At 45.6% G+C, this 41732-nt stretch carries 39 protein-coding genes, 1 pseudogene and 1 riboswitch; of the genes and pseudogenes, 18 read left to right on the forward strand and 22 right to left on the reverse strand.

From position 1 onward, the window contains the following. A pseudogene (locus Nant_RS07335) lies at positions 1–280 on the reverse strand (phenylacetic acid degradation protein PaaN); the annotation flags it as partial. Between the two features lie 230 nt (positions 281–510). On the opposite strand from Nant_RS07335, the gene paaF reads away from it, so the two are divergent. The 7 genes from paaF (at position 511) to Nant_RS07370 (ending at position 7394) form a co-directional block, all read left to right on the forward strand. Next, complete coding sequence (gene paaF / locus Nant_RS07340; protein WP_054340999.1) at positions 511–1290, forward strand: 2,3-dehydroadipyl-CoA hydratase PaaF; 780 nt, start codon at positions 511–513, stop codon at positions 1288–1290. A 4-nt stretch (positions 1291–1294) separates the two neighbouring features. Further along, on the forward strand, positions 1295–2086 hold the full coding sequence (paaG, locus tag Nant_RS07345; RefSeq protein WP_054341000.1) for a 2-(1,2-epoxy-1,2-dihydrophenyl)acetyl-CoA isomerase PaaG: 792 nt from the start codon (positions 1295–1297) through the stop codon (positions 2084–2086). A gap of 2 nt (positions 2087–2088) precedes the next feature. Beyond that, complete coding sequence (paaH, locus tag Nant_RS07350) at positions 2089–3600, forward strand: 3-hydroxyacyl-CoA dehydrogenase PaaH (protein WP_054341001.1); 1512 nt, start codon at positions 2089–2091, stop codon at positions 3598–3600. Continuing rightward, positions 3597–4064, forward strand: coding sequence for a hydroxyphenylacetyl-CoA thioesterase PaaI (gene paaI, locus Nant_RS07355; RefSeq protein WP_054341002.1), 468 nt, complete (start codon positions 3597–3599; stop codon positions 4062–4064). The genes paaH and paaI overlap by 4 nt, the downstream gene beginning before the upstream one ends. A gap of 3 nt (positions 4065–4067) precedes the next feature. Next, positions 4068–5276, forward strand: a complete 1209-nt coding sequence (gene pcaF, locus Nant_RS07360; protein WP_054341003.1) for a 3-oxoadipyl-CoA thiolase — start codon at positions 4068–4070, stop codon at positions 5274–5276. A gap of 129 nt (positions 5277–5405) precedes the next feature. Next, positions 5406–6713 carry a phenylacetate--CoA ligase PaaK gene (gene paaK, locus Nant_RS07365; RefSeq protein WP_054341004.1) on the forward strand — a complete coding sequence of 436 codons (1308 nt, stop codon included), beginning with the start codon at positions 5406–5408 and terminating at the stop codon, positions 6711–6713. A 213-nt stretch (positions 6714–6926) separates the two neighbouring features. Further along, positions 6927–7394 (forward strand): RrF2 family transcriptional regulator, encoded by a 468-nt coding sequence (locus Nant_RS07370; protein WP_054341005.1) that lies wholly within the window; start codon positions 6927–6929, stop codon positions 7392–7394. On the opposite strand, the gene Nant_RS07375 is transcribed toward Nant_RS07370, so the two are convergent. Next, positions 7378–7584 carry a hypothetical protein gene (locus Nant_RS07375; protein ID WP_054341006.1) on the reverse strand — a complete coding sequence of 69 codons (207 nt, stop codon included), beginning with the start codon at positions 7582–7584 and terminating at the stop codon, positions 7378–7380. The two genes, Nant_RS07370 and Nant_RS07375, sit on opposite strands and share 17 nt — an antisense overlap. A 177-nt stretch (positions 7585–7761) precedes the next feature. Between Nant_RS07375 and Nant_RS07380 the strand changes: the two genes are divergently transcribed. Further along, positions 7762–7962 carry a hypothetical protein gene (locus tag Nant_RS07380; RefSeq protein WP_054341007.1) on the forward strand — a complete coding sequence of 67 codons (201 nt, stop codon included), beginning with the start codon at positions 7762–7764 and terminating at the stop codon, positions 7960–7962. Between the two features lie 7 nt (positions 7963–7969). Here the strand turns inward: Nant_RS07380 and rraA are convergent, their stop codons facing one another. Continuing rightward, positions 7970–8458, reverse strand: coding sequence for a ribonuclease E activity regulator RraA (gene rraA / locus Nant_RS07385; protein WP_054341008.1), 489 nt, complete (start codon positions 8456–8458; stop codon positions 7970–7972). Between the two features lie 258 nt (positions 8459–8716). On the opposite strand from rraA, the gene Nant_RS07390 reads away from it, so the two are divergent. Next, positions 8717–9865 carry a DUF5610 domain-containing protein gene (locus tag Nant_RS07390; RefSeq protein ID WP_054341009.1) on the forward strand — a complete coding sequence of 383 codons (1149 nt, stop codon included), beginning with the start codon at positions 8717–8719 and terminating at the stop codon, positions 9863–9865. Between the two features lie 83 nt (positions 9866–9948). Here Nant_RS07390 and ydiJ read toward each other — a convergent pair whose 3' ends face one another. Continuing rightward, positions 9949–13014 carry a D-2-hydroxyglutarate dehydrogenase YdiJ gene (gene ydiJ / locus Nant_RS07395; protein ID WP_054341010.1) on the reverse strand — a complete coding sequence of 1022 codons (3066 nt, stop codon included), beginning with the start codon at positions 13012–13014 and terminating at the stop codon, positions 9949–9951. Between the two features lie 94 nt (positions 13015–13108). Between ydiJ and Nant_RS07400 the strand changes: the two genes are divergently transcribed. Further along, positions 13109–14071 carry a LysR family transcriptional regulator gene (locus Nant_RS07400; protein ID WP_054341011.1) on the forward strand — a complete coding sequence of 321 codons (963 nt, stop codon included), beginning with the start codon at positions 13109–13111 and terminating at the stop codon, positions 14069–14071. A 50-nt stretch (positions 14072–14121) separates the two neighbouring features. On the opposite strand, the gene Nant_RS07405 is transcribed toward Nant_RS07400, so the two are convergent. From Nant_RS07405 to Nant_RS07415, 3 genes are all read right to left on the reverse strand, one after another. Beyond that, positions 14122–14931, reverse strand: a complete 810-nt coding sequence (locus tag Nant_RS07405; RefSeq protein WP_238377091.1) for a CvfB family protein — start codon at positions 14929–14931, stop codon at positions 14122–14124. 140 nt (positions 14932–15071) lie between these two features. Beyond that, positions 15072–15797, reverse strand: a complete 726-nt coding sequence (locus Nant_RS07410; protein WP_054341013.1) for a response regulator transcription factor — start codon at positions 15795–15797, stop codon at positions 15072–15074. 17 nt (positions 15798–15814) lie between these two features. Continuing rightward, on the reverse strand, positions 15815–18703 hold the full coding sequence (locus Nant_RS07415) for a cache domain-containing protein (protein ID WP_054341014.1): 2889 nt from the start codon (positions 18701–18703) through the stop codon (positions 15815–15817). Positions 18704–18876: 173 nt separating this feature from the next. Between Nant_RS07415 and Nant_RS07420 the strand changes: the two genes are divergently transcribed. Continuing rightward, positions 18877–19416 (forward strand): adenine nucleotide alpha hydrolase family protein, encoded by a 540-nt coding sequence (locus Nant_RS07420; RefSeq protein ID WP_054341015.1) that lies wholly within the window; start codon positions 18877–18879, stop codon positions 19414–19416. Positions 19417–19515: 99 nt separating this feature from the next. On the opposite strand, the gene Nant_RS07425 is transcribed toward Nant_RS07420, so the two are convergent. The 3 genes from Nant_RS07425 to Nant_RS07435 all read right to left on the reverse strand — a co-directional run bounded on the left by Nant_RS07425 (position 19516) and on the right by Nant_RS07435 (position 20901). Then, entirely contained in the window at positions 19516–19701 is a 186-nt protein-coding gene (locus Nant_RS07425; RefSeq protein ID WP_054341016.1) for a hypothetical protein, read from the reverse strand. 148 nt (positions 19702–19849) lie between these two features. Continuing rightward, positions 19850–20356 carry a DUF4124 domain-containing protein gene (locus Nant_RS07430; RefSeq protein ID WP_054341017.1) on the reverse strand — a complete coding sequence of 169 codons (507 nt, stop codon included), beginning with the start codon at positions 20354–20356 and terminating at the stop codon, positions 19850–19852. Between the two features lie 149 nt (positions 20357–20505). Beyond that, positions 20506–20901, reverse strand: a complete 396-nt coding sequence (locus Nant_RS07435; RefSeq protein ID WP_054341018.1) for an MmcQ/YjbR family DNA-binding protein — start codon at positions 20899–20901, stop codon at positions 20506–20508. A 128-nt stretch (positions 20902–21029) separates the two neighbouring features. Here Nant_RS07435 and Nant_RS07440 point away from each other — a divergent pair, with 128 nt between their 5' ends. Continuing rightward, complete coding sequence (locus Nant_RS07440; RefSeq protein ID WP_054341019.1) at positions 21030–21605, forward strand: PhnA domain-containing protein; 576 nt, start codon at positions 21030–21032, stop codon at positions 21603–21605. Here the strand turns inward: Nant_RS07440 and Nant_RS07445 are convergent. After that, positions 21602–21790, reverse strand: a complete 189-nt coding sequence (locus tag Nant_RS07445; protein ID WP_054341020.1) for a hypothetical protein — start codon at positions 21788–21790, stop codon at positions 21602–21604. The two genes, Nant_RS07440 and Nant_RS07445, sit on opposite strands and share 4 nt — an antisense overlap. A 229-nt stretch (positions 21791–22019) precedes the next feature. On the opposite strand from Nant_RS07445, the gene Nant_RS07450 reads away from it, so the two are divergent. Further along, entirely contained in the window at positions 22020–23654 is a 1635-nt protein-coding gene (locus Nant_RS07450) for a methyl-accepting chemotaxis protein (RefSeq protein WP_054341021.1), read from the forward strand. Positions 23655–23834: 180 nt separating this feature from the next. Here Nant_RS07450 and Nant_RS07455 read toward each other — a convergent pair whose 3' ends face one another. The 6 genes from Nant_RS07455 to Nant_RS07480 all read right to left on the reverse strand — a co-directional run bounded on the left by Nant_RS07455 (position 23835) and on the right by Nant_RS07480 (position 31563). Continuing rightward, complete coding sequence (locus tag Nant_RS07455; RefSeq protein ID WP_054341022.1) at positions 23835–25724, reverse strand: AMP-binding protein; 1890 nt, start codon at positions 25722–25724, stop codon at positions 23835–23837. Between the two features lie 159 nt (positions 25725–25883). Then, the gene (gene mmsB / locus Nant_RS07460; RefSeq protein WP_054341023.1) at positions 25884–26774 is read right to left on the reverse strand and encodes a 3-hydroxyisobutyrate dehydrogenase; all 891 of its coding nucleotides are present in this window, start codon (positions 26772–26774) and stop codon (positions 25884–25886) included. A gap of 120 nt (positions 26775–26894) precedes the next feature. Then, positions 26895–27995, reverse strand: coding sequence for an enoyl-CoA hydratase/isomerase family protein (locus Nant_RS07465; protein ID WP_054341024.1), 1101 nt, complete (start codon positions 27993–27995; stop codon positions 26895–26897). A 29-nt stretch (positions 27996–28024) separates the two neighbouring features. Next, positions 28025–28801: an enoyl-CoA hydratase gene (locus tag Nant_RS07470; RefSeq protein WP_054341025.1), complete on the reverse strand. Its 777-nt coding sequence runs from the start codon at positions 28799–28801 to the stop codon at positions 28025–28027. A gap of 24 nt (positions 28802–28825) precedes the next feature. Beyond that, positions 28826–29983 carry an acyl-CoA dehydrogenase family protein gene (locus Nant_RS07475; RefSeq protein ID WP_054341026.1) on the reverse strand — a complete coding sequence of 386 codons (1158 nt, stop codon included), beginning with the start codon at positions 29981–29983 and terminating at the stop codon, positions 28826–28828. Between the two features lie 86 nt (positions 29984–30069). After that, the gene (locus Nant_RS07480) at positions 30070–31563 is read right to left on the reverse strand and encodes a CoA-acylating methylmalonate-semialdehyde dehydrogenase (protein ID WP_054341027.1); all 1494 of its coding nucleotides are present in this window, start codon (positions 31561–31563) and stop codon (positions 30070–30072) included. Between the two features lie 182 nt (positions 31564–31745). On the opposite strand from Nant_RS07480, the gene Nant_RS07485 reads away from it, so the two are divergent. Next, positions 31746–32648 carry an AraC family transcriptional regulator gene (locus tag Nant_RS07485; protein WP_054341028.1) on the forward strand — a complete coding sequence of 301 codons (903 nt, stop codon included), beginning with the start codon at positions 31746–31748 and terminating at the stop codon, positions 32646–32648. Positions 32649–32650: 2 nt separating this feature from the next. On the opposite strand, the gene Nant_RS07490 is transcribed toward Nant_RS07485, so the two are convergent. The 4 genes from Nant_RS07490 to Nant_RS07505 all read right to left on the reverse strand — a co-directional run bounded on the left by Nant_RS07490 (position 32651) and on the right by Nant_RS07505 (position 35667). Continuing rightward, the gene (locus Nant_RS07490; RefSeq protein ID WP_054341029.1) at positions 32651–33556 is read right to left on the reverse strand and encodes an alpha/beta hydrolase; all 906 of its coding nucleotides are present in this window, start codon (positions 33554–33556) and stop codon (positions 32651–32653) included. Further along, positions 33556–34041, reverse strand: a complete 486-nt coding sequence (locus Nant_RS07495) for an FKBP-type peptidyl-prolyl cis-trans isomerase (RefSeq protein ID WP_054341030.1) — start codon at positions 34039–34041, stop codon at positions 33556–33558. The genes Nant_RS07490 and Nant_RS07495 overlap by 1 nt, the downstream gene beginning before the upstream one ends. Before the next feature lie 128 nt (positions 34042–34169). Beyond that, entirely contained in the window at positions 34170–35102 is a 933-nt protein-coding gene (locus tag Nant_RS07500; RefSeq protein WP_202904966.1) for an AEC family transporter, read from the reverse strand. A 4-nt stretch (positions 35103–35106) separates the two neighbouring features. Then, the gene (locus Nant_RS07505; RefSeq protein ID WP_054341032.1) at positions 35107–35667 is read right to left on the reverse strand and encodes an LOG family protein; all 561 of its coding nucleotides are present in this window, start codon (positions 35665–35667) and stop codon (positions 35107–35109) included. A gap of 96 nt (positions 35668–35763) precedes the next feature. On the opposite strand from Nant_RS07505, the gene Nant_RS07510 reads away from it, so the two are divergent. Further along, on the forward strand, positions 35764–36240 hold the full coding sequence (locus Nant_RS07510; RefSeq protein WP_054341033.1) for a CreA family protein: 477 nt from the start codon (positions 35764–35766) through the stop codon (positions 36238–36240). A 46-nt stretch (positions 36241–36286) separates the two neighbouring features. Here Nant_RS07510 and Nant_RS07515 read toward each other — a convergent pair whose 3' ends face one another. Beyond that, positions 36287–37165 carry a LysR family transcriptional regulator gene (locus tag Nant_RS07515; RefSeq protein ID WP_202904967.1) on the reverse strand — a complete coding sequence of 293 codons (879 nt, stop codon included), beginning with the start codon at positions 37163–37165 and terminating at the stop codon, positions 36287–36289. Between the two features lie 151 nt (positions 37166–37316). Between Nant_RS07515 and Nant_RS07520 the strand changes: the two genes are divergently transcribed. The 3 genes from Nant_RS07520 (at position 37317) to Nant_RS07530 (ending at position 41156) form a co-directional block, all read left to right on the forward strand. Beyond that, a complete protein-coding gene (locus Nant_RS07520) occupies positions 37317–38015 on the forward strand; it encodes a CoA transferase subunit A (protein WP_054341035.1) in 699 nt (232 codons plus the stop codon). A gap of 12 nt (positions 38016–38027) precedes the next feature. Then, entirely contained in the window at positions 38028–38684 is a 657-nt protein-coding gene (locus Nant_RS07525) for a 3-oxoacid CoA-transferase subunit B (RefSeq protein ID WP_054341036.1), read from the forward strand. A 215-nt stretch (positions 38685–38899) separates the two neighbouring features. After that, positions 38900–39032: riboswitch (TPP riboswitch) on the forward strand. 54 nt (positions 39033–39086) lie between these two features. After that, a complete protein-coding gene (locus Nant_RS07530; RefSeq protein WP_054341037.1) occupies positions 39087–41156 on the forward strand; it encodes a TonB-dependent receptor in 2070 nt (689 codons plus the stop codon). Positions 41157–41732: the final 576 nt, after the last annotated feature.

Genomic DNA, 41732 nt, shown 5'->3' on the forward strand with positions numbered 1-41732 from the left:
ACTGATCCAGATCCACCAGCGGGTATTTGACATTCATATCGATACCGTACGGTGACACTTCGGACCCTGCTTCACCGATGATGCCTGGCATCTGCAGGGCAAAACTCTGATTCAGGTAGCTTTTGAACGCCGCTTCACCGTCAGCATTGGCGGTTTCGCCATAGACACGCGGGCTAGGATTTTCCGGATAAGGGGTCCAGTAGTCACGGGGTTTAATCGCAGCCAGGGCCGCGTCCGGGGTGTGATGTTTTTCAAGCAAGGCTTCAAGCTGGGGTGTCATCGCATGGCTCATGAGAGTTCTCTGTCCTTGTTATATATAAGCGGTTCGGTATAGAGCCTCTTTTATAGGGCTCTGTATACGGACTGTTGTTTATTAAGTTAGAGAAACCATACACCAAAGTTTATGATACATAAAGAACGTCTTTAGTTATAAATATTGTATCCCTTTGTAGTTTTAGTTAATCTTAGGCAATAACAATACGAGAGCTAACGATAAAAGGGCGCGATTGAATGCACAATTATCAAGATATACTTGTCGACGAGGTCCAGTCTGGTGTGCTCACCATCCGCCTGAATAGGCCGGAAGCACATAACGCTCTGCGTACCCAATTGCTTAAAGAACTCGCCGATGTACTCGATAAAGCGACAAATGATAACGGTATAAAAACAGTTGTCATCACCGGAAGCGATACGGTCTTTGCGGCGGGTGCAGATATAAAAGAGATGGCCTCACTGGATGCGGTGGGTGTAATGAATGATCCACGCCCTACCTACTGGCGGCGTATCGCCCTCTTTCCTAAGCCTATTATTGCAGCGGTTAACGGTTTTGCATTGGGCGGCGGCTGTGAGCTTGTGATGCATTGCGACATCGTGATTGCCGGCGATAATGCATTATTCGGTCAGCCAGAAATAAATCTTGGCATCATCCCGGGCGCAGGCGGCACGCAACGCTTAATCCGCACCATCGGCAAATCCATGGCGATGCAATTAGTCTTATCCGGTGAATTCATCTCTGCCAGTCAGGCGCAGTCTTTAGGCCTGATCAGTGAAGTAACCATCCCTGAACGCTCACTAGAGCGTGCTACTGAACTGGCACGCAAGATAGCCACTAAACCTCCGATAGCAGTCAGACTGGCCAAAGAGTCTCTTCTTAAAGCGTATGAAACAACCCTCGAAAGCGGCCTGAATCTGGAACGTAAATCGTTTACTTTGTTAGCGGCTACACAAGACCGTAACGAAGGGATCGCTGCCTTTATGGAAAAACGTAAACCGAACTTCACAGGAAAATAACATCATGTCTTACGAAACCATTGAGTTTTCTATTTCAGAAGGCGTTGCCGTACTCACACTTAACCGCCCTGAAAGCCTGAACAGTTTCAATGCGCAGATGCACACTGAAGTTCGGAGCGCATTAAAAGAAGTTAAAAAAGATAGCTCGGTTCGCTGCTTGCTGTTGACGGGGAATGGCCGTGGATTTTGTGCGGGACAGGATTTAGGTGACAGAAACGTTGCCCCTGGCACCGCTGCACCTAATCTGGGTGAATCTATCGAGAAAAACTATAGCCCCATGTTGCGCACCATTCGTAGCTTAGAGATGCCGGTTATCTGTGCAGTGAACGGCGTCGCTGCCGGAGCGGGTGCCAACATCGCATTTGCATGTGACATCGTACTTGCCGCTAAGTCTGCATCCTTCATTCAGGCATTCTGCAAAATCGGACTGATCCCTGACTGCGGCGGTACCTGGACGCTGCCGCGTTTAGTCGGTCCTGCCCGTGCAATGGCATTGTCATTGCTGGGTGACAAAATTTCTGCAGAGCAGGCCGAACAATGGGGCATGATCTGGAAATCGATTGAGAACGAATCACTAAAAACAGAAGCCATGGCGATGGCTCAGCATTTTGCCAGCCAGCCAACCAAAGGACTGGCCCTGATCAAACGTGCTATTCAAGCCTCGGCTAACAATACATTTGATGAACAGCTGGACCTTGAGCGGGACCTTCAAACACTGGCAGGCCGCACAGATGATTATCGTGAAGGCGTGGCCGCTTTTATTGGCAAACGCAAACCGGCTTTTAAAGGACAATAAGCATGAGTTTAATTAATTCTGATGCGGTGATCGGTGTTATTGGGGCAGGCACGATGGGTGCAGGCATTGCACAGGTTGCCGCTAAAGCAGGCCATACGGTTCTGCTTTATGATGCATTCAAAGGGGCTGCTCAGCGTGGTTTAGAGGGCGTAGAAAAAGGACTGCTGAAACTAGTTCAACGTGGAAAAATGCAACAGGATGACGTCGATACCTTGTTGTCGCGTATCACGCTGACCGATTCACTAGAGGGATTTGCACCGGCACGCGTCGTTATCGAGGTGATTGTCGAACGTCTGGATATTAAGCAATCAGTATTTTCTCAATTGGAAGAGATCTGCGCAGACGATACGATTCTGGCGACCAATACCTCTTCTATTTCTGTAACGGCGATTGGTAGCAAACTAAAGCGCCCCCAGAATTTAGTCGGCATGCATTTTTTCAATCCCGCACCCATTATGAAATTGGTTGAAGTGATTCGTGGACTGGATACCGATCCTGCCGTTGCTGAGGCTATTTACGATCTTTCCTCTCGTTGGGGAAAAAGCCCGGTGCGCGCTAAATCAACGCCCGGTTTTATCGTCAACCGTGTCGCGCGTCCTTTTTATGCCGAAGGATTACGTGTGCTACAGGAAGGCGGTGCTGATGCTGCCAGCATTGATGGAATTATACGTGAAGCCGGCGGTTTTCGTATGGGGCCGTTTGAGTTGATGGATCTGATCGGACACGATGTTAATTTTGCGGTGACGTCTTCCGTGTTTGCAGCTTTCTTTAACGATCAACGTTTTTTGCCCTCTCTGATCCAACAAGAATTGGTGAGTGCGGGCCATCTGGGACGTAAATCAGGCAAAGGGTTTTATGACTACAGCGAGCATGCGGAAAAACCGGCAGTTTCAACCGCCGCTCCAGCGCCGGCACCTCATCATGTGGCGATTGAGGGTCATCTGGGTGTCGCTGAATCGCTGGTTCCGCTTATTGAAGCGGCGGGTATTAAAGTCAGTCGCGTACAAGAAGGCCATGGTTCTATCCTGATTGGTAACACCACACTGCAACTCACCAACGGTTTGATGACAACTGAACGCGCCAGCCAAGCGAATAACAGCAATCTGATTCAATTTGATCTGGCGCTGGATTACACCAAAGCCACCCGTATTGCACTGGCGCCTGCTGATCAAACCGATCCTGCATCACTCTTACAGGCGATTGGTTTGTTTCAGGCGGTGGGTAAAAACGTTACGGTGATTGATGATGTGGCCGGTATGGTTGTTATGCGTACTGTGGCTATGCTGGCCAATGAAAGTTTTGATGCAGTTAATCAACAGGTGTGCTCAGCAAGTGATGTTGATGTTGCCATGAAAGGCGGCCTGAACTATCCCTTTGGCCCGATTGAGTGGGCAAAAAGCGTTGGCCTCAGCAGCATTCTGAATGTGCTCGACAATCTATCTGCCAGCTATGGAGAAGATCGTTACCGCACTTCTCCCCTGCTCCGTCGTAACGTAGCAGGAGGTAATCTATGAGCATGACTCCCGACCAAATGGCCCACGCCTGCAGTATCGCTATGCATGCCAACGACCAGGCGGCTAAAGCACTCGGTATGGAAATTATTGAAACCCGTTCCGGCTATGCGCATCTTGAGATGCTGGTACGTAAAGATATGCTCAATGGGCATGCCATTTGTCATGGCGGCATGATTTTCACACTGGCAGACACTGCCTTTGCACATGCCTGTAACAGCTATAACAAGGTGACAGTTGCCAGCGGCTGCACGATTGATTTTGCAGCACCCGGTTTTGAAGGAGATCGTCTCAAAGCGATTGCACAGGAGCGGCACCGAAAAGGTCGGACTGGCGTTTACGACATCACTGTTTACAACCAGAAGGATGAGGCGCTTGCCTTCTTTCGTGGTAAGTCGCACCAAATTAATGGCGTCCTCATCGACGTACCAGAAGAATCCGCACACTATGGCACAACAGGAGAATAACTCATGAAAGATGCATTTATATGCGATGCAGTCCGCACCCCTTTCGGTCGCTACGGTGGCGGTCTGTCTTCTGTGCGTCCAGATGATCTGGGTGCCATTCCACTCAAGGCTCTGATGGAACGTAACCCGGATGTGAATTGGGCCTCGGTAGAAGATGTGATTTATGGTAACGCCAATCAGGCGGGTGAAGATAACCGCAACGTAGCGCGGATGTCTGCTTTACTGGCAGGTTTCCCTGTGTCTGTGCCGGGCACCACAGTAAACCGCTTGTGCGGATCAGGCATGGATGCGATTGGCATGGCAGCGCGGGCTATTAAGTCTGGCGAAACCGAACTGATGATTGCCGGCGGTTGTGAGTCTATGTCACGTGCGCCGTTTGTGATGGGTAAAGCCGAATCTGCTTTCAGCCGTACGCCGAACGGACTTTACGATACGACGATTGGCTGGCGCTTCATTAATAAAAAAATGAAAGAACAGTATGGCGTGGATTCCATGCCTGAAACCGCTGAGAACGTCGCCGAAGAATTTAATATATCACGGGCAGATCAAGATCTTTTCGCATTCCGCAGCCAACAAAAAACGGCTATCGCTATGCAAAAAGGTCTCTTTAATGAAGAGATCGTACCGGTGGTTATTCCACAACGAAAAGGTGATCCCATCGTTGTCGATACCGATGAACATCCACGTGCCTCAACGACATTAGAAGATTTAGCAAAACTAAAAGCGCCTTTCCGGGCAGGTGGCTCAGTTACAGCAGGGAATGCATCGGGCGTTAATGACGGTGCCTGCGCACTGTTAATTGCCTCGGCAGAGGCTGCTAAAGCCAATGGACTGGTACCGAAAGCGCGTATTGTAGCGATGGCTGCCGCCGGCCTTGAACCCCGCATTATGGGTTTTGGTCCGGCACCTGCCACTCGTAACGTTCTGAAAAAAGCAGGACTAACGCTGGATCAGATGGACGTGATAGAACTTAACGAAGCGTTTGCGTCACAAGGTTTAGCGGTGCTACGCGACTTAGGCCTGCCTGATGATGCCGCTCACGTAAACCCTAATGGCGGTGCTATTTCGTTAGGCCATCCATTAGGTGCCAGTGGTGCTCGTCTGGTCATGACAGCGATGTACCAGCTTCACCGGACAGGTGGCCGCTATGCACTTTGTACAATGTGCATTGGTGTTGGCCAGGGTATTGCGATGATTATTGAACGCGTCTGATTATCCAACCTACACAAACAAGAAAAAAATAAAAACAACACAGCGCTAACGCTCAGATTTATTACAGATACAGATTAATATCGCGTGTTAGCGTTGAAGAGTGTTGACGAACAACAGGATTATAAAAATATGTCTATTATAAAAACCCGTAGTGGCGAACTCGACGAAATTGAAACGGCCAGTGTTGACGAACTGCGCGCACTCCAGCTTAAGCGGATGCGTTGGAGTATTGCGCATTGTTACAACAATGTTCCTGCTTATCGCCAAATGTGTAAAGACAAAGGGGTGCACCCTTTTGATCTGAAAACACTCGAAGACCTTAAGCTCTTCCCGTTCACAAAAAAAGATTACCTGCGCGATAACTACCCGTTTGGTACGTTTGCTGTACCTAACCGTGATGTTGTGCGTATCCACGCGTCCAGCGGCACAACCGGTAAGCCAACCGTTGTTGGATACACCCAGAACGATATTGATATTTGGGCAAATGTAGTCGCCCGCTCTATCCGTGCTGCCGGTGGCCATAAAGGCGACAAAGTACATATCTCTTATGGTTACGGTTTGTTTACCGGCGGTATGGGTGCCCATTATGGTGCTGAACGCTTAGGCTGTACGGTTATTCCCATGTCGGGTGGACAGACAGAGAAGCAAGTTCAGCTGATACAGGATTTCGATCCGGATATCATCATGGTAACGCCGTCTTATATGCTCAATCTGATTGATGAAATGGATCGTCAGGGTGTTGATCCGCATAAGCTTGCATTACGCTTGGGTATCTTCGGCGCAGAGCCATGGACTAAAGAGATGCGAAAAAATATTGAAGCCAGACTCGGCATCGATGCATTGGATATTTACGGTCTTTCAGAAGTCATGGGCCCAGGTGTCGCACAGGAGTGCCTGGAAAGTAAAGATGGACCAACGGTTTGGGAAGATCATTTTTATCCTGAAATCATCGACCCGATCACCTGCGAAGTACTACCGGATGGCGAATACGGTGAACTGGTCTTTACTTCACTGACCAAAGAAGCACTGCCGATTATTCGTTACCGTACGCGTGATTTGACACGCTTGCTACCCGGCACTGCACGCCCTATGCGTCGTATCGACAAGATCACTGGTCGCTCTGACGACATGATGATTATCCGTGGTGTGAATGTGTTCCCAACGCAAATTGAAGAACAGATTCTTAAAGTAGCGATTTTGGCACCTCATTACGAAATCATTGTTACCAAAGATGGCAACCTTGATAAAGTTGAGGTGAAAGTCGAAATGGTTCCTGGCGCGCAGGATGCCGATCCTACAGAAGCCATGAAAGAGCTACAGCATCACATTAAATCAGTGGTCGGGATCAATACCCGCATCAACGTTGTTGAAGGTGGCTCTATCCCCCGCTCGGAAGGCAAAGCCCAACGCGTTTTTGACAAACGTAAACAAGGGTAATTTAACCTACCCCCAAAAAGGCTGCTCACTAAGCAGCCTTTTTTATATAGCTTATTCTGTAACCTCATGCTTTTAACGGCGTGATTCTTGTAACCACTTAGCTTTTGTAACCGTTCGACTTTTATAATAACTCGACTTTAAACACTCCGATATCTTGTTTATGGGCTGTGTTATAACGTATATTAGATAAACATCTTTTAAAGAATTGATATCATGCAACTCAGCCGATTTACCGATTACACATTACGGGTTCTTTTTTTTGTTGCCATTAATAATGATCGCCTGACGACACTGGCAGAAATCGCAAAATTTTATAACATCTCGATCGAACATCTGCGTAAAGTTGTTCACGCCCTGTCTAAGTCGGGGTATCTCAAAACCTTTCGTGGCAAAAACGGAGGCATCCAGCTGGGTAAAGACCCCGCCGATATCAATATCGGGCTTATCGTTGCTCAAACCGAGGGAGTCAGGCCCATCATTGATTGCGAACATCATGCCTGTCGCCTGACAAACTTTTGTACATTACAACCTATTCTCAATAAAGCAAAAAATGCTTTTATGAGTGTACTTAAAGAATATACGCTTGCGGACCTCATCGCTGATAAACCTATGCGACAAGGCCTTATTGGTTCCGATGTAACAAAGCCTGATCGGGTAACCGAGCTTACCCCTGATCATTAGCCTTTTTAGGTAAATCAGGATCCTGTAAATCCTCATCATGTAAATAGCTAGGCCTGAGCAGCTCATAACCCTGCCCTGTAATAAAGTCCCCTTTATAACCATCTGCACGATTAATTGCTGTGACAGCTGTACCTGTTACCGCTAACCAGACACGATGTAACTCTTCTCGTCTTGTTTTACTCATCTTCATATAAGTACTCCTGATATTACTTTTAATACTATCACTGGAACCTGCATTGAAAAGTGCATCAAACATTAAAATGTATTTACAAAACATTTTATATCAGGATAATAAGTATATATAAAATACATTTTAATGTATTCAATCTGTTGATAGATGAATGCTAATTACGATAGGGGTCACACCATGAGCATATTCGATTCTGAAATATTTGTATTAGCCTGCGTGGCCGCAATGATCTTGTTTAAATTCTGGTCAGTCTGGACTGTAGCCAAACAATCAAAGGCATCCCGCGAAGGAAAATTGATTTTTATCGGTTTAATCAGTGGTGCAACTGTTTTTGGGGTCATGGCCAAACTTTATATAAGCATGGCCATGGGCTCTTAAGAAACGCTTATTCAGTAAGTTCCAGCTTTACCGGAGAAATCAGCACACCATTATTGTCTGCATAGACATACTGACCCGGCTTGAAGGTAACGCCTCCGAAAGTCACCTCAACATTGAGATCACCCAAGCCGCGTTTATCGGTTTTCATTGGATGTGAACCTAACGCCTGCACACCCAGATCTAATCCGCTAATGGCATTTACATCACGGATACAGCCGTAAATTATAATGCCTTCCCAGCCGTTTTTTTCAGCTTTTTCGGCAAGCATATCACCCAGCATCGCACGGCGAAGAGAACCACCGCCATCGACCACAAGTACTTTCCCTTCGCCTGGCAGCGCTACTTGTTCACGTACTAATGAATTATCTTCGAAAGCTTTAATAGTGACGATCTCACCTCCGAAGGTTTCACGTCCACCAAAGTTACCAAACATAGGTTCAACTACCTGAACCAATTCCGGAAACTGATCACACAACTCTGGTAATAAATCTTCCACGTCTATCTCCTTTATAGTTTTTCATAACCCAGCAACACTTGACCCATTTTATGATGATTAGCCCTATTTACATACTCTCTATTGCACTACTTTCTGTGATAAACAGATATTTACACGCTAATTCACATGCTGGAACGTGAAACTTATTCAGCTCAGTCATTATTCCCTCAAGTTGAACTAAACTGAGTCGATATACTAAGCAGATACGATAAGCCTATGATAAATAGGTATCACTGACTAACCAACCGGGGGCCCAACATGATTGGCACTCTGTATTCCCAGACATCGCACACACAACAAAGCTCGCATACCAGCTTTCAGAGTGCTGCGTCTACTAATAGCAAAAGCCCCGAAGCTGCCAGTCAGGATACGGTATTAAATCGTCTCGCTAGCAATATTCCCGGGATGAATAGCGGTGACCTTAAATCACTGAGTGCAGATGATTTTTCCCCTGAAAAAATCGCCGACAAGATTGGTGGTTTTGTCGCTCAAGGACTGGAAGCTGCTCGCCGCAGTGGTCGCTCCGAAGAAGATGTTCAGAAAATGTATAACGCTGCTGTCGATGGCGTTAAAAAAGGCTTTGCAGAAGCGCGTGAGATTCTTGATGGTTTAGGCGCATTGTCCGATAGCGTCGCATCAAATATAGATGCGACTGAAGAGAAAACAATGGATGCTCTGGCAGCTATAGAGCCCGGTCAGCAGACGCCTAAAGATGCGCAAATCTCCAGGCTAATCGCCGCTGAACGCTATCAGGAAGCGGAAACACTGTCACTAACAGTCAAAACACAAGATGGCGACGAAGTAACGATTAACTTCTCAAAAAGCAGCCAATACGAAGGTTCTTTTGGCATTGAAGAAGATCAGGACGGGAATACACAATCGCTCTTCAATATCAGCCGTAATGAAAGCAGTGATTATAAATTCTCAGTTGAGGGCGATCTCGATACTGATGAAATTGATGCCCTGCAAAATCTGATTAAAGATGTTGGCGAGATATCAAACGAGTTTTTCGATGGCGATGTCCAGAAAGCATTTGATATGGCCAGCGAGTTTCGTATGGATAAAACAGAGCTCTCATCCATGAACCTGCGTTTGACACAATCTGAACAGCACAGCGCTATTGCTAAATACACTGATGTTGAGAATATTGACAACCCGAGCACGATGCCGGACAAACGTTTGGGGCATATGATGCAGAACATGCAGGGTGCCACCGAAAATCCGGCGCTGGGATTTATCGAAGATGCATCTAGCTTCAGCAGAGAAATGTTGTCAACACTAGTGACGCAGGACATTCGCTACCGTGATTCAGATAAACCTGAAAAGGAACGCTATGATGCAAATATGGACAGTATTAACAATTTACTAGCGAGCCAGCAAGCAGCCTCAGTACAAGACGAGGGATAATTCGTTAAGCTTGTTTTAATACAATAAAACGCTATAAAAAAGGCCCTTTCGGGCCTTTTTAGTCTCTAATTCTAGCGCTGATTTTATGCCCGACGGTTCGCACGTATGATATCCAGCAAAGCCTGAGCAGGATGCGGAATCTGCTTAGCATCTAAACGCTTCACCTGACTACGGCACGAGTAACCTGTTGCTACCAGTTTTCCCTGATTATCATCTGCGTTAACCACATTACGCCAGCTCAAATCATAAATCTTTTTAGACGTTTCCATATTCTCAGCTTCATGACCATAGGTGCCCGACATCCCACAACAGCCTACCGCTTGAATGTTGAGTGATTGACCTAGCGCGGCAAAGATCTGTTGCCATTGTTTGAGCGAAGGCGCTGCCGATGTTTTTTCAGTGCAATGCGCCATTAACGTAAAGCTATACGCCGGTAATTCTGAGGCTTTAACGGCTATCACCGCTTGTTGAGTCGCCAGCCATTCCTGTATCAGATGAACCGTAGGTACACTATCTAAAACAGTCGAATATTCCTGTCGATAGGTCAGCGTCATAGACGGATCGACACCGATTAATGGCACACCGGTTTGATCCAACGCATTTAACATGGATGCATTTTTGATCGCCGCTTTATCAAAAGCATTCATAAAGCCATGTACATGCAAAGGCTTACCATTAGGCATAAACGGTGCAACCATCACATAAAAACCAAGTTCGCCCAGCAAGTCGATGATATCCAGTACTAGCTGGGTTTCAAAAAAGCTGGTGAAGGCATCCTGAACGATAATCACGGCTTTGGCCCGCTGCGCCTCATTCAGACTATTAATCTGTTCGACCGACGCAAACGCTATGCCTTTTTCCTTAAGGCCCTTAACCAGTGTGTGCTTACAAATAACCGGACTATCGACCATGCCCGCATATTGTTTAAACACACGTTTCATCACTTTGTTTTGCATCATCCAGTTATAGGGTGCTGGATATTTAGCCAGTACAGGCACCATAAACTCAAGACTACCAACCATATAGTCCTTCGCAGGTCGAAGATAACGACTGTAATAAACTTCCAGAAAACGCGATCTGAAATCAGGTACATTGACCTTAATAGGACACTGTCCAACACACGACTTACAGGCAAGGCAGCCCATCATTGCTTCGTGGACTTCGTGTGAATAGTCGTATTCGCCGCGTTGTTTTTTAACCGTATTTTTAATGCGGCCAGGTAATGTTTTAAGAAAAGAACTAGCCTTAACTTTACGGCTTATCTCCGTTACATCGACGCCCTGATTAGACATCAGGCGCAACCATTCACGGATCAGCGAGGCACGCCCTTTAGGCGAGTGAATTCGCTCTCGTGTGCCTTTCCATGAAGGACACATGGCATCGTTTGGATCGTAGTTATAACAAGCGCCATTACCATTACAAAACATCGCAGAACTGTAGGCATCACGGGTATTAACCGGAATTTGGCGGTCCAATTGACCACGGGTTTGCACCGCATCAATTTTAAGTAATTCAGCACCACCAATAAGAGGGGTGGCTATTTTGCCAGGGTTGAGCTGATTATGCGGATCAAACACCCCCTTTATACGCTGTAATTCGGTATAAAGTTCACCAAAAAAAGCGGGGGAATATTCAGAACGAACGCCCTTACCATGCTCGCCCCAAAGCAAACCATTGTATTTTTGTGTGAGTGCAACCACCTGGTCTGTAATCTGACGCACCATCGATTCCTGCACTTCATCTTTCATATCAATCGCCGGGCGTACATGTAACACACCGGCATCCACATGACCGAACATTCCATAGGCTAAACCGTGGCTATCCAGAACCGCACGAAACTCCATAATAAAGTCAGCCAGGTTTTCGGGCGGTACGGCGGTATCTTCAACGAAAGGAATCGGACGCTCTTGCCCTTTGGCATTACCGAGTAAGCCAACCGCTTTTTTACGCATTCCCCAGACTTTATTAATCTCAGTTGCGCCATAGACTACGGTAAAGCCAAAGCTCTTACCCGCTTGTCCCGCGACCGCTTCCAAGTGCTGCGTGAGTTTGTTAACACTGGCTTTTAATGCATCTTCATTATCAGACGTGTATTCAACCAGATTAATTCCCTGAGTGTCCGGATCACCTGCTTTCTCAGGAAAGTAATCTTTTACCGTATCCCATACGATATCTCCCATCGCCAGATTCAACACTTTGGAATCAATCGTTTCGATAGAAGTGGGGCCCCAATCCATCAGTGCTTTGGCGTCTCTCAGCGAGCTTTCAAAGCTGTCGTATTTAACATTAACCAAGGCCGCGAATTTAGGAATAGGCAAAACATTAAGCTTAGCTTCCGCAATAAACGCAAGCGAACCCTCTCCGCCACACAACACTGAATTTAAGTTAAATCGTCCGGACTCGTCACGAATATGGGCCAGATCATAGCCGGTCAAACAACGATTGAGCTTCGGAAATTTAGCCTCAATCAACTCTTTTTTCTCGGTATAAATACCATCCACCAGACGATGAATCTCTCCTACCCTATCCTCCCGTAACTTCACGCTAGCCAGCGCATCATCTTCAAGCGGTGCTGAATCCCAGACAGTGCCGTCTAAAAAGACACTTTTCAACTCCAGCACATGATCACGGGTCTTACCATATAAACAGCTACCCTGCCCGCTCGCATCGGTATTGATCATACCGCCTACGGTGGCCCGATTACTGGTCGACAACTCTGGCGCAAAGAATAATCCATAAGGCTTTAGCGCCGCATTGAGCTGATCTTTTACTACGCCGCCCTGAACCCGCACCCAACGCTCTTGCGCATTAATCTCCAGGATACGATTCATGTGTCTGGATACATCAACGATTAAACCGTCCGTTAATGACTGCCCATTGGTGCCGGTTCCTCCCCCACGCGGGGTTAGTACCACACTGGCAAACGCTGCTTGCGAAGATAATTCAGCAATCAGCACCAGATCTTCTAAGGTTTTCGGATAAACAACACCTTGCGGCAATATCTGATAGATACTGTTATCTGTCGATAAGGTAATTCGGCTGGCGTAATCCTGATTCAATTCACCCGCAAAGCCTTTGTCCTGCAAGGCAGCAATAAACGAAAGGTAGTGGGCTTGTGTTGTTTCAACCGTAGAAATGCGTGGGATCATGTGCCTAATCATCTGATTTGTTATTAAGGACACTATGATGCAGAATCATGATTAATCATTCAAACGATAAAATTTAATCGATTAATCGAATTATATGAATAATCTTTCTTACCGACATCTCAGCGCTTTTTTAGAAGTCGCACGCCACGGCAGCTTTACACAGGCCGCGGAGCACTTACATGTGACCCAGTCGACGCTAACGGCAACCATCAAGCAGCTTGAGGCTAAGGTGCAACTGAGGCTGTTTGACCGTACGACCCGACGCGTTAATCTTACGCGTGAAGGTGAGCGATTTTATCCGGTGGCTGAGCGCCTTATTTCGGACTTTGATACTGCGATTAATGATTTAAGAGCAAGCGCCCAACAGCAACGCGGCCAAATCGGTATCGCCGCCTCTCCTTCTGTGCTTCATAGTTTACTGCCACCCGTGATTAAAGCCTATTGCACGGCATTCCCCACTATTGCCATCTCACTAAAAGAGGAAGGTGCCAGCGGCATTGAAGACAGTGTCATCAATAATGTGGTCGATTTTGGTATTGGAGGCAACCGCTCGGCGCATCCGGAGCTGTTATATCAACCCATATTATCGGATCGCTACGGTGTGGTAATGAATGCAGATGACCCACTGGCCACTCGCCTGGCTGAGGAATTAAGTTGGCAGGATATTAAAGCCAGATCATTAACCATGCTGTCTGCTGAAAATGGGATTCGAATTCAAATAGAACAACTGATTAACAGTCAGCAGATACCCTTGTCGCTCAGTGGCTCGCTGATTGAGGCATCCACGCCAGCCACGCTCGCCTCATTAGTCAAAAACGGGATTGGTATCAGCATACTGCCGGCGTTAGCGGCATCCACACCGGCTTTTGATTCACTGTTATTCAAGCCATTAAGCGAACCGCTGATATGCAGAGAGTTGTGTTTGATTACGCGTAAAGGGCGTTCGATCGGGCCGGCAGGACAAGAATTATTAAAGCGGGCCATCCGGTACTTCAGAGAAACACCGTTACCCGCTTATGTCGAGATGACTCAGAACACGTTTAATCAAAGCGACTAATAGGCCGAGTACTTCAGGGAAACACCGTTACCCGCTTATGTCGAGATGACTCAGACTTTTCTGATACCATCAGCGCTAATAGAGATCAGGCCTTGCTTCATCAAGGTTCCAATAGCCATTTTGTAGGATCTTTTACTGATACCAAATTCCTGATAGATATCTTCCGGGCGGCTCTTGTCGCCCAGCGGGCTAAAGCCATCATGAGTATCAAGATTTTCCAGAATCCGCTGCGAAAGTTCATCTACTTTTGCGTAACCTGGCTTATCCAGCATCACATCGACCTTGCCTTCAGCCAGCACACGCTTGATATAGCCAGTCAGCGTTTGACCCAACCTGACGGTACGGAACAGATCCTGTGTATGTAAAACAGCGCCATAACTATTATCAACCACCACACTAAAACCTAATTCATTGTGACGATACGCAAACAAACTAACTTGATCGCCCACGGTAAGCCCCTGGGGTTCTTTATCCAGAAACTTCTCTAACTTAGCAGAGGCCGCCAGACGATCACTATTATCCAGATACACCCGTACCATGACGCGCTGATCTACCTCAAGCGCGCGTTGTTGTTCGCCATAAGGGAGCAATAGATCTTTTGGCATGCCCCAGTCAAGAAACGCACCCACTTTATTTACTTCAACCACTTTCAGCGATGCAAACTCACCGACTTGTACGAGTGGTTTATTAATACTGGCGACCACAAAATCATCGGTATCCAGGTAGATAAATACCTCCAGTTGATCGCCTATCTGGCAACCTACCGGCACTTCTTTTTTCGGCAGTAAAATACCACCAAACTCGCCACCTTCAAGATAAACACCGAAATCTGCCTGGCGCATAACAGTGAGTGTATTCATTCGGCCTACTTCAACCACGGTGTATATCCTGTTTTATTCATTTAGGGAAATTAAAGAAAAGATACTACCAGAAACTGCCACAATCACCCAATCGGTTTAAAGTGTTGAGACACTTTCCATGTAAGATTCTCCAGTGAACATCATATCCATACAACATCGGCCGTCAGAATATAGCCGACCCCATAAACCGTTTTAATCAGCGTTGGCTGCTTAGGGCTATTCTCAAGTTTCTTACGTACACGTGACATCCGCACATCAATACTTCGGTCAAAAGGAGAAACCCGTTCGCCGAGCAATTGATCACGCGACAGTATTTTTTTGGGAGAATGCAGTAAGAGCATCAATAATTCATGTTCGGCAGAGCTAAGCTCGTTAGTCTCGGCCGCGTCCGCCGGTGTTTCACCCAAGGGTGATAGCGTCAAGGTTGAAGGATCGTAGCGCCAGCCGGCAAACTGGGCAACCGCAGAGGCAGCGACTTCAATATCGTGGTTATTTTTTCTCAAGCGTCGAAATAAACTATTCACGCGCGCAATAAGCTCTCTGGGAATAAAAGGCTTAACGATATAATCATCTGCCCCCAACTCTAAACCCAAAATCCGGTCGGTGACACTATCACGGCCCGAAAGAATCATAACCCCCATAGCAGTCTGATCACAGAGCGATTTAACTAACTCGATGCCATCCATATCCGGCAAGCCTAAATCAACAATGCAAAGATCCGGTGATTGCTCGCGTAATGCTTCTTTCAGTTGCGCACCGGTGAGAAATGTTTTCACTTCAAAACCGTATGCACCCAACTCTCGACTAAGGATGTCGCAAATATCACGTTCATCATCAATAATGTAAATCAGTTTACGATGAGTCATCAATACTAAACCCTAACTTACGCCTCATATACTATCTGAAAGGCATCGATTAACTTTTTGATATCAAATGGTTTTTGAATAATAGCATAATGATTTTTACCTTCTCTTCCACTATTTTCATCGAAGGCATAACCGGTCATTAGCAACACTCGGTTCTGCGGGTGTGCCAGCTTAAAATTATCCGCCAAATCAAAACCATTAGCTGCACCATTAAGCCTGATATCAGACACCAGCGCATAGATATTATCTAAAACGTTGATCAACTCACGCGCTTCCTCTGCTGTTGATGACTCAATTACACTAAAGCCCATTTTTATCAGCAATTCACGTACCACCTGGCGCACATCATCATCATCTTCCACCAGTAAAATTAATTTACCTTTCCATTCAGGGCTTTCATACGCCCTGATCTCTGTTGTTTCAGATAAAGTTTCAGCCAATACCGAAGGCAGCAATAAGGTTATTTCTGCACCCCTGACAGGCTCATTGCTGATTTTGATATAGCCATTGGACTGCTTCACAAATCCATATACCATACTCAAACCCAGCCCTGTTCCGACACCCCCTGTACTTGTCGTGAAAAACGGTTCAAATGCCATGAGCATCGCTTCGTCGGTAAAACCTTGTCCACTATCAGATACCGTGATTTGGATATAGTCTCCGGCCTTTACAGGCTCGTCCAATATCATGCTTTCTTTTCCTGCAGACTCTTTTCCTATCCGCCCTTCTTCAATACTCAGCTCGGTAACAGTAAACTCAATTAAACCACCCCGCGGCATCGCTTCTTTGGCGTTGAGCACTAAGTTAACCAAGGCATCTTCAAGACGCCCGGGGTCAACAAAAGGCAAGCCTTTAGTGGCTGCCGAATCAAACACCAGCTCAATGTTGCTGGGTAAAGAGCCGCGCAATAATTCGATGGTTTCCTCTAGCAGCAAATGGATATCGCACGGCAAAGGTGCCAATGGCTGACGCCGTGAGAAAGCCAATAGTCGACTAGTGATATTAGCCCCTCTTTTTGCCGCACGTATTGAGGGTTTGATATATCGTTGGAGCTCAGTATCATGCTGATAATGCTCAGAAGCAGAGACTAAATTTCCTAAAATGATAGACAGCAGGTTGTTAAAGTCATGCGCTAATCCGCCTGCCAAATGCCCGACGGCACTCATTCTTTGTGCTTCTAATAACTTTTTCTCGACCTCTTTTTCAGAGGTAATATCCAGCGCTACCAACAATACGCCCACGACCTGCCCTGCTTCGTTACGACAAGGCGTTAAAAATCGTTTGGTTATACTTTCACGCCCCTCAGACCAGTAACTGTATTCCCGATTAGACTCTATGCCTGCAAGTGCCGGCATCAACTGATCAAGCAGCGCCTGATAGTGCTTTTGACTAAGTACTTCTAAGGCTTTGCCGGTAATCTCGCTTTTGCTTTTATTAAGCAAATCAGCATAGCGCTGATTGACAAACTGAAAGGTTAACTCGCTATCAAAATAGGCCACCTGAGCGGGTAGCAAATCGAGAATAATACGCTGCCGTTCTTCTATCTGGGTTAATGCTTGCTGGGCATCTTCACGTGAACGTACCGTTTCCATCAATTGCTGGTTACTTTTTTCCAGCGCAACGGTACGGTTTTTTACTTTCAAATCGAGATTCTGAATATTATCACGTACCCGCTCAACCATCTCATCGAAGGTTTTGGCAAGAATACCTAATTCATCATCACGTCTGAATCCAACCGTGGCTGTGAGTTCTCCTTTTGAAACACGCAACGCAGCATCGGCTAATTGCTTAATCGGATTAGTCACCCAATAGATAAAAACAAACGCCATGGCAACGGCCACCAGCAATGACAACAACGCAATAGTAAGAATACGATCACTCAGCTGCTCTGAACTGCTTTTAAGCTCATCAACATACACGGATGAACAGATATACCAGTCAAAACCTTTCACATGGCGCACCAATGAGAGCTTTTCGTAGATATAATTACCCGGATCCTCTGGCTTATCCCACTTGTAAAAAAGCTCTTTACCTGTGTCTGCTACGTTAATCAAATCGTCAGCGATCGATTTATGCGTGACAGGATTTAACAAATTCTGAATATTAGTACCATCAATATTTGGGTTAGGATGGATCAACATGTTAGTGGTTGCATCAAAAATAAACAGATAGCCCGTCTTAGCAACACGCAGCTGCTTAAAGCTATCTCTTAGTTCTTCTAAAGCTTTATTACGTTTGATTTCCAACTCTGCCGCAACATCCTCAAGGTACACGCCAGACCCCATAACAAAGCCCCATTGTGGGTAATTTTTCACGTAGGATAATTTATCAAGCTGTGTATTCTCAGATAAGCGATTCCACTTGTACTGATAGAAACCCTCACCCTGGTGCGTTGCGACTTTAATTATTTCAGGCAAGACCACCACGCCATCACTATTTTTTAGCGTCGATACATCTTTGCCGTGAAAACGGTCGTCGGGATGTGATAAAAAACGATCATCATAACTAGCCACCCAGATATAATCACCCGCTCGGCTTTTAAAATGCCGCAGCATGTCAAACACACTAGCACGCGCCTCCTCGCGACTCATTCGACCCTCAACAGGCCCCTCATCGATCTGCTGAAAAACCTGTGCAATATAAGACTCCGCCATCGACACGACGATTTTCAAACGCTCTTTATTCGCGTCAAGTGTCTGAGATTGGTAATTCTCTGTATCGGCATACATACGATCCGCTATGGTAAATACATTATCCAACGCGATGCGACTGGAGTTACGCTCAATCTCATATACTTTCTCTTTGATGAAAGGCACCGAATAAACATACACAGCACCAAATATCACCACCATGAATATAACTACGATAGGAAAAAAGCGCTGAACTAAACGGGAAGGAAACAACATAATGCCATCATCATAAAAAAAACATATATGGATTCTAGCGTAAAAAAGCGGCCATCTGCTCATCTGTTACAATTCGTATGATTTCAGACAAACTCTAGACACTCTTTTTCGCTTTACTGTGGGCAGGTAATTTTTGATCGTCAATAAGATCAAATATCACGAGAGAGCTCCTCATGAAAATTGTTATCGCGGTAAAGCGTTCCGAATCAACTCATAGTGATGATGTACCGCTGTTAGCGGCATTAGCGGAAGCCTTCGGTGCAAAAACCGATGTGACTAACACGATTGTCGTTGTCTCTATTGGCTCATCGACACACACAAGCCAGCTGGCATTCGCCGTTCAACATGGCGCAAACAAAGGAATCCAGGTGGTTACTCAAGATAGTTTGAGTGCTTACACTGTGGCCGAATACCTTACTGATATCGTACGTAATGAGAAACCTGAACTGGTTATAATCAGTAATAATCTAACCAGTGAGCAATGCCAAACCGGTAAGATTCTGTCATCGATGTTAAATGAATCTTTTCCCATTAAAAATTGCAGAGTGGATAGAAATCAATATCGCTTACTTGTCATTCGCGAGATGTTAAGCGGGGCTCATACCGTCCTACTTCCTATTACACCAGAAGCCAGCATCGAAAAAAGACCCTGGTATGCATTAGGCCATTATCAAGAAATCACTCCTTTGCGCACTGCCAGCTACCCCGTTTAAGTCAATTTTCAAGCATAAAAAATCCCTCTGAAAGAGGGATTTTTATTCTACACATTTAAACGAATTGTTTAAGTAGACTGTTTTATTAACCTATTGATCCTAATGAAGATCCTGGTATTTTTTCTTTATCTCGATAAGCTGAGGCTGAATTTCTAACGGAGCATAATTCATAGCCTGCTCGAACAGATCTTTATTGTATTCAGATAAGCGATCTTCTTCAGACATCGCTTTTAACTTTCGCATGGCATCCACAAATTTCGGATGTAATTCATCATTATCGAACATAGCACGCCCCTCCTGTCCTACGTTAAAAAACCGCAAATATTGCCATAAAGACTACGGTTTGCCTAAGAAAAATAATATAAACCCTAATAATTACTTATGAGTTACAGGTTATTAGTCGTTAATTACACTGCGTTTGCCGGATTAGACATTAATCAGAGGTGCGATAATCTTTTTTGGCTTGCGCATTGCGTTCTTTAATATCGATTATACGTTCTGCTGGGGTAGATGATGATTTATCCTTCTGATCAAGTTTTACAAGACCCGAGGAGGAGTTTTCTGCATCCTCTTTTACTTTTAAGCGCTTAGTTTTCTTGTTACTCTTTTTGTCTTTTTTATCTGTCGAAAGTTCCCCTTGACTGCCTGTCTCAGCTTCCACAGACCCGGAACTATTGGAGTTAGCCCCATCAACAGACAAACCGTCTTTCAGTGTTTCATCAACCCTGAGCCCTTCCTGCGGACGTGTAGGTTTGGGTAACTTACGCCAGGGAGTCGCAACATTTACATACTCTTTTTTTTCGGCTTTTACACCTGGAGGAGCCTTATCACTATAATGTTTTTTTCCCGTCTCATCTGTCCAGCGATAGATCTCTGCATTGGCTATAACAGGGAACATACATAGTATAAGCACAATTATTTTTAACTGAATATCCGACACTGCCTTCTCCATAAATACATCTGGTATCCGTCAGATGCGTCAGTTAGCCATAACTTAGATTTAAGCATAATTTTTAAATTATGCTAATAATTCTCTCTTAATCTGGCTATACCTCCATTCACTTTAAAAAAGCACGCTGACAACGCCTCCTAGCGATATCGTAATCCTTTATAAATAACAGATTTACCATAACTTAATTCAAGTGCCATTTTTTCTAGTTTAGTCAGACCTTTTACGACCAACGCATAAGAGTAATCAATCTGTCGCATAATTTCACCTTCAGGAATGGATCCATCCATAAACAGTGTATTCCAGTGACGCTTATTCATATGATAGCCAGGAATCACTGATTCAAAAATATCCCGAAGTTCAATGGCATCTTGAGGATCAGATTTAAGATTAATGATCAGTTGATTCTTATACTCAGAGACCAGCGCAAACATTTTTCGTTTTACTTTAAAAACGACCACATCAGGACCAAAGGGATAATCCTCCTGAGATTCAGGTTTATTATGCAGATATTGCAGTAACAATTGTTTGTTCATTCGATATCCCTTCTCCTGCTTTAACAGCAACGTTATACATTATTATTCAATGCCAAAACACTAACCCATCTGTGTTTTAATAGGCTATTAAGGCATAATACCCGCACGTAATTAAGGCTTAATTGAATATGACTATTGAAAAAACACTGATGCAACGCGCTAACTCAACATGCGAATTATGCTCCGCTACCGAAAACCTGTCTGTTTTTGAAGTAGCTCCTTCAGATAGCTCAGCCGAGCAATCTATACTGATCTGCGATACATGTAATAGCCAGATTACTCAACCAGATACGATTGATGTTAACCACTGGCGTTGTCTGAATGACAGCATGTGGAGTCAAACACCTGCTGTACAGGTGATGGCATGGCGTCAACTCACGCAGCTCTCATCGATGGGTGAAATCTGGGCGCAGGATCTATTAGACATGCTGTACCTCGATGAAGAAACTCAAGCGTGGGCACAGGCGGAGACCGGATCTGATGATGACTACCCACCTGCCAAGGACAGTAACGGCACCGTACTTAATGCAGGCGATAACGTTACGCTGATCAAAGATCTGGACGTTAAAGGTGCAGGCTTTACCGCTAAACGCGGCACTGCCGTACGTGGTATTTCGCTGACATCAAACCCAGAACAAATCGAAGGCCGTGTTAACGGCACTCGTATTGTTTTACTGACCAAGTTCCTGAAAAAGCAGGGTTAATGTGTAAATACACACGCTGACATACATGATTCAGCGCCTAATCCCATCGATAGGCGCTGCTTAGCAATCTGTTTATCTAAAACTTTATGCGCAAGCACCCGCTTTTTTTCAAGGTAGTGATTAAGCTGTCCATACCTTTGGCTAACCTCTTTCTTCGATTCCTGCTTACGGCTAACTCCATCCATTGGCATTCATTCATAAAATCATTCTGTCATTGCTCATTTTTTTTAAAATATTCATTGTTAATAAAAATATTGTCCTATAATCAATTTGTCGATAGGAATAAGTTCTATCAGCTATTAACCATATAAAAAACAAGTATATAGAGATGCCTCAGATAACACCTCATTCCCAAGAGAACCAACAAAACAAGGCCATAGCCTATGTATGTCATAACAATAGCGGAGCGGTACCATGCTTTTAAATAATTTCAGTATTCGTAATAAATTATTAATGTCGGCTGCTGTACCAATGCTCAGCATTATTCTGATCATTCTAGTCTCTTTATCTGCATTGAAAGAAGCAGACTTAGGTGTTGGCCGAATCTACGATGACCGTTTAGTTCCTCTCGAAGACCTCAAAACGATTGCTGATAACTACGCTGTATATGTTATCGATGCAGTTAACAAAGCCAATGCAGGAGTCATGACAGCCCCGGATGCTTTAAGAGGAATACAGAGCGCTCGCGCTGAGATCAGAAGCAAGTGGAAAAAATACCTGTCAACCACCCTTACGGTAGACGAAACACGCTTAGCGGAAGAGGCATCCCGCCTATTTTTTGACGCAAATAGCACTCTGGATAACCTGGAAAAGACACTTAGTAGCGCTGGCAGCGGCAGCATTAGCGGGCAATTCAACGATTATGATGGCCCTCTTTACCAGATTATTGACCCGATCAGCGAAAAAATCACCGAATTGGTTTCTCTTCAACTAACGGTTGCCGGGTTGGAACGTAAGAATATTGATGACGCCTACTACAACCAGATTTTCATTATGCTCACTATGGGCGGTTCTGTTCTGGCAACTCTAATCACTATAAGTTATTTAGTTTACCAATCTATTACCAAACCGCTGAATTCACTCAACCAAGCGATGGATATGGTAGCGACTCATTCAGACTTAACGATTTCTGTACCAAGCATCGGCAAGGACGAATTGGCTAACATGGCGAATAGCTTCAATACAATGCTACACCACCAACGCACACTGATCGGCGATATCAGCAATGCCATTTACCAGTTAGCTTCTGCTGCTGATGAAATGACATCGGTCAGCACGCTTGCCAATCAAAATATCGATCGCCAGCGTTTAGAAATTGAGCAAGTAGCTAGCGCTATGAACGAGATGGTTTCAACCTCTCAGGATGTTGCCAGTAACGCAGAGCAGGCGGACCAGAGTGCTCAGACTATGCGTGAACAAGCAGAAGCAGGCAGCAATATTGTCGGGATAGCGGTCTCCGCTACTAATTCATTAGTAGGTAACGTTGCCGATATTTCAGAGCGTATCAGGCTACTTGGGGCAGACAGTGACAGTATCGGATCCATTGTCGATGTCATTAATGATATAGCCGATCAAACGAATCTGCTGGCCCTTAATGCTGCTATTGAAGCGGCTCGTGCAGGTGATCAGGGCCGCGGCTTTGCCGTCGTCGCAGATGAAGTACGAACACTGGCGCAGCGCACGCAAACATCGACGACCGAAATCAGGGAAACCATCGAACGATTACAAAACGGTACACGGTCAGCAGTAACCGCAATGAAAAAAAGCCAAACTGAAGCAGAACAAGCAGGCAGCAAATCCTCCGAAGTCAGCAATGCATTTCAGAATATCGCTAATTCTGTAGCTTCAATTACTGAAATGAACACCCATATTGCCTCAGCCAGTGAAGAACAAAGCTGTGTATGTGAGGAGATAAATCGCTCACTGGTTTCTATTAATGATTCCGCCCAAGAATCATCACAAGGCGCTTTACAAATATCCACGGCCAGCGAGGAACTAGCCTCATTGGCGGCGAAACTAAGCATACAAGTGGGAAAATTCAAAACCTGAGTTTGCTGATAGCATGGTCTGGCTAATATCGCCGGCTGGTGTTGTAATCAGCCCGTCCAAAAAAGCTTAATAAAAAGCGCCACAAGAACGCTGTATGAAATCAGCTTCCTTGTGGCGCTTTGTTATTTAAACCTGCTCAGCCTCCTACTTTTTAGAATGTACCTTCTTAAATTATACTTTTTAAACAAGGCCTCTGAGTTTCAGAACCGCTTCTATCTCCGGCAAAATGGTCTCATCATCAATGGTGGATGGCATTTTGTAAGTTTCCTTCGCGGCTATTTTACGCAAAATAGCACGCAGAATTTTACCTGACCGGGTTTTTGGCAAACGCTCTACAATAACAGCTCGACGGAAGCAGGCCAACGCACCTACTTGATCACGCACACGTTCTACCAGTTCTTTTTCCAATTGCGCTTCGTCAATTTCTTCCCCTGCCTTCAGCACGATAAGCCCGACAGGCACCTGACCTTTGAGCGCATCATGCGCACCAATAACAGCACACTCGGCAACGGCTGGATGCGCAGAAACAACCTCTTCCATTTCACCTGTCGATAATCGATGCCCGGAGACGTTGATAACATCATCGGTGCGCCCGGTAATGTAGATATAACCATCACCATCTTTAAAGCCACCATCACCTGTATGGTAATAACCCGGGAATGCTTCAAGATAAGAATCGATATAACGTTGCGGCTGATTCCAGATACTCCAGGCTACGCCGGGAGGCATGGGTAACTTCACGCAGATATTACCGGTTTCATTGGCGTCCATCTCTACGCCATCGCCATCCAGCACCCGAATATCATAGCCGGGGATCGGCTTGTTTGTGGAACCTAACCTAGCTGGCGAAGGGTTATCCCAGCCCATCATAGGCGAGGTCATTGGCCAACCCGTTTCTGTTTGCCACCAGTGGTCTAATACCGGCACGCTGAGCAGTTCGCTGAGCCATTCATAGGTCGATGAATCCAGTTTCTCACCTGCCACAAAGACCCATCTAAGGCTGCTAAGATCATATTTCTTTGACAGTTCTCCTGTTGGGTCTTCTTTACGAACCGCACGGTAGGCTGTTGGTGCGCAGAACATTGAGTTAACTTTGTATTCCTCAATGATTCGCCAGAAAGCACCGGCATCCGGTGTGCGAATAGGCTTTCCTTCGTAAAAGATAACCGAACCGCCGCCCATCAAGGGACCGTACACAATAAAGGAGTGACCGACTACCCAGCCAATATCAGAGGCGCCCCACCAAACATCACCGGCTTTCATACCATAGACATTATTAAACGCATATTTCAATGCAACCGCATGTCCGCCATTATCGCGAACAATACCTTTAGGCTGACCGGTCGTTCCCGAGGTATACAACACATACAGAGGGTCGGAACCTTTCACCGGCGTGCATTCGGCCGCAACGGCGCCTTGCTGAAACTCATACCAGTCAAGATCACGCACCGGATCCATTTCGGCAGTTAATATAGATCGCTGGCATACAATCGTATGTGACGGCTTATGCGCTGCCAGACTGACTGCTTTATCAACTAAGGGTTTGTACGCTATTTTTTTATCGAATTCGATACCGCAGGAAGCGGTAAGAATCAGCTTAGGCGTAGCATCATCAATCCGTATTGCTAATTCATTCGCGGCAAAGCCACCAAATACGACAGAATGCACGGCGCCTAAACGCGCGCAGGCCAACATCGCTATCGCCGCTTCCGGGATCATCGGCATATAAATAACGACACGATCACCTTTTTCAACACCCAGATTTTTCATCGCACCGGCAAATAGACTTACCCGCTGTAGTAAGTCGTTATAGGTGATGGCTTCTTTTGTCTGCGTTGAGGGTGAATCATAATACAGAGCAACCTGATCTCCCCTGCCTTCTTCGATTTGCTTATCGACAGCCAGATAACAGCTGTTTAGTTCACCATCCGGATACCAGCAATAGGTACCGTGTTGTGTTTTTTCTAGGATAGTTTGCGGCGCTTTAAACCAGCTAATCGCTTTTGCCTGCTCTGCCCAGTATGACTCAGGATTTTCAAGCGCGTGACGATATTCTTCTGTGTAACCCATAGGGGGACCTCAAGCTTTTTGTTTTTATTAAAGGCTATGAAGTAGGTGCCCTGTTTATAAACGGGAATTTATAAACGGGAGCTTATAAACGGGCACCCTTATTCGGCATTAATTTTTCGTATCAGCTTTTTAGCATCAATTTTTTAGGACAAAGAAGCCCTACTGATCTTGATAAAGCTTAATCACGCTGGAGAAATCCAGGCCGCCGTTACCATTAACCTTATGTAGATTAAATAACGCCCGAGCCTGAGATCCCATTGGTGTAGGAGAGGCACTTAATTGACTCATTTCCATCGCCAGTCCCAGATCTTTAAACATCAGATCAACCTGAAAACCACCTTGATAATCATTAGAAGAAGGTACGCCTTCCATCACACCCGGGAACGGGTTATACACCTGTAACGCCCAATTGCTACCTGAACTCTGTTTCATGATTTCTGACAGAACAGCAGGGTCCAGACCATTTTTAACGCCCATATTCAGAGCTTCGCTGGTACCTGTCATCAGAATTGCCAACAGCATGTTATTACAAGCTTTAGCGACCTGGCCGGCACCGTGTGATCCGGCATGGAAAATATTCTTGCCCATGCAATCCAGAATCGGTTTAGCTTTTGCAAATTGCTCTGCTGAACCACCGGCCATGAAAGCCAGCGTGCCTGCTTTAGCGCCGCCCACACCACCTGACACAGGTGCATCGATAAAGCTGATACCACGTGCTTCAGCAGCCATCGCTACGCTTTGCGCAGTAGCCGCATCAATCGTGGAGGAATCGATAATCAAGACATCTTTTCGCACATGATCTAATAACGGGTCATCACCACTAACAAACAAGCTTTGTACATGCTTACCTGCTGGCAGCATTGATACAACAAAATCTGCATCCGTAACGGCATCTTTAGCTGAGTGCGCAGAAATACCACCTTCGGAAACCACGTTTGCAACGGCCGCGGCCGACAAATCAAATGCTTTGACTGAATGGCCTGCCTTAACCAGGTTAATCGCCATTGGACCGCCCATATTTCCTAAACCGATAAAGCCTATAGTCGCCATGTTAGAATCCTTATTTTTATCGTTATTCTTAATCGTAAACAGCTGCTTATTACAGAGCTGCCTGCTAGAAAATTGTTTGTTAAAAAGCGACTTATTAAAAAGCCGTTTGTTAAAAATCCGTTACATTGAAGCCAATGGATTAATGGCCCATGGAGAAACAAAAAGCTCATCAAGGAAAGCCGGATCGACATCGTTGACGGATGCAAACGTCCAGTTTGGCTTGCCATCTTTATCAACGAGCAAAGCACGCACACCTTCTGGAAATTCCCGATGGCGACAACATTGCACAGACAGCACCAGCTCTGACTCAAACACCTCTTTCAACGACATGTGCACTGTGTTTTTAAGCTGCTTGTAGATCATATGTACGGCTAACGGGCTACCATGACTGATCGCCTTTTGCGCACGCTCTACCCATTTATCATCCGTTTCTACCGCGAGTAATGTCTCAATAATCTCTTCAACTGTGTCCTGATCAGTAATATCCTGAATCAGGTCAAAGTGTGTTCTGACCGGCGATTGAATACTCTGACGGGTATCCCATGCATCATCTTCAAGATCACGCAGGACACGATTAACCACCGCATTTAAATCGCCGGCCCACTCTTCTTGTGATAGACGATCTAATACATCACAGCGTTGAGATGTTTGAAGAAAGCGGTCTCCCAGATTGAGAAACAGCGCATCAGACGCATTCATGCGACTACCGGTCAATCCGAGAAATAAACCGGTGCGGCCTGGCGTACGGTGTAAAAACCAGGTACCACCCACATCAGGATACAAACCGATGGTGACTTCAGGCATCGCCATATGTGTTGTTTCAGTCACAATGCGATGGCTACAACCACTCATCAACCCCATTCCACCGCCCATAACAATACCGCTACCCCAGCAGATAATTGGCTTAGGGTAGGTATGGATAGTGTAATCCAACAGATACTCACGCGTAAAAAACTGTTCAGGAAAATCAGGGTTATCGCCACCCGTCATCGATTGATACAGGCTAACGACATCCCCTCCCGCACAGAATGCTTTTTCGCCTGCGCCATCCAGAAAAATGGCCACGACAGAATCATCAGCCTTACACTCATCCAATTTTGGCTGGATCAGATCGATCATATCCAGTGTTAAAGCATTCAGAGATTTCTCTGCATTAAGGCAGATTTCAACAATCTTTTTACCGTCCTTTGTCAGGTGTTCAGTAAAGAGTACACAGCTCATCCGTTTTTCTCCTTTTGGGACACGTTAACTTAACGGTTTTTCCATTCAGCCTGGCGTTTGCCCAAAAAGGCATTCACACCTTCTTTCTGATCTTCAGAATGGAACAGGTCAACAAACAGCTCGCGCTCCAGGATATAACCCTGATCCCAGTGGTGCGTCCGGTTAGACTGAATCAGCTTCTTACATGCGGCAACCGCCATCGGGCTCTGCTCTGCTACCTGTTCTGCTAACGCCATCGCACGCTGAGTGGATTCACCCGTTGCCACCATCTCTTCTATCAGACCGATCTCCAATGCTTTAGCGGCGTTAACGCGCTCGCCACAGAGGATCATCTTCTTCGTCCAGCCTTCGCCAACCAGCATGGTCAGATTCTGCGTACCACCCGCACAAGGTAACAAACCTACTTTGGCTTCTGGCAAGGCCATTTTCACCTGTTCTTCCGCGATACGGATATCACATGCTAACGCTACTTCTAAACCACCGCCCATTGCCCAGCCATTCATTGCCGCAATAGAGACGCCACGAAATTGAGACAAGGTTTCAAAAGCTTCACCAAAATAGCGAGCCATATCTCTGGCAACTGAACGGTCACCTTCAGCAAACAGATTTAAGTCAGCACCCGCAGAGAAAAATTTCTCGCTACTGCTTCTCAGCACTAAGCTGTAAATTTGCATATCGGCATTTAAATCTTTGACTATGCACGCCAGTTCTTTAAGCGTCGCCTCTGTCCAGGTATTCGCTGGCGGATTATTCATGGTGATAACCGCTACATGGCCTTTCTTTTCAAGAATCAGTTTATCGCTCATTATTCTCTGTGCTCCCTTCGCAGATTACAGGATGTCTGCCGCGTCTTTTAATAACAGTCGACGGGCAATAATTACATTCATGATTTCATTGGTGCCTTCAAGAATACGATGCACCCGGCTATCCCTGACATAACGTTCCAGCGGATATTCTTTGATATAACCATAACCACCAAAAATCTGTAGCGCTTCATCACACACATTAAAACCGACATCGGTGGCAAATCGCTTCGCCATAGCGCAGTAGGTTGAACGGTCCGCATGTTTATGATCAAGCTTACTCGCCGCCAACCGTACCATCTGACGAGCAGCCACCAGCTCAGTATTCATCGTAGCAATTTTGAACTGCAAGGCCTGGAAGTTCTCTAGCGTACGGCCAAACTGTTTACGTTCGCCCATATACTGAATAGCGTGATTGAGTGCGGCCTGAGCCGTACCGATTGAGCAGGTAGCAATATTGATGCGCCCGCCATCTAATCCCATCATCGCAATTTTAAAGCCATCGCCTTCATTCCCCATCAGGCAAGACGCAGGAATTTTGGCATCTTCAAACGTAATGAGTCGTGTCGGCTGGCTATTCCAACCCATTTTTTCTTCTTTACGGCCATAGCTAATACCGGCGGCTTTGGCATCAATAGCAAATGCCGAAATACCTTTAGGGCCATCTTCACCGGTACGCGCCATCACCACTAATACATCAGTTGCGCCCGCGCCCGAGATAAATATTTTGCTGCCGTTAAGCACATAACTATCACCCTCTTTACGGGCGGTAGTTTTTAAGGAAGCGGCATCAGAACCGGCATTAGGTTCGGTTAAGCAATAAGACGCCAGTTTCTGGCCCGCAGTCAAATCCGGGCACCAGTGCTGACGTGTTTCTTCATTACTAAAGTCAGCAATCATCCACGTGGCCATATTGTGAATAGTGATGAAGGCCGTGGTGGAAGTACAACCCATGGCGAGTTGTTCAAAAATAATACTGGAATCCAGGCGCCCCAGCCCCAAACCACCGACATCTTCTGGCGAGTACAAGCCACAAAAACCTAACTCACCCGCTTTTTGCAACACATCAACCGGAAAAATTTGCTCCTGATCCCATTTGGCAGCGTGAGGCTCCATCTCTTTTTGAGCAAACGCCCGTGCCATATCGGAAAATGCAATTTGATCTTCATTCAGTTCAAAATCCATTGGCTTCTCTCTTTTTTATACGAAATAAGGCCTTGAGGGAAGAATATAACCAATCCCTTCAAGACCTTAGTGTCATTCAGCTCACATTATTTGAGATTAATACTGGTATTTACACCAGTGTCGATATCATCTTCAAACCAACGTGCTGTTACTGTTTTAGTTTCTGTATAGAAACGCACCGCTTGTTTACCGTAGGCGTGCTGATCACCATAGAACGACTTTCTCCAACCGGTGAAAGAGAACATAGGTAGTGGCACAGGTACAGGCACGTTAATACCGACCTGACCTACTTTAATTTCATGCTGATACTTACGGGCAACTGCACCCGAAGAGGTGAACAATGACGTACCGTTACCGTACGGATTGTTATTAATCAATTCGATAGCTTCATCCAGAGTATCAACTTCCAGTGCAATCAGAACAGGTCCGAAGATCTCTTCCTGATAGATAGACATATCCGTGGTTACATTGCGGAACATGGTAGGACCAACCCAGTTACCATCGGGATAACCTTCTACTACACATCCGGAACCATCCAGAATACAGTCTGCGCCGGCATCTTTACCTTCCTGAATAAAGCGTAATACACGTTCTTTTGACTGCGGATTAATTAACGGGCCATAACCAGCGCCTTCATCATCCCACACACCCGGGCGTACTTTTGCCAGAGCATCGCGCACTTCAGGAATCCACTCACGGGATTTGCCCACAAAAACGGCCACTGAAATAGCCATACAACGCTGGCCACCGGCGCCGACTGAAGCCCCTGCAATGCTGTTAACCACCTGATTTTTAGCCGCATCCGGCATAATAACCATATGATTTTTCGCGCCGGCAAATGCCTGTACACGTTTCATTTTATCAGTACCGGTACGGTAGATGTGCTCACCTACTGCAACCGAACCAACAAACGAGATAGCCGGTGTATCTTTATGTGTCAACAACTGGTCAACAACATCTTTGGTACCGTGAACAACCTGCAGTAGTCCTGGTGCCGCACCGGCTTCCTGAAACAGCTTAGCGAGGAACATAGGTGTTAGCGGATCTTGTTCAGAAGGCTTCAATACAAACGTGTTACCGCATGCTATGGCCATTGGAAACATCCACAGTGGGATCATCGCAGGGAAGTTAAAAGGCGTAATACCAACGCACACACCCAGAGGCTGGGTAATGCTGTAGCAATCAATTTTACGCGCTACGTTTTCAAGCGTTTCACCCATGCTTAATGAGCCGATGTTACAAGCATGTTCAACTACTTCGATGCCGCGCCATACGTCGCCTTTTGCATCTTCAAAGGTTTTGCCGGTCTCAACCGCCAGCACTTTAGCAATCTCATCGTGGTTCTCTTTCAGCAGTGCCTGATAACGCAGCATTAAACGCGCACGTTCACTGACAGGTGTTTCTTTCCAAATTTCAAAGGCGGCTTTAGCCGCTTCCACTGCCTGCTCAACTTCTTCCGTTGTCGCGCAAGGTACTTGTGCAATAATTTCCTGTGTTGCCGGGTTGGTGACAGGAATCCAGTTTTCAGATTTACTACTAACCAGTTCGCCGTTAATCAGGAGCTGTACTTGTTGAGTCATTATTAATACCTGTCTCTTATTATATAGGTAGTGTTATTGGCAGTGAGCGGTTGCCTGCCAAGCCTTTACGTTGGTGATAATTTAAGCACACCTTATAAACATCATGGCTTGATAATCTTGTGAGATTAATGGACTATATTGCGAATTAATAGTGGTTTTCCCTAGTCTAAAGGTCTAACGATATGAGCCAACCCTCCGAGTGGCCACTGCCACCTGAAAGCTCGCGGTTCGTTGTGCCCCGCAAAATAGTGGCCAAACTAAGTCATCATCATTTATCCAAAGGCCTATACCCCATCGGGCTTGGCTACTACAAACAAGCCGCTAACCATACTATGTTGCGGCGCACACATGATGATTATCTGATGATCTATTGTCTCGATGGACAGGGCGAATTGACACTGGATCATGAATCTTATGAGGTCAAAGCGGGCGACATGATTTTGCTACCCCGCGGCATCCCTCATGCTTATAAAGCATCAGAGAAAACACCCTGGACTATCTATTGGATACACTTTTCAGGCGACCAAAGTGAGGAATTTATTGACTATCTTGCTGTTCGGGATAATAAATTTATTTTTCCGCTGGGCATTCATTCGCGACTGACCAGTGATTTTGAATCGTTACTGGAGTGCCGCCAATCCAGTTATAATATAAGTGCTTTCATCCATGCAGCTAATCTGTTGCGCCAGATATTAACGCATATTGCACAGTTACAGCCGCTTGCTAAACAGCAGCAAGTGGCGCATAACTTTAACCTGGAATTAATCCATAGCCTGATGCAGGCACGTACGCATGAACAACTCGATCTGAACACCCTCGCAGAAGCAGCCAACCTCTCCAAATTTCACTTTATTAAAAAATATAAAGAGTTGACCGGCACTACGCCGATTAATCATTTCATTCATTTAAAAATTGAACGAGCCTGTCATCTACTGGATATTACGACTAAGTCGATTAATGAAATCAGCTTTGCAGTGGGTTATGAGGATGCCTACTATTTTTCCCGTATTTTTAAGAAGATTATGGGAATTTCGCCCAGCCAATACCGACGCATGCGTATGGGGACTTTTCCTTATCAGGCGTGATATTAAAAACGCAGCAAACGCTTAATCTGTTGATAGCTTTCTTGCGGCGCTTCCTGCATGAAACAATGCCCACCTTCGACTTCTGTCAGCGTAATATGTGGATTGGCTTTTTCCGCTTTTTTCACACCGGGCGGTATAAACGGGTAGGTTTTCGTACTGTGTAAAATGTGCGTATATTCAGGCAACTGTGCAAGCGCAGACCAAAGTTTTTTTGGATAGCCTGAGAAAATACGCGCTTCCAGCCACGGCGGGCAGCGTAATTGCCACTCACCTTGTGCGTTGGGCTGAATAGCGTGGTCGATATAGCTATCTAGCGATTCATCTGTCCAGCGTTTAAAGACGCCGCGCCCATTCAAATTCTTATGAGCGTCTTCTCTGCTTGACCATACTTGGCGACGATTTTTTGCTTGCTTCACATGCGGCAAACGTCTGGCCACACCGATTAAATGCAAGAAGCGCATCAATGCGATCATTGACTTAGGATAGATGACGGGATCTAACAGAATATATTGATCAAACAAGCGGCGCTGCTTGTGCAACATCAGCGTTGTCGCAATCGCGCCAAAGCTATGCGCCAACGCAATAACAGGCTGTTTCGGATCCCAGTCACTGCTCAGATCCTCATAGCAAATTAACGCACGAGCCGTTAGCGCCGCCCAATCAGAGTAACGCTCCCGTGGAGCGACATCACTGCCACCGTGCCCTTCAAAAGAGCCCAGAAACAGATCATATTCGCCATGAAAACTTGCCAAAAAAGGCCAATAGGTCAAGCTGGACAATCCAGTTCCGTGAAGGAAGTGGATGACCGGACGGCCATTTTTTCCGCAATCAGGTGTCATCCAACCGCGCAGTATTACTGTGCCGTCATCGTGCTCCCATCGCGTTAACGATGCTTGTGCGTTATTCATCAACCGTGATGATGCCCACCAGCTCCATGAGCGTGGCCATGCTGAATTTCTTCAGCGGTTGCTTCACGAATATCTTTTATTTCAATGTTAAATGTTACAACTTTGCCAGCCAGTGGATGATTAGTATCTACCGTTGCCATAAATTTACCCATTTTAACGATAGTCACCTGGCGGTTGGCCTGCTCTGTCTGCACAGTAGCAGTCATCCCAGGCTTCCATTTTTTAGCGCCTTGCAAATGCTTAACCGGTACACGCTGAATCGAGTCTTCAGCACGTTCACCGTAAGCATCCGCCGGTTCCAATGTCCGGGACAAGGTATCACCGATACTTTTTCCTTCCATAGCGGTTTCAAGCCCGGCCATCATATTATCGTGGCCGTGTAAATAAGCGGCAGGTGAGCCTTCTTCTGTTGCTTCAACAACATCACCACTTTCATCTTTCAGCGTGTAGGAGAATTGCACTACCGAATTTTTACCAATTTGCATTGAAAGTCCTTAAATCTATAAAAAAGAGTGATATTAGCAGCAAACCCCAGGCGACTCACAGCATAAAATCGATAACAGAAGCCGTGAACGAATACCTCAGCCCACTTTTAAACGACCTGATTTTCGAATCACTGCAGCCAGCTCATCCATAATGTCACGCTGAGCAATGAAACAACGGTGGTTATCACAACTATCTGCGACGTCTCTTTTTCAAAAACATCATATTTCAAGGCGACAACATGGGCTAATGCGCCAGTGGGTAATGCGGTTAATAATACCGTCGTCGCCATCCATATAGGGTCGTTTACATTCAACAGCCAAAAAGTGACTAAGGTCAGCGCAGGATGGATAGCCAGCTTCACGACGATCATCCAACCCAGTTCACTAAAGGGGATAGATGTTTTTGCAAACTTTAAGCTCGCCCCTAAACAAAACAAAGCAACCGGTACCGCCGCGGGAGCCAGCATATCCAACAGTGTTTGAACGCTGCCGGGCATTATTAAGGAATGGTAGGAACAGAAAAGCCCCAGCAGAGTCGAGATGAATATCGGGTTACGCAGTAAAGAGCGATCTAAAATAGACAGCATGGGTTTAAACCCGACTTCTTTCTGGCGTATCGATTCGATCAGCAATTGTGCGCCGCCTATCAGAAAAATATTGCCTGCCAGAATAATGCTGACGGTAGCGGCGTAAGCTTTATCTCCGAATATCGCAAAGGTTAGCGGAATCCCCATATAGGCATAGTTTGCAAAAGTACCATTTAACGCCCGTAAGACTAATTGCTCTGCATTATTGGCTTTAAATAACACTCTGCTAGCCAGCACAACTACCATCCCGGTCAGCGCCACGCCCACAAAGAACGCCGCTAATGCCGGCCCATTAATCAGATTATCAATGCTGGCTTTGCTGGCCGCATTAAACAACAAGGCAGGCACGGCCAGGAAATAGACGAACTGATTCAAACCCGGCAGCATATTGATATCGAAGACCGTACGCTTAGCCACATAGCCCAGAGCAATCATCAGAAACAGCGGTAGAATCGCCTGGAAACTTATTAGCACGATGTCAACTCCACTTTGCTTTTGGGGCTTCATAATGCTGCAACATATTCAGCAATTCGGAAGGGTCCGCACTGACTTGCATCATCCGGGCATATTCTGGTTTCATAAATTGCTGATCAACCACAGTGCCTATAAATCCCAGTAGCTGATCGTAGTAACCTTCGACATTTAAAAACCCGCAGGCTTTATGATGATAACCCAGCTGCCCCCATGTCCAGATTTCAAATATCTCTTCTAATGTGCCAATCCCGCCGGGCATAGCGATAAATGCATCGGCTAACTCTGCCATTTTTGCTTTGCGTTCATGCATATCGGCGACGATAAAAAGCTCAGTCACGCCCGTGTGTTGAACCTCTTTATCTATCAGTGCAACAGGCATAACACCAGACACCTTACCGCCAGCCTCGAGAACACTGTCGGCAATAACCCCCATCAAGCCGGTTTTACCGCCGCCGTAAATCAACTCATGTCCCTGCTGCACCAACAAAGCACCTAACCGCCGGGCTTCTTCAGCAAATATTGGATTTACACCTGAGCCGGAACCGCAAAAAACTGCTATTTTCATTTCTGATTCACTTCTTTAATGTCACACTGTAGCCAGCTTAACAAAATTCTTAATACTAAGTAGGCACAGATTATTGTCTATTTTCATGAGGTTATCATGTACAAATTTATTGCTTTTGGCTTGTTTGTTAGCACCACCTTATTAATAAGCGGTTGTTCTGACAATGAAGTAGGTGATATATCACTTGGAATGTTTACGACAGAAGACATAAAATTGAATATTTTAAAGGATGATATTGTTTCAGGGGTAACATGTCACATCGCCTCAATAGAAGCAGATCTTAGTTTTTCAGATCCAAGTGATAGCTCTATCTCATGCAGACAAACTGGGGAAATAACGCCTGATATGATAGCTCAAATAGATAAGAGCAAATCAGGTGATGTGGTCTTTAAGAAATCAAAAAGTATCTTTTTCAAGACAATGAAAATCAGAAGAATACTCGATGCTGAAAATCAAACGCTAATGTATGTTTCTTACTCTACAAAAGAAACCTCCGGAAGTTTTAAACATAGCCTTTCAACCGTTCCGCTATGGGGAACAAAAGCTTATGTTGAGCCAGTACCAGCTCAATAACGACAAAAGCAGCCATAAATACTCACTGTCTACTGTTCAGTGTTTATTAGTAAGTCGTTAACAGAACATCCACTAATTCTTTTGCTGCCGTAGACAACGGATAGCGACGCCGGGTTATCACGCCGACTTGCCGGGTGATGACCGGCGCTTCCAGTGGCCGGCACACCGCGCCTAATTCTGTCATTTGGCCAAAACAGAGCGAAGGTACAACACTGACGCCTAAGCCTGTTGCCACCATCCGCCCGATCGTGGCCAGTTGGTGTGTTTCAAATTGAGGCGATAGTGCCAACCCCTCCTGTTCTAACATCTGATCGACTAACAAGCGCACACTTGAAGGCCGCTGAAGAATAATAAAATCATACTGCAACAGCTGCTGCCACTGGATAACCTCTTGATTAATCAATGGATGTTTTTCCGGTAAGACGGCGATAAAGCGATCATCAAATAAAGGGTTAAATAGCAAGTCTTCTGTATCGCCGGGATCAAATGACACGCCGACTTCTACCCGTCCACTGCGCACCATATCAACCACATCTTCGGCGATAACATCATGCACCATCATGTTGATCTGCGGATATTTGTTTCTGAAATCCCGCAAGGCTAACGGTAACTGATTAGAGGCAAATGAGGGCATACTGGCGATGGCCACCTTGCCACGAAACAGCGCAAAGCGGTTATGCATCTCGTCAACAGCTTCATCCAGATCAGCCAATAGCCGCTGCGCTGTCGGATAAAACGCCTCCCCTTCAGGCGTCAGAGATAAGGTTCGCGTAGTACGGGCCAGCAATGATCCGCCGAGCTCTTCTTCTAAGTTTTTGATAGCCACACTCAGTGCAGGCTGTGAGAGATGAACCAGTGCGCAGCCTTCAGTAAAGCTTCGGGTTTTAGCGACGGCAACAAAAGCACGAAGCTGTTTTACGGTTATATTCATAAAAAGAGTTTATTAATCCTTCGAATAAATTCATTGGATTAATATAAAAGAGTATAGGACACTTAACAAACTAAAAATCAGCCTTCGCATCAATAACGCCCAGGCCGATACAATAAAAACAGATAACAAGGCATGGAGGAGTTCAATGGCGGGTTTTAATAAAGTAGTCAACAGCTACGAAGAAGCGATGGCCGGTTTGGAAGACGGCATGACCGTTGTCGCTGGCGGCTTTGGTCTTTGTGGTATCCCTGAAAACCTGATTAACCAGATCAAGACAATGGGCACTAAAGATCTGACTATCGTATCCAACAACTGTGGCGTTGATGGTTTTGGCCTTGGCGTGTTACTGGAAGACCGTCAGGTTAAAAAAATGGTCTCCTCATATGTAGGTGAAAACGCACTGTTTATGCAGCAACTACTGGCAGGCGAACTGGAAGTTGTACTGACCCCCCAGGGAACCCTTGCTGAAAAAATGCGTGCAGGTGGTGCTGGCATCCCGGCATTCTTCACTGCAACTGGCTATGGCACACCCGTAGCAGAAGGCAAAGAAGTACGTGAGTTCAATGGCCGCAAGTGCATCCTGGAAGAATCGATCACAGGTGATTTCGCGATTGTAAAAGGCTGGAAAGCAGACAGGTATGGCAACGTTATCTACCGCCATACTGCCCAGAACTTTAATCCAATGGCTGCTACGGCCGGCAAGATTACCGTTGTTGAAGTGGAAGAGATTGTGGAGCCCGGTGAGTTAGACCCGGCACACATCCACACACCAGGTATCTATGTGAACCGAGTGATTCTTGGCACTTTCGAAAAACGCATTGAACAACGCACTGTCCGTAAGTAGAGGGTTATAAAGATGGCATTAACACGTGAACAAATCGCAATCCGTGTAGCCCGTGAATTAAAGGACGGCTACTACGTAAACCTGGGTATTGGTATTCCTACACTGGTGGCTAACTATGTACCGGAAGGTATCGATGTGATGCTGCAATCCGAAAACGGACTGCTCGGTATGGGCCCATTCCCAACTGAAGATGAAATTGATGCTGATATGATCAATGCGGGTAAGCAGACCGTCACAGCAGCGACCGGCGCGTCTATTTTTTCTTCAGCAGAATCCTTCGCCATGATCCGTGGCGGTCATGTAGATTTGACAGTCCTTGGCGCGTTTGAAGTAGATATCGAAGGTAATATCGCTTCCTACATGATCCCGGGCAAACTGATCAAAGGGATGGGTGGCGCTATGGATTTGGTAGCGGGTGCGGATAACATTATTGTTACAATGACTCACGCCTCTAAACACGGTGAATCTAAGCTGCTAACTAAATGTACTCTGCCCCTGACAGGTGCCGGCTGCATCAAGAAAGTACTGACTGACTTAGCCTTTATTGAAATTGAAAACGGTACTTTCATTCTTAAAGAGCGCGCACCAGGCGTGTCTGTTGAAGAAATTGTTTCGAAAACCGAAGGTAAAATGATCGTTCCTGATCATGTACCTGAAATGGTTTTCTAAGAACACACCGTCCCAACAGATTACGGTTCGTCTCTAGCCCTCATTCTATGCAAACAGAATGAGGGCTTTTTTATGATCTTTTAGGTCATGCGGGATAAGGCAGAAAAGATGAATAGAACACATTCATCTGTTTTGGCCTAATCACAATCCGCACATTGGTTGCTATCATTTACCATTGAACACGCTATAATCTCGCGCAGTTCGCTCGATAAGAGTGAATTCCTAAGGGGTGGCGCAGAAATATAGAGAGTATATAAACCCTCTCTATCGCCTGAGATGCATATGGAATGCGAACCCTTTGAACCTGATCCGGACGATACCGGCGTAGGAATAGGAAAGTCGCATTACTTCTTTATTTTCCCGCTTCTCAACCGGGTCTCTGAACTTTTCCGGAGACTTGTTATGTTTGTAAAACCCGCATACTTTGTTAAATCCGCAGTGGCTCTCGCTGTGCTCTCGGCTAACTACACACTTGCCGCTGAAGAATCCAGTGTCACACTGCCCACTATTGTCGTTACATCAGGTTTTCGCGGTGCCGCGCTTCAGGAGGTCCCTACCAGCCTGACCGTTGTTGATGAGCAGAAAATCACAGAACGTAATGCTGATCATCTGGAAGATCTGATTAATCTGGCCCCCAATGTAAACTCATCCAGCGGCGCATCACACGCCAAATATTTTCAGATTCGCGGTATCGGTGAACGCAGCCAGTTTATTGGGCCTATCAATCCATCCGTAGGTGTCATTATGGATGGCATTGATATGAGTAATATCGGCGGCGCGGCAACCATGATGGATGCCCAGCAGGTAGAAGTCCTGCGTGGCCCACAAGGCACCTTGTATGGCGCAAATGCACTGGCGGGCCTGATTAACATCCGCTCTAACGACCCAACGACCGTCACAAGCGGTGATATCGAGGCCACACTCGGCACTTATAATACCCGCCGTCTTTCTGCCGCCGTGGGCGGGCCTATTAATGACAGCGTAGGTTATCGTATCGCCTTTGAAAGCAATAAAAGTGATGGCTTTACCGAAAACAAATATTTAAACAAAGACGACACCAATAATATTGATGAAACCCTGTTTCGCGGCAAGTTACGCATAGAAGCCAGTGATTATCAGATGATCGATCTCACCGCTTTCTATGCCAATATCGATAACGGATACGATGCTTTTTCATTGGATAATAGCCGCACTACTTCATCCGATGAGCCAGGACATGATCGTCAGGAAACATCAGCATTTGCTGCAAAATCCACCTGGACAGGCAACGATGACTTTACACTGGAAACATCGCTAAGCTATTCAGAGTCTGACCTTGAATATGGTTATGATGAAGATTGGGTTTATGATGGGTATTCAGGAGGCTACACAGCCTTTGATAATTATATCCGCGATACTAAAACAACTACAGCAGAAGTACGTTTGATTTCTGCACCCGGTGCTGAGTTATTTGACGGATCGACTACCTGGGCAACGGGAGTTTATTACTACAACCGCTCTACTGATCTGCTTCGCGTATACACTTATGACGATGATTTCACTAGCCAATTTGATACCACGCGTATCTCCGCCTACGGGCAACTGGAAACTAAGCTCTCTGAACAATATATTCTGACTACCGGTCTACGTATTGAACACGCCGAATCAGAATACAAGGATAACGATGGCGCAACCTCGAATCCAGAAGAGCTACTCCTGGGTGGTCGCTTGGCATTAGAATATCTCGCTAATAAAAATACAACCTTGTATGGCTTAATTTCTCGCGGCTATAAAGTCGGCGGATTTAATGCCGATAGTTCGCTTCCTGCAAACCTGCAAACATTTGATACTGAAACCCTGTGGAACTATGAAATAGGTACTAAAGGGAATTGGCTGAATAACCAGCTGCAGACACAAATAGCTCTCTTTTATCAACAGCGGGACAATGCCCAGATAAAAGGCAACCGTACTATTACTAATTCTGGTGGCGGTACCAGTTTTTTCGATTACGTAGGCAATGCTGAAAATGCCTACAGCTATGGCTTAGAAGCGGAAGTTCAATGGAGAGTAAATTCTAGCGTGTCACTGTTTGGCTCACTCGGCCTGCTGGATACAACGCTGGAAGATGCAGACGCTGACTTCGATGGACGTGAAGCTGCCCAGGCACCTAATTATCAATACACGCTAGGCGCTAACTTCAGTCATGGCCGTGGCTGGTTCTCTGGCGTCGACATTGAGGGTAAAGATGAGTTCTACTTCTCCGACAGTCACAGCCAACAGTCTGAAGCTTACACGTTACTTAATGCTCGCGCAGGCTATAAAACTAAGGACTGGAGTGTCACCTTATGGGGCAAAAATCTAACAGATGAAGATACCTATATTCGCGGCTACTATTTCGAAAACGAACCTAGTGATGCATATACAATAAAACATAGATACACCCAGCTAGGCGCTCCTCGCCAGATTGGAATGACAGCAAAAATGACCTTTTAAAAATCCTGAAATAAAAAACCGGTGCTTATTAGCACCGGTTTTTATAACGGCCAAAACATAGATATGTCGAGCTTAAATCATCCTGATTTGTAATCTAAATCAGTCTTTTACGCCAGCCTGACTCCTTCTGACGCCGTTAATAAAGAGGCTTATGTCCTTCAGAATAGCATTAACATCTTTCATATTTATCACATCAATGATGGCTGACCTATAACCTCAATTTTTTGTTAACGAAGCCTGCTTCAGCATAATAATTTCTAATCACCAATAGCTCTCAAGCATAGTTACGCATCGACTGAACAACCTCGGGTAAAGCGCACCGCACACGTGAATATAATTAAAGTTTTTTTCAAATGACTGAAATAAAATAATGGTAGTAAAACCTGCTAATCTATACAAAACCTCATTAATAAAAATGTAACTTATTATTTCAATTGATTAAAATATAAAATCTACAGAATAAACTTAGGCTATAATTGTCGTTATAAAAATATTTTCATGCTTAATTAAATTATTAAAAACTTAAATTCTATTAAAATCCTAGAAATATATTTCCATATAATATTATAATAAATT

It is taken from the genome of Neptunomonas antarctica, from assembly GCF_001305295.1.
Classification (GTDB): domain Bacteria; phylum Pseudomonadota; class Gammaproteobacteria; order Pseudomonadales; family Balneatricaceae; genus Neptunomonas; species Neptunomonas antarctica.

What these genes read in the sequence shown, in the direction of transcription:
- Nant_RS07485 (WP_054341028.1), top strand. Translation starts at nt 31,746, where the DNA reads ATGAGCCAACCCTCCGAGTGGCCACTGCCACCTGAAAGCTCGCGGTTC.
- Nant_RS07415 (WP_054341014.1), bottom strand. Translation starts at nt 18,703, where the DNA reads ATGTTGTTTCCTTCCCGTTTAGTTCAGCGCTTTTTTCCTATCGTAGTT.
- Nant_RS07445 (WP_054341020.1), bottom strand. Translation starts at nt 21,790, where the DNA reads ATGGATGGAGTTAGCCGTAAGCAGGAATCGAAGAAAGAGGTTAGCCAA.
- Nant_RS07465 (WP_054341024.1), bottom strand. Translation starts at nt 27,995, where the DNA reads ATGAGCTGTGTACTCTTTACTGAACACCTGACAAAGGACGGTAAAAAG.
- Nant_RS07420 (WP_054341015.1), top strand. Translation starts at nt 18,877, where the DNA reads ATGAAAATTGTTATCGCGGTAAAGCGTTCCGAATCAACTCATAGTGAT.
- Nant_RS07390 (WP_054341009.1), top strand. Translation starts at nt 8,717, where the DNA reads ATGATTGGCACTCTGTATTCCCAGACATCGCACACACAACAAAGCTCG.
- pcaF (WP_054341003.1), top strand. Translation starts at nt 4,068, where the DNA reads ATGAAAGATGCATTTATATGCGATGCAGTCCGCACCCCTTTCGGTCGC.
- paaG (WP_054341000.1), top strand. Translation starts at nt 1,295, where the DNA reads ATGTCTTACGAAACCATTGAGTTTTCTATTTCAGAAGGCGTTGCCGTA.
- Nant_RS07435 (WP_054341018.1), bottom strand. Translation starts at nt 20,901, where the DNA reads ATGAACAAACAATTGTTACTGCAATATCTGCATAATAAACCTGAATCT.
- Nant_RS07405 (WP_238377091.1), bottom strand. Translation starts at nt 14,931, where the DNA reads ATGAATACACTCACTGTTATGCGCCAGGCAGATTTCGGTGTTTATCTT.
- Nant_RS07505 (WP_054341032.1), bottom strand. Translation starts at nt 35,667, where the DNA reads ATGAAAATAGCAGTTTTTTGCGGTTCCGGCTCAGGTGTAAATCCAATA.
- Nant_RS07470 (WP_054341025.1), bottom strand. Translation starts at nt 28,801, where the DNA reads ATGAGCGATAAACTGATTCTTGAAAAGAAAGGCCATGTAGCGGTTATC.
- mmsB (WP_054341023.1), bottom strand. Translation starts at nt 26,774, where the DNA reads ATGGCGACTATAGGCTTTATCGGTTTAGGAAATATGGGCGGTCCAATG.
- paaK (WP_054341004.1), top strand. Translation starts at nt 5,406, where the DNA reads ATGTCTATTATAAAAACCCGTAGTGGCGAACTCGACGAAATTGAAACG.
- Nant_RS07380 (WP_054341007.1), top strand. Translation starts at nt 7,762, where the DNA reads ATGAGCATATTCGATTCTGAAATATTTGTATTAGCCTGCGTGGCCGCA.
- Nant_RS07425 (WP_054341016.1), bottom strand. Translation starts at nt 19,701, where the DNA reads ATGTTCGATAATGATGAATTACATCCGAAATTTGTGGATGCCATGCGA.
- Nant_RS07440 (WP_054341019.1), top strand. Translation starts at nt 21,030, where the DNA reads ATGACTATTGAAAAAACACTGATGCAACGCGCTAACTCAACATGCGAA.
- Nant_RS07375 (WP_054341006.1), bottom strand. Translation starts at nt 7,584, where the DNA reads ATGAAGATGAGTAAAACAAGACGAGAAGAGTTACATCGTGTCTGGTTA.
- Nant_RS07475 (WP_054341026.1), bottom strand. Translation starts at nt 29,983, where the DNA reads ATGGATTTTGAACTGAATGAAGATCAAATTGCATTTTCCGATATGGCA.
- Nant_RS07495 (WP_054341030.1), bottom strand. Translation starts at nt 34,041, where the DNA reads ATGCAAATTGGTAAAAATTCGGTAGTGCAATTCTCCTACACGCTGAAA.
- paaI (WP_054341002.1), top strand. Translation starts at nt 3,597, where the DNA reads ATGAGCATGACTCCCGACCAAATGGCCCACGCCTGCAGTATCGCTATG.
- Nant_RS07370 (WP_054341005.1), top strand. Translation starts at nt 6,927, where the DNA reads ATGCAACTCAGCCGATTTACCGATTACACATTACGGGTTCTTTTTTTT.
- Nant_RS07480 (WP_054341027.1), bottom strand. Translation starts at nt 31,563, where the DNA reads ATGACTCAACAAGTACAGCTCCTGATTAACGGCGAACTGGTTAGTAGT.
- paaH (WP_054341001.1), top strand. Translation starts at nt 2,089, where the DNA reads ATGAGTTTAATTAATTCTGATGCGGTGATCGGTGTTATTGGGGCAGGC.
- Nant_RS07410 (WP_054341013.1), bottom strand. Translation starts at nt 15,797, where the DNA reads ATGACTCATCGTAAACTGATTTACATTATTGATGATGAACGTGATATT.
- Nant_RS07455 (WP_054341022.1), bottom strand. Translation starts at nt 25,724, where the DNA reads ATGGGTTACACAGAAGAATATCGTCACGCGCTTGAAAATCCTGAGTCA.
- Nant_RS07400 (WP_054341011.1), top strand. Translation starts at nt 13,109, where the DNA reads ATGAATAATCTTTCTTACCGACATCTCAGCGCTTTTTTAGAAGTCGCA.
- paaF (WP_054340999.1), top strand. Translation starts at nt 511, where the DNA reads ATGCACAATTATCAAGATATACTTGTCGACGAGGTCCAGTCTGGTGTG.
- ydiJ (WP_054341010.1), bottom strand. Translation starts at nt 13,014, where the DNA reads ATGATCCCACGCATTTCTACGGTTGAAACAACACAAGCCCACTACCTT.
- Nant_RS07530 (WP_054341037.1), top strand. Translation starts at nt 39,087, where the DNA reads ATGTTTGTAAAACCCGCATACTTTGTTAAATCCGCAGTGGCTCTCGCT.
- Nant_RS07450 (WP_054341021.1), top strand. Translation starts at nt 22,020, where the DNA reads ATGCTTTTAAATAATTTCAGTATTCGTAATAAATTATTAATGTCGGCT.
- Nant_RS07525 (WP_054341036.1), top strand. Translation starts at nt 38,028, where the DNA reads ATGGCATTAACACGTGAACAAATCGCAATCCGTGTAGCCCGTGAATTA.
- Nant_RS07490 (WP_054341029.1), bottom strand. Translation starts at nt 33,556, where the DNA reads ATGAATAACGCACAAGCATCGTTAACGCGATGGGAGCACGATGACGGC.
- Nant_RS07520 (WP_054341035.1), top strand. Translation starts at nt 37,317, where the DNA reads ATGGCGGGTTTTAATAAAGTAGTCAACAGCTACGAAGAAGCGATGGCC.
- Nant_RS07510 (WP_054341033.1), top strand. Translation starts at nt 35,764, where the DNA reads ATGTACAAATTTATTGCTTTTGGCTTGTTTGTTAGCACCACCTTATTA.